Below are 55,020 nucleotides of genomic sequence, written 5' to 3'. Positions count from 1 at the left end.
ATGGCTGTCCTCGCCAAAGTGGCGCAGTTGCATGCCGGGCAGCGACTGCACGGCAACGCTTGGCTTGCTGCGGGCGTTGAGGACGCGCGGCAGGAAGTTTTCCATGTCCGGGCCGATCCAGTACAACAGGTCCGCATCGCCCACGCGCCGTACGTCGGAAGGGCGCAAGGCGTAGTGGTGCGGCGAGGCACCAGGCGGCAGCAGCACGTCAGGGCTGCCAACGCCGTCTTGCACCGCCGCGGCAATCTGCTGCAAGGGCTTGATGCTGGTCAGCACGCGGACGTCAGCCTGGGCAGAACAGGCGAAAAAAGCGACAAAAAGGACAAGGAAACGGGGCACGGTGAATACTCGACTTGTCAGAAACAGGTAACATAATAACGTCTCCATTCAGAACCGTCGCCGCTCATGTCCATCACGCCGCTGGCTCACCGTCCCCACGACCATTCCCATTGCGTGCACAGCGCCCTGGCCGAAGCCGATGCCATCTGCATCCGCCAAGGCCTGCGCCTGACTGCCTTGCGCCGCCGGGTGCTGGAGCTGGTCTGGCAGAGCCACAAGCCGCTGGGCGCCTACGACATCCTCGCAGTGCTCAGTGAGCAGGACGGCCGCCGCGCAGCGCCGCCAACCGTGTACCGGGCGCTGGATTTCCTCCTGGAAAACGGCCTGGTGCACCGCATCGCCTCGCTCAACGCGTTTATCGGCTGCAGCCATCCTGAGCACGCGCACCAGGGTCAGTTCTTGATCTGCCGCGCATGCCACGTGGCCATCGAGCTTGAGCAAGACAGCATCAGCGGCGCCATCGTCGCCAGCGCCAAGGCCGTCGGTTTCAGCGTCGAAACCCAGACCGTGGAAGTGGTGGGCCTGTGCGGCAACTGCCGAGGCGCGGCATGAGCGATGCACTGATCCGCCTCGAACAGGTCGGGGTCACGTTCGCAGGCGAAGCGGTTCTGGACAACATTGACCTGGCAGTGGCGCCTGGCCAGATCGTCACCCTGATCGGCCCCAATGGCGCCGGCAAGACCACCCTGGTGCGTGCCGTGCTGGGCCTGCTCAAGCCCCATCGGGGCAAGGTCTGGCGCAAGCCCAAGCTGCGCATCGGCTACATGCCGCAGAAGATCCAGGTCGACCCGACGCTGCCGCTGTCGGTACTGCGCTTCTTGCGCCTGGTGCCCGGTGTAGACCGCGCGGCAGCCGTTTCAGCGTTGCAGGAAGTGGGCGCCGAACAGGTCATCGACAACCCGATCCAGAACATCTCCGGTGGTGAGATGCAGCGTGTGCTGCTGGCCCGGGCGCTGCTGCGCGAGCCGCAACTGCTGGTGCTCGACGAGCCGGTGCAGGGCGTCGACGTGGTCGGCCAGACCGAGCTGTACAACCTGATCACCCGCCTGCGCGACCGCCACGGCTGCGGCGTGCTGATGGTCTCGCACGACCTGCACCTAGTGATGAGCACCACCGACCAGGTGGTCTGTCTGAACCGCCATGTGTGCTGCTCGGGCCATCCGGAGCAGGTCAGTGGCGACCCAGCCTTCGTCGAGCTGTTCGGCCAGAACGCACCTAGCCTGGCGATCTACCACCACCATCACGATCACAGCCACGACCTGCATGGCTCGGTGGTCGCCCCCGGCACCCATGTTCACGGAGAGCACTGCAAGCATGGCTGATTTTCTTCTCTACGCCCTGCTCGCGGGACTGTCCTTGGCTGTGGTGGCCGGCCCCCTGGGGTCTTTCGTGGTCTGGCGGCGGATGGCCTACTTCGGCGATACCCTGTCCCACGCCGCTTTACTCGGGGTAGCACTGGGTTTCGTGCTGGACGTGAGCCCAGCGTTGGCGGTGACGGTTGGCTGCCTGTTGCTGGCGATCCTGCTGGTGACCCTGCAACAACGTCAGCCGCTGGCCTCCGACACCTTGCTCGGCATCCTCGCACCCAGCACCTTGTCGCTGGGCCTGGTGGTGCTGAGCTTCATGCACGATGTGCGCATCGACCTGATGGCCTATCTGTTCGGCGACCTGCTGGCGATCAGCCCGACTGACCTGGGCTGGATCCTCGGCGGCAGTGCGCTGGTCCTGCTGCTGCTCGGTGCACTGTGGCGGCCACTGCTGGCGATCACCGTGCACGAAGAGCTGGCGATGGTCGAAGGCCTGCCGGTGGCGGCCCTGCGCATGGCGCTGATGCTGTTGATCGCGGTCGTGATTGCCGTGGCGATGAAGATCGTCGGCGTGTTGCTGATCACCTCGTTGCTGATCATTCCAGCGGCTGCGGCGCAGCGTCACGCCCGCTCGCCCGAGCAGATGGCGCTGGGCGCCAGCCTGCTGGGGATCACGGCGGTATGCGGCGGCCTGGCGATGTCCTGGTTCAAGGACACCCCGGCCGGCCCATCGATCGTGGTCTGCGCGGCGGTGCTATTCTTGCTGAGCCTGGCGGTGCCGAAGCGCTGAAAATCTGGGTGCGCGCAGGCGCATCCTGCAACCTTTTCGCGGGTAAAGGGTCTGTAAGACTTGTTTTCGAGCGTGCGCACCTGGGTGTAGACTTGCTCGCTTTTTGCGCAAATAGAGAGTCGCAGGAATGAAGCCGTTCGCCTCCCGTTATCTGCTTGTTGCCGTGTTTTCGTTGTTCCTGGCCGCGTGTTCCAGCGCCCCGGTCGAACAATCGACCGCGCCTGCCCAGCCTGATGCCTGGGGGCAACTGGAGCAGAGCATTGCCAGCAACGAGCTGGCCACAGCCGAAGATCAGTTGACCGCCTTGCAGGCGCAATCGCCTGACGATGCCCGTGTTGAACAGTATCAGCGGCAATTGGCCGAAGCCTATCTGCGCCGTAGCCAGATCGTGCTGCAAAAGGGCGATGTCAATGCTGCCGCCACTGCCCTGGCGCGTGCACGGGCACTGATGCCGCGTGCACCTGCCATCACCGGCGGTGATGCCGTGGCCCAGGCACGCAAGGCTGAGCTTGAGCGCGCGGAAGCTGCGCTCAAGGCGGCTGAGGCCAAGCCCAAGGCGCGAGTGATCGATCCGTCTGCGCCGAGCACTGTGGTGGCGCTGAAGACCACCGACAGCCGCGCCATGCGCCGCCAGCTCGATGACATTGCCGCGGATGTGGTGAATTATCAGTGCGACGTGGTCTTCCAGGTGCCGCGCACTGACGATGCGCCCTGGTTGAAAACCTTGCTGGAAAAGCGCGTGCGCAAGCTCGACAGTGGCTTTGAGCTGAAGCAGAAGCATGAAATTCAGCGCTCGCTGCCAGCGCAGGTGGTGCTGGTACCGCATCAGGGTTGAAAATTTTGGGGCTGCTGTGCAGCCCCAAAAATCTCACGCCGGAACAGATTCAGCGGCCGCCTCGCGCTCCCAGACTCGATGCCCTTCCACTGCCTTGACGAAGGCATCGACTGCTTTCTGATCATCTCCGACCAGCAACCCCTTGTCTTCCTTGAGCCCCAGCTTGTCCAGCAATGCCTTGGCGTCCTTAGCCACGCCTATCGCCTTGAGGTGCTTATAGGCCTCAAGCAAGTAATGCTTGGCCAGGCCACTTTCACCCAGCGCCTGCAGCGAAGCCTTGCCAGCCGGAACCAAAACCCCGTCGACCAGCACCGACGGCATTCCCTCCATCGACGCATCCACCGCCAGCGCCTGGCCATCGGCAGTCTTCACTGGCGCCGAACTCGGCCCCAACAGCAACGGCCGGGCACTTTGCGCTTCCAGCGCCTTGACCAACCTGTCGACATCCGCGCCATCGACCCCATCGGCCACCAGCAGGGCGATCTTGCGCCCCTTGATCCCCACACTGCCGGGGTGATTCATCTGGCTCAACGCCGGCGATTTGGCCAGTTTCGAACCCTTGACCTGCACCGTGCCCTTCTTCGGCACCGGCAAACCCAGGTTGGCCGCCACTGCCGCCGCCAACTTCAGATCGATGTTGGCGAGAATCTCGTTCACCTCGCGCGCTCGAATATGCTCGCGCTCAACTTTGCCCAACTCAAAGCTGTAGGCCTTGATGATGTGCTGTTGCTCATGCGCGCTCATGCTCTGGAAGAACAACCGCGCCTGCGAGAAGTGGTCGCTGAACGAGTCACTGCGTTGGCGGATCTTGTTGGCGTCGATACGCTCCTGATAGCTCTCGAATCCGCCATCTTGCGGGGCTGGTGGGGTTTCCTTAGGCCAGCCGCCGTCGATACTGTTGGGCTCGTAGGAGGCGCGCCCCTTGTCGATGGTCATGCGGTGCAAGGCATCGCGCTGACCGTTGTGATTGGGCGCAACCGGGCGGTTGATCGGGATTTCATGGAAGTTCGGCCCACCCAGGCGGCTGATCTGGGTATCGGTGTAGGAGAACAGCCGGCCCTGCAAGAGCGGGTCGTTGGTGAAGTCGATACCCGGCACGATGTGTCCGGGGCAGAAGGCGATCTGCTCGACCTCGGCAAAGAAGTTGTCCGGGTTGCGGTTGAGCACCATCTTGCCCAGCGGGGTCACCGGCACCAGCTCTTCGGGGATGATCTTGGTCGGGTCGAGCAGGTCGAAGTCGAACTTGTGCTCATCCGCCTCCGGCACGATCTGTACGCCCAGCTCCCACTCCGGATAGTCACCCGTTTCGATCGCTTCCCACAGGTCACGGCGATGGTAGTCGGTGTCTTTGCCTGCCAGTTTTTGCGCTTCGTCCCACAATACCGAGTGCACACCCTGACGGGGCTTCCAGTGGAATTTGACGAAGCTGGCCACACCCTCGGCGTTGATCAGGCGGAAGGTATGCACGCCAAAGCCTTCCATCATCCGCAGGCTGCGCGGAATGGCGCGGTCAGACATGGCCCAGATGACCATGTGCGCCGACTCCGGCACCAGCGAGACGAAGTCCCAGAAGGTGTCGTGGGCCGAGCCTCCAGTGGGGATCTCGTTGTGCGGTTCGGGCTTCACCGCATGGACAAAGTCGGGAAACTTGATCGCATCCTGGATAAAGAACACCGGCATGTTGTTGCCAACCAGGTCGAAATTGCCCTCATCGGTGTAGAACTTCACGGCAAAACCGCGCACGTCGCGCACCGTGTCGCCAGAGCCACGCGGCCCCTGCACTGTGGAAAAGCGCACGAACACCGGGGTGATTTTCTCTGGATCGCGCAGGAACCCAGCCTTGGTCAGCTCGGCATGGTCGCCATAGCTCTGAAAGTAACCATGCGCACCGGTGCCACGGGCGTGAACGATACGCTCGGGAATGCGCTCATGGTCGAAGTGGGTGATCTTCTCGCGCATGATGAAGTCTTCGAGCAGCGAAGGCCCGCGCGCGCCGGCTTTGAGAGAGTTCTGGTTGTCGGCTATCTTCACCCCCTGATTGGTGCGCAACGCTTCGCCGGTAGCATCGCCACGGAAGTTTTCCAGGCTCTGCAGCTTGGCATTGGTGTTGGCGCGGTCGGGGGTCTGGGTGCCGGCGAGCTGGCTTTCACGGGGGGCGTCGGGGTTCTTGCTGGGCATCTTCGGCTCTCCTCATCAGTCTTCAGGCTGCCCTAACGGGCTTGTTCTAGTAGTGACTGGAGGGTGGCGACAGGCGTTCAATCAGGTTTACCGGCTGTCGCGTTATATCCGCGCGATTGGTCGGTTACGAAATAAATGCTAAGAACAGCTATGGGAAAAGGCTAAAATGCGCGCCCGGCTTACCGCTGACCCAACTTCCATGCGCCCCACAAGGTTCGCTACGTGATCGAGTTTCAACATGTGCACAAGACCTACCGCGTCGCCGGTAGGGACATCCCCGCCCTCAATCCGACCAGCCTGACCATTGAAAATGGCCAAGTGTTCGGCCTGATCGGCCACTCCGGCGCCGGCAAGAGCACCTTGCTGCGCCTGATCAACCGCCTTGAAGCGCCAAGCGGCGGCAAGATCATCGTCGATGGCGAAGACGTCACCGCGTTCGACGCCAACCAGCTGCGCGGCTTCCGCCAGCAGGTCGGGATGATCTTCCAGCACTTCAACCTGCTGGCCTCCAAGACCGTTGCCGACAACGTCGCCTTGCCGCTGCTGCTCGCCGGCGAGCTGTCGCGTGCCGAGATCGACAAGCGCGTGACTGAATTGCTCGCCCGCGTTGGCCTGCAAGACCACGCCAAGAAGTACCCGGCCCAGTTGTCTGGCGGGCAGAAGCAGCGCGTCGGTATCGCCCGCGCCCTGTCGACCCGGCCGAAGATCCTGCTGTGCGACGAGGCCACCAGTGCCCTCGACCCGCAAACCACCGCCTCGGTGCTGCAGCTGCTGGCGGAGATCAACCGCGAACTGAAGCTGACCATCGTCCTGATCACCCATGAAATGGACGTGATCCGCCGGGTCTGCGACCGCGTGGCGGTGATGGACGCCGGCCAGATCGTCGAACAAGGGCCGGTGGCCGAGGTGTTCCTGCACCCACAGCACCCGACCACCAAGCGCTTCGTCCAGGAAGACGAGCAAGTCGATGAGGGCGAGCAACGCGACGACTTCGCCCACGTGCCAGGGCGCATCGTGCGCCTGACCTTCCAGGGTGAAGCCACCTACGCGCCGCTGCTGGGCACTGTGGCCCGCGAAACCGGTGTCGACTACAGCATCCTGGCCGGGCGTATCGACCGCATCAAGGATGTCCCCTATGGGCAGCTGACCCTGGCCGTGACTGGCGGCGACATGGAGGCGGCGTTCGACCGCTTCAAGGCAGCTGATGTACATATGGAGGTACTGCGTTGATGGACGCCCTGAATTTCTTTGCTAACGTCGACTGGGCCGAAATCTGGCTCGCCACCATCGACACCATGATCATGCTGTTCGGCTCGCTGTTCTTCACCGTGCTGCTGGGCCTGCCGCTGGGCGTGCTGCTGTTCCTGTGCGGACCGCGGCAGATGTTCGAGCAGAAGGGTGTGTACGCGCTGCTGTCGCTGGTGGTCAACATCCTGCGCTCGCTGCCGTTCATCATCCTGCTGATCGTGATGATCCCGATCACCGTGCTGATCACCGGCACCTCGCTGGGCGTCGCCGGGGCTATCCCGCCACTGGTGGTCGGGGCCACGCCGTTCTTCGCTCGTCTGGTGGAAACCGCCCTGCGTGAAGTGGACCGCGGCATCATCGAAGCGACCCAGTCGATGGGCGCCACTACCCGCCAGATCATCACCAACGCACTGCTGCCAGAGGCCCGTCCGGGTATCTTTGCCGCGATCACCGTGACGGCCATTACCCTGGTGTCGTACACCGCGATGGCCGGCGTGGTCGGTGCCGGCGGGCTGGGTGACCTGGCGATCCGCTTCGGCTACCAGCGGTTCCAGACTGACGTCATGATCGTGACCGTGGTGCTGCTGCTGATCCTGGTTCAAGTTCTGCAAAGCGTCGGCGACAAACTGGTCGTGCACTTTTCCCGTAAGTAACCCCAATGGGGTCGGCCCAGCCGACCCGTTCGGGGGCCGTCGCGGCCCTCACAAGGAGTGATTGATGAAAAAACTGCTTGCTGTCGTCGCCGCCGCTGCGGCCTTCTCGGCCAATGCCGACACCCTGACCGTTGCCGCCACCCCGGTGCCGCACGCCGAGATCCTCGAGTTCGTGAAGCCGCAATTGGCCAAAGAAGGTGTCGATCTTAAGGTCAAGGTGTTCACTGACTACATCCAGCCAAACGTGCAGGTCGCCGAGAAGCGCCTGGACGCCAACTTCTTCCAGCACCAGCCGTACCTGGATGAGTTCAACAAGGCCAAGGGCACCAACCTGGTCAGCGTGGCTGGCGTGCACCTGGAGCCGCTGGGCGCTTACTCGAGCAAGCTGAAGAAGCTCGACGAGCTGTCCTCCGGCGCTACCGTGGTCATCCCTAACGACGCCACCAACGGCGGCCGTGCCCTGTTGCTGCTGGACAAGGCAGGGGTGATCAGCCTCAAGGACAAGACCAATATCCTGTCCACCGTGAAAGACATCACCGGCAACAGCAAGAACCTGAAATTCCGTGAACTGGAAGCTGCGACCATCCCGCGTGTGCTGACCCAAGTCGACCTGGCGCTGATCAACACCAACTATGCGCTGGAAGCCAAGCTCAATCCTGAGAAGGATGCCCTGGTGATCGAAGGCAGCGACTCGCCTTACGTGAACATCCTGGTGGCGCGTCCAGATAACAAGGAATCAGACGACATGAAGAAGCTGGCCGCAGCCCTGCATTCGCCTGAGGTGAAAGCCTTCATTACCGAGAAGTACAAAGGTGCAGTGATTCCGGCGTTCTAAGCCGCCTGGAACGCTAATCGCGGGGCAAGCCCGCTCCCTCGCCAATGTCCTGCCTAGAGCAATGGCGTGGGAGCGGGCTTGCCCCGCGATGCTTTTAGGTCGATTCAGTCGCGCTTAACCAGCCCAGGCAACTGCGCCACCAGCTTCTGGTTATTGAACGGCGCCCGGATGAACCCGCGCTGACGCCCATCCGGCCCGACAATCGCCAGGTTGCCGCTATGATCCACGGTATACCCAGGCTTGCTGGTGTCGGCCGGGATGAACGGAATGCTCAAGGCATTGGCCAGTTTCTGGGTATCCTCGATCGACCCCGCCAAACCTACGAAATCCTTGTCGAAGTAGCCCAGGTACTGCTTGAGTTGATTGGCCGTATCGCGGTTTGGATCGACGCTGACCAACACCACCTGAAAACGCTCCAGCGCTTGCTTGGGCAGCTCGCTCTTGACCTGGCGCAGCTGGGCCAGGGTAGTTGGGCAGATGTCCGGGCAGTAGGTGTAGCCAAAGAACAGCAAAGACCACTTGCCCTTGAGCTCATCGAGCGCCACCGGCTGGCCGTTCTGATCATGCATGGTCACATCCGGCACAGTGCGGCTTTGCGGCAGCAGGATGATGCCGGCATCGATCAGTTCGGTGGGGTTGGCCTCGCCGCGACCATTGAGCACCTTGTTGACGGTCAGGCCGAGGATCAACGCGACCACGGCGACGAGGATGAAGACGGTTTTCTGGGTTCGGGTCATAGATTCAGCAACAAGTAGTGATCAACGAGCAGCGCGATGAACAAGGCAAACAGGTACCCGATAGAGTACTTGAAGGTCTTGATCGCCGCGTGCGGCCGGGTGCCACGGTACAACACCCAGGCCCACTGGACAAAGCGCAGGCCCAGCAGCAGCGCACAGCCCAGGTAGAGCGGCCCGCTCATGTGAATGGCGTAAGGCAGCAGACTGACCGCCAGCAGCACCCAGGTATACAGCAGGATATGTAGCTTGGTGTAACGCTCGCCGTGGGTCACCGGCAGCATGGGGATTTCGGCCTTGGCGTACTCCTCGCGGCGGTGAATAGCCAGGGCCCAGAAATGCGGAGGGGTCCAGGCGAAGATGATCAGTACCAGCAACAAGGGTTCAGCGCTGATATGCCCAGTCACCGCGACCCAGCCGAGTAACGGCGGGGCAGCTCCGGCCAACCCACCGATGACAATGTTCTGCGGCGTGGCGCGCTTGAGAAAGCCGGTGTAGATCACGGCGTAACCGAGCAGCGAGGCCAGCGTTAGCCAGGCAGTGAGGGGATTGGTAAAGGTCAGTAGCAGGGCCATGCCCAGCAGCGCCAAGACCAGGGCAAAGCTCAGCGCCAGCACCGGCGCGATTCGCCCCTCAGCCAACGGCCGCTTATGTGTACGCGCCATCAAGGCATCGATACGCCGGTCGACCACATGATTGACCACTGCCGCAGCGCCCGCGCACAAGCCAATTCCCAGGTTGCCGAACACCAGCACAGCCCACGGCACACCCGCGCGGGTGGCGAGGAACATCCCCGCCAGCGAGGTGATCAGCATCAGTACCACCACCTTGGGCTTGGTCAGCTCCAGGTAATCGCGCCAGCCGGCCTGCTGCCGGCGTTCACTCAGAACCGTCGCCACGTGTCATTCCTCATCGGTACATGCGCACCCGCCACGCGGGTAAAGCGCCAGCCATGGCCCAGGCGAACCTTGTCGACGACCCGAATGCGGTAGTTCACCAGCATCATCATCAACAGCAACGCGGCGCCGCCAGCGTTGTGCGCCACGGCCACCGCCAGCGGCAGGTGCAACAGCACATTGCTGATACCCAGGCCGATCTGCAGCGCCAAGGCCAGCAACACCAAGCGCGCCAGGCCGGCCAGGCCGTTGCGATAGAGCTTCCAGCTGAGCAGCAGCAACACCGCCGTGACCAGCAGGGCGCCCAACCGGTGGCTGATATGAATGGCCGTGCGGGCGTCACTGTCCAGCTGCCCACCAAGGTAGTTTGGGCCGACGTGCTGGGTCAGATGGAAGCCGTTGCTGAAGTCCGCCGGCGGCCACCATTGGCCATGGCAGGTCGGCAGATCGATACAAGCAACAGCGGCGTAGTTGGCGCTGACCCAGCCGCCCAAGGCGATCTGGCCGATCACCACCAACAGCGCCAACGCCGCTACCCGGCGCACGCTCAGCGGCAGTTTTGGCAGGGGCACAAAGGCCCGGGATAGACGCAGGGATAGCAGGAACAGCAGGCTCAAGGTGGTAAAGCCACCAAGCAAGTGCGCGGTGACCACCTGCGGCCAGAGTTTCAGGGTTACCGTCCACATTCCGAACGCCGCTTGCGCCAACACCACCCCTAGCAACAACACCGGCAAGCGATAGGGCTGACCGTCACGCGCATGGCGGCGCACGGCCTGGAAAGCGAGCAGGGCAATCACCAGTGCCAGGGCCCCGGCAAAGTAGCGGTGGACCATCTCCGCCCAGCCTTTGGCCGCTTCCACCGGGTGTTCCGGGAAGTGCAGCTCGGCGTGGGCCAGCTGCGCGTCGGACTTGGGCACGCTGATAAAACCGTAGCAGCCCGGCCAGTCCGGGCAGCCCAGGCCTGCATGGGTGAGGCGGGTATAGGCACCGAGCAGAACGACCACAAGTGCCAGCAGGGTGGCGAACACGGCGAGGCGGTATCCGGGTCTGGCCATGGTTTGGCTCCTATCCGATGTTGGACAGCTTGAGCAGGTGACGCAGATCGTCGAGCACGTGCTTGCCCTTGACCTTGGCGTCGTAGCGCAGCACCAGGTTGCCGTGCGGATCGACGATCCACAGCTGCGGGCCAGGCTCGCTGACCTTGTGGCCGTAGCGTTGCAGGTCGAGGGGATAACGCTGTAGTTGCGGGTACTCGCGGCCGAGCAACGCCTGGTAGTCAGCGGCCAATGGCTGGGCACTGGCCAACGCATGGCTGGCACGGCTGGCGTCGCGACCCAGGCCGACCTGGATCTGCCGGGCCAGGTACACCAGTTGCTGGCAATCCTCCGCGCAGGCCGCAGGTGCGCTGACCAACAGCTGCCAGCGCTCACCCTGCGCATCGATACCGATATCGGCCCGAGTCTGGCCGTTGCCGATCATTGCACCGTGATAGCTGCGCCCCTCAGGCACCCAGAACTTGAACTTGTACATGCTGGTGGCCAGGATCATCGGGCCGACCGCCACCAAAAGAATCAGCAGCAGCTGCAAACGCCCGCGGGCTCTAGGTTTGCCGCCTTCAGGCACGTCCAGTGGACTCGTGGCGGTGCTCATGGTCGTTCTCCTTTTTGTGGTGCCAGCCGAAGTACAGGTAGAGCAATACCAGCGCCGCCGACAGGGCGAACCACTGCACGGCATAGCCCAAGTGCTTTTCCGAACCCATGGCGACTACCGGCCAGTCCAGCCGATAGCTGGCAGGGCCAGGCTCCAGGCGCAGTTCATGGGCAAAGCCGTCGCGGCCTAGCTGCTGCCACAGCTGGCCGGCGTCGATGGCGGTCAACAGCTGCGGCCATTGCTCGCTGACTGGGTCGGCGTGTAATTGGAAGGCGCTGCCCGGCGTTACGTAGACCGAGGCGTGCAGGGTGAGCGCTTTTGCGGGGGTGTCGAAGGCCACTGGCACGCGCCGATCCGGCCACGGCAACCAGCCTCGATTGACCAGCAACCACAGGCCGCTGGCCTGATCGTGGAACGGTTGCAGCAACTCGACGCCAACGCGGCCATCACGCAGGCGGTTATCCAGCAGCAGGCTGTGCTCGCTGTCGAAACGGCCATGCAGCTGTACCCGGTAAAACGCCGGATCGGGCAATTGCTCGATTTGCGCCATGGCCAGCGGCGCCTCGACGCGGCGTTCGGCATAGGTATCGAGCAGCACGCGTTTTTCATCGGCCCGGCGCAATTGCCAGCAGCCGAGCGCGATCAAGCCCGGCAGCAGCGCTAGCACTACCAAGGTGGGTACCACGCCTGGGCGAAACGGCTTCACCGGGGCCTCGTCAGGTCGAGCGCTATACTCAAAGTCATCACTGCATCCCCCCGGAGTGCCGCCATGCTCAAGGCTGCGATTGTCCTGTTGCTGTTGGCCACCATCGCCAGCCTGTTCAGTGGCCTGGTATTTCTGGTCAAGGACGATGAGAACTCGACCCGCTTGCTCAAGGCGCTGACGGTGCGGGTCACCCTGGCGGCCCTGACGCTTGCGCTGGTCACCTGGGGCTTGATGAGCGGCCAGCTGGTGTCTCATGCGCCCTTTTAGATAGCGATTGCACAATCGTGGGAGCGGGCTTGCCCCGCGATGCCATGCTCAATTCACCTGCGCAATCGCGGGGCAAGCCCGCTCCCACGTCGCCGTCATCTGCTACAGGACGTACACGAAGATAAACAGCCCCACCCAAACCACATCGACGAAGTGCCAATACCAACTGGCCGCCTCAAAACCAAAATGCTTGTCGGCATTGAAATGCCCACGCAACACCCGACAGAACATCACGATCAAGATCAACGTACCCAAGGTCACATGCGCGCCGTGGAAACCGGTAAGCATGAAGAACGTCGCCCCGTAGATCCCCGACCCCAGGGTCAGGCCCAGATGGGTATAGGCCTCGTAATACTCATAGGCCTGCAACGCCAAAAACGACAGCCCCAAGACAATGGTCAGCCCCAGCCACAGTTTCAGCGGGCCACGGTGATCCTTGCGCAGCGCATGGTGGGCGATGGTGATGGTCACACTGGAGCTGACCAGCAAGATGGTGTTGATCAGCGGCAAGTGCCACGGGTCGATGATGTCCTTGGGCGGCGGGAATAGTTTCGGGTCCGGCGTGTGTAGCAGCGGCCAGGCAAACTCGAAGCTCGGCCAGAGCATGTGCGCCACGCCCTTGTCACCCTCGCCGCCCAGCCATGGCCCGGCCAGCACCCGCACGTAGAACAGCGCGCCAAAGAAGGCCAGGAAGAACATCACCTCGCTGAAGATGAACCAGCTCATGCCCCAACGGAACGAACGGTCCATCTGCGGGCTGTACAACCCCGCCTTGCTCTCCTTGATCACCGCGCCAAACCAACCGAACAGCATGTAAGCCAGGCACAAGGCACCAACGAAGAAGATCAGCGGCCCGAGGGAATCCGGGTGGCCAGCCTTCATATCATTGAACCAGGTACCCAGGCCGAACACGGTGATGAACATGCCGACCGTGGCGATGATCGGCCATTTGCTCTGCGCCGGGACGTAGTAGTGATCATGACTTGCCATTGCTGTTCTCCTTCCCTCAGCGGGCGCGCTGGACGTCCTCGGCGGCGACATGCGCAACCGGCGGGTGACGAGCGGTGATGTCGAACAAGGTGTAGGCCAGTGTCAGGTGCTTCACGTTGCCCGGCAGGTCGCGGTCAACAATGAAGCGCACCGGCATCTCGATGCGTTCACCGGGCTGCAGCACCTGCTGGGTAAAGCAGAAGCACTCGGTCTTGTGGAAATACGCTGCCGCCTCGGCCGGGGTGATGCTGGGGATGGCCTGGGCGCTCATGGGTTTGTCGGTCGGGTTGTGGGCAACGAAGACCATCTGGTTCACCGCCCCCGGGTTGACCTCGATCTGGTCCGCGGTGGAGTAGAAATCCCAGACCATGTCGCTGGCGTTGGTCGACATGAACTGCACGCGTACCGTGCGCGAGGGATCGCTGACCTGGCTGCCCGCGTACTGCCCGCCAGTCTTGCCATTGATGCCGAACGCCTTGCACATCACGTCATAGATCGGCACCAGGGCAAAGCCGAAGGCGAACATCACCACCGTCAGCAGCAGCAGGCGTCGCACCAGGCGTTTGAGCGGCAGGCTGGTCATCGAGGCGCTCCTACTTCACTTGCGGTGGGGTCTGGAAGGTGTGGTACGGCGCCGGCGAAGGCACCGACCACTCCAGCCCCTCGGCACCGTCCCAGGGCTTGGCCGGTGCCGGGGCGCCGCCACGAATGCACTTGATAACGATGAACAGGAAGAAGATCTGCGTGGCGCCAAACATGAATGCGCCAACCGACGAGACCATGTTGAAGTCGGCAAATTGCAGGTTGTAGTCGGGAATCCGCCGCGGCATGCCGGCCAGGCCAACGAAGTGCATGGGGAAGAAGGCCAGGTTCATACCGACGAACGACAGCCAGAAATGCAGCTTGCCGAGGGTTTCGTCGTACATGTGGCCGGTCCATTTCGGTAGCCAGTAGTAGGCCGAGGCGAAGATGCCAAAGATCGCCCCCGGCACCAGCACATAATGGAAATGCGCGACCACGAAGTAGGTGTCGTGGTACTGGAAGTCCGCCGGGGCAATCGCCAGCATCAGCCCGGAGAAGCCACCAATGGTGAACAGAATGACGAAGGCGATGGCAAACAGCATCGGCGTCTCGAAGGTCAGCGCGCCCTCCCACATGGTGCTGACCCAGTTGAACACCTTCACCCCGGTGGGCACTGCGATGAGCATGGTGGCGTACATGAAGAACAGCTCACCGACTACCGGGATGCCGACCACGAACATGTGGTGGGCCCAGACGATGAACGACAGGAAGGCGATCGCCCCAGTGGCATAGACCATCGAGGTGTAGCCGAACAGCGGCTTGCGCGAGAACGCCGGGATGATCGAGCTGACCGCGCCGAATGCCGGCAGGATCATGATGTACACCTCGGGATGGCCGAAGAACCAGAACACATGCTGGAACAACACCGGATCACCACCGCCGGCGGCGCTGAAGAAGCTGGTGCCGAAGTGGATGTCCATCAGCATCATGGTCACCACGCCCGCCAGCACCGGCATTACCGCGATCAGCAGGAACGCGGTGATCAGCCAGGTCCAGACGAACAGCGGCATTTTCATCAAGGTCATGCCGGGCGCGCGCAGGTTGAGGATGGTGGCGATCACGTTGATCGCGCCCATGATCGAACTGACCCCCATCAGGTGAATGGCGAAGATGAAGAAGGTCACACTGGCTGGCGCGTAAGTGGTGGACAACGGCGCGTAGAACGTCCAGCCGAAGTTCGGCCCACCGCCGGGGCTGAACAGGGTCGAGACCAGCAGCAGGAAGGCCGCTGGCAACAGCCAGAAGCTGAAGTTGTTCATCCGCGGCAGGGCCATGTCGGGCGCGCCGATCATCAGTGGGATCATCCAGTTGGCCAAACCGACGAAGGCCGGCATCACCGCACCGAACACCATGATCAGGCCATGCATGGTGGTCATCTGGTTGAAGAACGCCGGCTCCACGATCTGCAAGCCCGGCTGGAACAGCTCGGCGCGGATCACCATGGCGAACGAGCCGCCCAGCAGGAACATGATGAAGCTGAACCACAGGTACATCGTGCCGATGTCCTTGTGGTTGGTGGTCAGCACCCAGCGCATCAGGCCCTTGGCCGGACCGTGGGCGTGCTCATGGCCGTGGGCGTGGTCGTCGATCACTGCACTCATGTCCTGTCTCCTGCAATCCACTGGCTGCGGCGGGGATAGCGGTTCATTGGCCTTCTGCCTGCTTGAGCGCCAGTACATCCTTCGGCGTGACCATGTCGCCCTTGTTGTTGCCCCAGGCGTTGCGCTCGTAGGTCACCACGGCGGCGATATCGACCTCCGAAAGCTGCTTGCCGAAAGCCGCCATGGCGGTGCCCGGTTTGCCGTGGAAGACAATCCCCAGGTGCTCATCCTTCGGCCCGGTGGCGATCTTCGAGCCCTTGAGCGCCGGGAACATCGGCGGCAAGCCCTGGCCCTCGGCCTGGTGACAGGCCACGCAAGTGGTGTGGTAGACCTTGTCGCCACGCTCGACCAGCTCTTCAAGGGTCCATTCCTTGCTGGTCAGCTCCTTGAGCTTGGCCGCTTCTGCCTTGCGCTCGCCAAGCCAGGTGTCGTAGTCGGCCTTGGACTTGACCTCGACCACCACCGGCATGAACCCGTGGTCTTTGCCGCACAACTCGGTGCACTGGCCGCGGTAGATGCCGGGCTTCTCGATTCGGGTCCAGGCCTCGTTGACGAAACCAGGGATGGCGTCACGCTTGACCGCGAAAGCCGGCACCCACCAGGAGTGGATGACATCGGCGGCAGTGACCAGGAAGCGCACTTTGGCGCCCACCGGCAGTACCAGCGGCTGATCGACTTCGAGCAGGTAATGCTCGTCCTTGGGGGCCTTGTTCTGGATTTGCTCGGCGGGGGTGGCCAGGTTGCTGAAGAACTCGACGTCCTGGCCCAGGTACTTGTAGTGCCATTTCCACTGGTAGCCGGTGACCTGGATGTCGATGTCCGACTCGCTGGCGTCATAGATGTCGATCAGGGTCTTGGTGGCCGGGATGGCCATCACCACCAGAATCAGGAAGGGGACCACGGTCCAGAGAATTTCCACCCAGGTATGTTCGTGGAAATGCGCCGGCTGCTGGCCGGTGGAGCGGCGGTGGATGACCATCGACCAGAACATCGCGCCGAATACCACGATGCCGATGACCACGCAGATCCAGAAGATGGTCATGTGTAGGTCGAACACAGCGTGGGAGACTTCCGTAGCCCCCGGCGCCATGTTGACGGTCCATGCGCCGTGCGCCTGACCGAAAACCGACCACAACAGAAGGCCCATCCAGACATGTGGATGTCGCATCATTGCGGGTTCCCCTTATCGTTCTTGTAGTCCCGGAGGCGTAGACCTTGGGCAAGGGGGGGCGGCAGTCAAGACAGCCTACTTCGACGACCGAGCTCCTCTGCAAACTGCAGGCGGGCCTCATCAACGAATCACGTTCAACCCGAGTATAGACAGCGACCAATGGCGCGCAATGCAGCCTATGAAATGATCGTCACGAATCCACAAAAACACTTGAAAGCCGCATGAATGCTGGGCTCTGGCACAATAGTGGCACCGTGATATATCGCAGCGCGCACACGTTTGCCTGTTTTATAACAAATGCGTCTTAGGCATTCCGTATACCGAGCTAACTTAGAGTCTTCCGTAAAATATGTCTTCCGTTTGTCATCCCTTGTCCCTGGAGTTGTCATGAACATCGCTGCTGTACGCGAGCAGATCAAACAAGCCCATCAACATGAGAGCCTGACCGGCCAACTGAAACAACGACTCGAGGCGCAGCTGCCTCACCTGCATCCTTCGATCCAACTCCCCGAGCAGGATGCCCAGGGCACCATGGCGCGCTTCGTCGGCGCCTACATCGACGAGGTTCCGGAATTGCTGGAGGCTGCCCATGAGGTGGCGCGTGAGGCCGGAATCGAATCGCAGATCAAACCGGTGTTGAAGATCGCCGAGGCCTACTTCCTGCAGCCGCCGAGCGTGATGGCCGGGCATGTTGGCCTGGATTGCCTGCTGGATGAGGCGTACTTGGCTCATCGTTTGGTAGAGGAGGTCAATGACCTGTACATCCGCCACTTCCAGCAGCCGTTGATTCCGGTGGATACCACCGTGGCCAACCTGATTGCCCATCAACTGATCGGCGAGACGTTTGCCAATCAGCTGGATGAGGTGGTGCATCATTCGGTGGATGAGATGTTGAATGATGAGAGCTTTGCGCTGGAATCGGTGGAAGCCTATCGGGCCAAGCTGAGCAGCCCTGAGACGGGCGCTGCGTGGAAGCGTTGGCCGTGCCTGTCGCGCCAACTCGGAGTCGAGCTAGGCCAGCCGGCCTGAAGTGTTTTGATCTAACGCCATCGCGGGGCAAGCCCGCTCCCACGCCAGGCATTACGCAGGCTGCGTGGGAGCGGGCTTGCCCCGCGATGGCGTTTTCCGGGTTTTAAACCCCCACGCCAGCCGTAGTCCGAATCCTGCCCTCGATCCTGCGCTTCAACCGCCGCTGCTCGATCTTCAACCTCGACCCCTTGGCGGCATTACTGCGTCCCCAGTCCTCGAGCAATTCCAGGCACGAGTGGTCGATATAGCTGAGATTACCCAACGGCACATGCAAGGTCGTCCCGGCCGGTACCGCTTCGAGTACCTGGGTCAACGCCGGCACCTTGAGGAAAGTGGCCGCACCGCTCAAACGCAGCTCCATATGCCCAGGCTTGTCGAGCGTGACCAGATTGATCTTCAGCCGTGCAGCTTTGAACGCCAGCTTCAACAGGGTCAGGGCAAAGCCCAACAGCACCCCGGTCAGCAGGTCAGTGAAGATAATCGCCAGCGCGGTCGCCGCGTAGGTGAACATCGGCATCCGCCCATATCGACCAAGTCCGCGGAAGGCCTTGAAATCGACCAGTTTGACTCCGGTGTAAACCAACACACCGGCCAGGCTCGCCACCGGAATCTGTTGCAGCACGCTGCTCAGCACCACCACGAATGCCAGCAGCCAGAGGCCATGCAGGATCGCCGAGGCGCGGGTCTGTGCACCGGCCTGGACGTTGGCCGAGCTGCGCACGATCACCCCCGTCATCGGTAGTGCGCCAAGGATGCCGCAGAGCATGTTGCCGATACCCTGGGCCGACAGTTCCTTGTCGAAGTCCGAACGTTGGCCACTGTGCATGCGGTCTACCGCTGCCGCCGACAGCAGGGTTTCGGCACTGGCGATGAAGGCCAGGGCAAAAGCGGCTACCAGCAAGGTCGGATCGGCCAGTTTCAGCAAGTCATCAGGCCGTAGCCAGTCGATCGCCTCGGACAAATCCGCCGGCACCACCACGCGATTGACTGGCAGCGCCAACCACATGCTGATCATCGTCATCGTCGCCACGCCCAACAGCGCACCGGGAACAAAACGCAGACGCTGCGGACGCCAGCGCTCCCAGGCCCACATCATGGCGATGGTGCCCAGCCCTAATGCCCCCGCCTGCCAGCCACTGCCCGCGTTTTCCAGCGGCATCGCCGCCATTAACGTTGCTGGGAATTCCAGCAGGTTTTGCATCCCGGAAGGCTGCGGTGCGGTGTCGAACATCACATGCACCTGAGACAGCACGATCAGCACGCCAATACCGGCGAGCATGCCGTACACCACGGCAGGCGCGGTGACCCGGAACCAGCAACCTAGGCGAAAGCGTCCGGCCAGCAGTTGCAGCAGACCGGCCAACAGCAGGATCGGCCCGAGCATGGCCATGCCATGCTGGCGCACCAGCTCGAACACCAGTACCGCCAAGCCTGCGGCAGGGCCGCTGACTTGCAGCGGCGAGCCTGCGATAAAGCCCACGACGATGCCACCGATGATGCCGGTGATCAGGCCCTTGGCCGGCGGCATGCCCGAGGCAATCGCGATGCCCATGCACAAGGGCAGGGCCACCAGAAAGACCACTACCGACGCCAGCAACTCACGCGGCAGGGCCGCTTTGATCTGTGTCTTGTTCACCCTACTTCTCCTTTCTCTATCACACGGCCATTCCGCTGGCCGTGGGCACGTGGGACCCCTGACTCGCGCCCAGGCGCGGGCCGCCAGCAGCTATGCCGGCAAGGCAGTCAGGGAAATTCAAGGCAGCCGAAGGCCGTACCACACCCCTAGGGGTGTAGCCGGCTATCAAGGTCTTAAGGTGTCAGGGTCGCTTAGTAGCGGCCTCTCGGGGTGGCGCTGGGGATCGGCTCGCCTGCGGTCAACGGCAGGAAGCGGTCGCTGGCGGCATCATAGGCTTCAATCTTGCTGGTCTCGATGTCGTAGATCCAACCATGGATATACAGCTGGCCGGCAGCCAGGCGCGAGGCCACAGAGGGGTGAGTGCGCAAGTGATGCAGCTGGGCGATGACGTTTTCTTTGGTGACCACTTGCATGGTCTCGTGCTCACTGCCACACGAGCAGTTGTCCTCGACCACCGTGCGCGCGACCTCAGCATGGCGCAGCCAGGCTTTGACCGTTGGCATCTTCTCCAACGAATTGGGGTTGAGTACCGCACGCATGGCGCCGCAGTCAGAGTGGCCACATACGATGATGTGGTGCACGCCCAAGGCCAATACGGCGTATTCGATGGCGGTGGACACGCCGCCGTTCATCTGGCCGTACGGCGGCACAACGTTACCGACGTTACGAGTCACGAACAGATCGCCAGGCGAGCTCTGGGTGATCAGCTCAGGGACGATGCGCGAATCGGCGCAAGTGATGAACATGGCGCGCGGCTTCTGCGCGGTGGCGAGCTTCTTGAACAGCTCCTGCTGCTCCGGAAACACGTCATGGTGGAAGCGCAGGAAGCCGTCGACGATATGCTTGAGGGCGGCATCGGCGCTCTCGGCGGGAGCATCAGCCGGAGTGGCCTTGGATGGGTCCTTGATGGGCATGATTCATCCTCTTGACGGTGTGTAGGTAAGTTCCATTTTACCGGTTAAAGATTATGGCTATGCGTGGAATTAGATGACACGCAGGGGCCATTAATCACAGTCGGTGTGGACTGATTTCATACGCTACGGGAGAAAACTTAATTGAAACTGAATTTGAAGGCTCTAGAACGGGCGTTCCAGCTTCATGAGGCGGGACTTTGATAATAGCAAAAAAACATCAAACGCCAAGACCCATTAGTAAAAATAGTGTGAAGTATTAGTTGGACTAGTTCTATGTAAAAGGCGATATGGCCTCATCACGTGGGAGCGGGCTTGCCCCGCGAGAGGGTCGGCCACTGTGTGCATCGCGGGGCAAGCCCGCTCCCACGCGGCCCGTATCGACCTTAGAGCAGCCTGCTCACTGACTAGAACAACGCCATCTGCCCACCCGGTGGACAAAACGCCGAGCAGTCCAACACCTGCGCCTCTCGCCCCTCGAACTGCAACCTGCGCATCGCCCGGGCAAACCGCTGCGCCAGCAACTCGGCAAACACGCCTTCACCGCGCATCCGCGAACCAAAACGGCTGTCATACAACTCGCCGCCTCGGCTTTGGCGAATCAAGCTCAGCACATGCGCCGCCCGCTGTGGGTAGTGATCCTGTAGCCACTGCTCGAACAATGGCGCCACCTCCAACGGCAGACGCAGCATCATGTAGGCCGCGCTTTGCGCGCCAGCTTGCTTGGCAGCCTCCAGCAGATGCTCCAACTCGCTGTCATTGATCATCGGAATCATCGGCGAGCACAGTACGCCCACGGGCACACCTGCCTCGCTCAACACCTTAATTGCTCGCAAGCGCGCCTTTGGCGCAGCCGCCCGAGGCTCGAGTACACGCTTGAGCTCATCGTCCAGCGTGGTCAGGCTGATCATCACCCGCGCCAGGCGCTGTCTCGCCAGCTCAGCAAGCACGTCAAGATCGCGCAGGATCAACGAGCCCTTGGTGACGATGGTCACCGGATGGCGATAGCGCAACAGCACTTGCAGCAGGCGTCGGGTGAGCTGCTGTTCACGCTCGATGGGCTGGTAGGGATCGGTATTGGAGCCCAGATTGATCGGCGCGCAGATGTAGCCAGGTTTGCTCAGTTGTTGCTCGAGCACATCGGCAGCGTTGGTCTTGGCGATCAACTTGGTTTCAAAGTCCAGGCCTGGGGACAGATCCCAATAGGCGTGGCTGGGGCGGGCATAACAGTAGATGCAGCCATGCTCGCAGCCGCGATAGGGGTTGATCGAGCGATCAAAGGGCAGGTCGGGCGAGGTGTTGCGGGTGATGATGGTCTTGGCCGTCTCGATCCGCACCTCTGTGCCTTGGGTAGGCGGGACTTCCTGGTACCAGCCATCGTCCTCGGCCACCGAACGGTTAGCGGCAAAGCGGTTGTCGGGGTTGTGGGTCGTACCACGACCTCGAACCGGTGCTGGAGTGTGCATGGCTGTGCCCTGATACTGTTTTTATATACAGTATACGAGCACATGCATTTGCTCCAGCACCGTTGGGCATTATTCCGGCGCGGCCTCCAACCTATTCCAGCGCAAGTAGGCATCAAGGTTCAATGGGCGATCCAGGAAGTCTGCGACGCTATCAGCCAGGGTTCGCGATGCTCCATGCGCAATGAATTTCTCGCGCAAAGCATGCCCCGTTGCCCCGTCGCGCAAGCCCACTTGCTCGAAGCGGGTAAATAGATCGACGGCGTGGGCATCCGACCAAAGATAGGAAAAATAGCTCGCATCGTAGCCACCCACCAGATGCTCGAACGCCTGGGCTGGCCGCTCGAAATCAGCCAGTGGCCTGCCGAATACCTCGCGGTAGCTGTCCTCTACACGCACCTGTAGGGCTCGACCGTCCTTCACATTGCGATGCAGATCCAGGTCCAACAGGGAAAGCGCCAACCCCATGGCAACTTCACCTAAAGCATCCCGTTGCAAGCGCTTGAGCACAGGTTGCAGTGTCGAAACGGGCAGCCTGCCCCCAGTTCGGTAATCCGCTGAAATGCTGGCCAGAAACTCTGCCGACCAGACCCAACGCTCGAACAACTTGCTGCACACCTCATTACCAACCCTGCCCAACCGGCGGGTATCGGACAGCAAATGATTGTGGGTTCGCAGCAAAAGATGCTGCAGGGCATGGCCGAACTCATGGAACAGTTTGCGCAATGCCAAGTGGTCCAGCAGGGGCGGTGCGCCGTCGACGCCCTCGGGCACATCACTAAAGACCATTGCCACAGGCCCGTGATAGACACCCTCGGCATCGACCCGGCGATTGAAGGAATAGCTGGTGTAGACACTTCCAGGCTCCTTGCCCTCCCGGGCAACGCCATCCACGTAGAGGTGACCGATGATTGCGTGATGTTCAACCAGCTCGAAAGTCAGCACCTCAGGATGCCAAGCCTGCACCGAGGTCACCGGTACCAAGGCGATACCGAACAGCTCCCGAGTCAGCTCTACAAGCGCCGCGATAACCTTGTCGTAGGGGAAAAATGCGCGTACCTGTTCTTCATCAAGTGCCGTTAGCCGGCCTTGCAGCGAGTGCTGCAGGTAGGCGACATCCCAAGGTTTGAGCTGATCAAGGCCTTGCTCCTTGGCCTGTTCCAGCAATGTGCGCCAGCGCCCCAGCATCCCGGGGGTGACCCTTGCTTGCAGGTCCTGCAGAAAACCTTGGACTTCACTCCAGGACCCCAGGTTCTTCTCCTCCAGGCTGAGCGCCACGGCATCTGGAAAGCCAAGCAACTCCGCTCTTTCCTGCCTGACCTCGGCCAACGCCTGTAGCAACGGGCCGTTATCGAGCGTGGGATCATCGTGCGAGCCGCGGGTGTGAAAGGCCCGATACACTTGCTCGCGCAGCAAGCGATCCTGGGCGTACTTGAGTACCGCCTTGCAGGGCTGTTCTTCACAGGGCACCAACCAGCCTTGAAGGCCTGCGGCGTGGGCATGAGCGGCCAGCTCTGCAAGGTTGCGCGCAGGCAGGCCGCGCAGACGCTGCTGATCTTGGACATGTATTTTTCGATCGCTCACCGAGCGATCCAGATTGTCGCCAAATTCACGCTGTAGGCGGGCAATCGTCGTGTCTAGCTCACCCAATCGTTGCCGCGCCGACTCATCCAGCAGCACGCCCGCCAGACGAAATTCGCGCAAACGCTTCTGCATGGTCAGCTGCTTGTCCGCAGAGAGACCACGGCCAATTTCGCTCTCAGCCAAGCGCTGATACAGCCGGTACAAACGCAGGCTTCTGTCCTTTTGCTTGAACCAACTGTCCACTTTGCCCAATAGCTCTAGCACCAGGTCAGCCCAATCAGGGCCGCGGGTGTGCAGGGGCATAACGCTATAAACCGCGCCCTGCAGGCGCGCTTCCAATTGATCCACAGCCAGCACCAAGTCATCCCAGGTCGGCAGCTGTTGCTGGCGCTCGATGATCTGCTCAAGCACCGCTTCTTCGGTACTCGCCAGCGCATGCTCCACTGCTGACTTCAGGTGTTCCAGGGTGACCTGGTCGTAGGCGATCAACCGATCGCCACGCAGCAAGGGGTTTGGGTTAGGCATGGGGCATCCTCGGACCTTTGGAGAAAGGTCCGAATGTGGGCCACCCACCGGCAATACAGGTGCTAAATAGCTAACACCGCACCGCCCAGGCAGAGGCCTGAGCGGTGGGTGAATTTACTCCGCAGGCTTCTTCAGCTTCGGATTGGGGAAGAACTGCACAGTCTGCACCTTGACCGGCTCGGCTTTGACCGCCTGCTGATTGACCCGGGTGCCCAGTTCTTTGGGCACCGACAAACCCTGCTCATTGAGGGTGTCGGTAAAGCCACAGGCGACGCACTCGCGGTGCGGCACGCCATCCTCGTTCCACATCATCAACCGGTCTGGCTCGCTGCACGCCGGGCAGACCGCCCCGGCGATGAAGCGCTTCTTGGTCTTGATCACAGACACCTCACTCATGCCGCCGCGTCCTCGCTCAGGCCACAATGGCGCAGCAAGGCATCGATGGAAGGCTCACGGCCGCGGAAGTCGACGAACAGCACCATGGGCTCACGCGAACCGCCACGGGCCAGGATTGCCTCACGGAAGGCGCGGCCGGTCTCGGCGTTAAGCACGCCTTCTTCCTCGAAGCGCGAGAAGGCATCGGCCGACAGCACTTCGGCCCACTTGTAGCTGTAGTAGCCCGCCGCGTAACCACCGGCAAAGATGTGCGCGAAGCTGTTGGGGAAGCGGTTGTAAGCCGGCGGACGCATGACCGACACCTCGTCTCGCACGCCTTCGAGCACTTGCAGCACGCTGCGGCCATCGCCATGGCTGGCGTGCAGCTCGAAGTCGAACAGCGAGAACTCCAGCTGGCGCACCATCATCATGCCGGACTGGAAGTTCTTCGCCGCCAGCATTTTGTCCAACAGGTCCTGAGGCAGTGGCTCGCCGCTCTCGTAATGGCCGGAAATCAGCGCCAGGCCTTGCGGCTCCCAGCACCAGTTTTCCATGAACTGGCTCGGCAGCTCGACCGCGTCCCAGGCCACACCATTGATACCCGACACTCCCGCGTGCTCGATGCGGGTCAGCAGGTGGTGCAGGCCGTGGCCGAACTCGTGGAACAGGGTGGTGACTTCATCGTGGGTCAGCAGCGCAGGCTTGCCAGGGGCGGCCGGGGTGAAGTTGCACACCAGGTTGGCCACTGGGCTCTGCAGACTGCCCGCCTCGGTACGACGACGGTCGCGGGCGCCGTCCATCCAGGCGCCGCCACGCTTGTTGGCGCGGGCATACAGGTCGAAGAAGAAGCGTCCGACATGCTGGCCGTTTTCTTTGATCTCAAACAGGCGCACGTCCGGGTGCCAAGCATCGAAGCCCTTGAGTTCAGCGATTTCGATGCCGTACAGGCGCTGGACGATGGCGAACAGGCCAGACAGCACCTTGTCGATCGGGAAGTAGGCGCGCAGGGTTTCCTGCGAGACGCTGTAGCGCTGCTCACGCAGCTTCTCGCCGAAGTAGCCAGCATCCCAGCTGGCCAGCTCCGGGCAACCCTGCTCGGCAGCGTAGGCCTTGAGCTGGGCCAGGTCCTGGGCGGCAAATGGCTTGCTGCGCTTGGCCAGGTCACGCAGGAAACTCAGTACCTGGTCGCTGGATTCGGCCATCTTGGTCGCCAGGCTCAACTCGGCGTAATTGGCGTAACCCAGCAGTTGGGCCAGCTCTTGGCGCAGGTCGAGGATCTCGCCCATCACCGGGCCGTTGTCGAACTGGCCAGCGTTCGGGCCTTGATCCGAAGCGCGGGTGCAGTAGGCGGCGTACAGCTCTTCGCGCAGGGCGCGGTCGCTGGCGTAGGTCATTACCGCGTAGTAGCTGGGGAATTCGAGGGTAATCAGCCAGCCGTCGAGGCCCTTGGCCTGGGCAGCGGCGGCCATCTGTGCCTTGGCCGAATCCGTCAGGCCGGCCAGGGCGGTTTCATCGGTAACGTGCTTGGTCCAGGCCTGGGTGGCATCGAGCAATTGGTTGGAGAAACGGCTACCCAGTTCGCTGAGCTTGCTCTGCACTTGGGCATAGCGCTGCTGCTGGTCTGCCGGCAGGTCGATACCCGACAGGCGGAAGTCGCGCAGGGCGTGTTCGAGAATGGTTTTTTGCGCCACGTCGAAACCTGCCGCTTCCGCGCTGTTGGCCAACGCCTGGTAGGCTTCGAACAGCGCGCGGTTCTGGCCAAGTTCGGTGGAATAGGCGCTCAACGCTGGCAGGCACGACTCATAAGCCTCGCGCAGCTCTTGGCTGTTGCACACCGCATTGAGGTGGCTGACCGGGCTCCAGGCAGCGCCGAGGCGGTCGTTGAGTTCGTCCATCGCCAGCACCAGGCCCGCCCAGGTCGGGGCTTTGCCTTGCTCGGCGAGGATCTGGGCGATGGCTTTGCGGTTGTCGGCCAGGATCTGTTCGATCGCCGGCAGCACATGTTCGGCACGGATCGCCGAGAAGGGCGGCAGATCGTAGGACTGCAGAAGTGGGTTGTTCGCACTCACGGTTTAGATACCTTGGCAGGAGAAACACGGGACCATCTTAATTACAATCGACGCCGTCCGCAGCAGGCAGCCCGCCTATTGGCAATCAAGAGAGGCGCTATCATGGCCATTCGAAACTTCCAGCAACACACTCCGAAAGTTGGACCACGCGCTTTTGTCGACCGTTCGGCGGTGGTGCTGGGGGATGTGGAGATCGGTGAAGACAGCTCGGTCTGGCCACTGACGGTGATCCGCGGCGACATGCACCGCATCCGCATTGGCGCGCGCACCAGCGTGCAGGATGGCAGCGTGCTGCACATCACCCATGCCGGGCCGTTCAACCCCGATGGCTTTCCACTGATCATAGGTGACGAAGTGACCATCGGTCACAAGGTCATGCTGCATGGCTGTACCCTGGGTAGCCGGATTCTGGTTGGCATGGGCAGCACCATCATGGATGGCGCGGTGGTCGAGGATGAGGTGATCATCGGTGCCGGCAGCCTGGTGCCGCCCGGCAAGCGCCTGGAGAGTGGTTACTTGTACGTGGGTAGCCCGGTGAAGCAGGCGCGGGCGCTGACTGACAAAGAGCGGGCGTTTTTCCCGTACAGTGCCAGCAATTACGTCAAGCTCAAGGACCAGCATCTGGCCGAAGGCTACGACCAACCCGAATGACGCTATCGCGGGGCAAGCCCGCTCCCACGAGAGCTCCGCAGCCTTATGGGCTATCGTGGGAGCGGGCTTGCCCCGCGCTGAGGCCCTCAAGAACAACCCCAGTGGACCGCACCGCATGCACCAGCAGAACATCCTCTTCGACCTCGACGGCACCCTGACCGACCCACGCCTGGGCATCACCCGCTCGATCCAGTACGCGCTAGCCAAGCTGGGCATCGACGAACCCGACCTGACCCGCCTGGAACACTTCATCGGCCCGCCGCTGTTGCAGGCGTTCATGCAGTTCTATTGCTTCGATGAAGCCAAGGCCTGGGAGGCGGTGAATTTCTACCGGGAACGCTTCAAGGTCACCGGCCTGTACGAAAACCTGGTGTTCGACGGCGTGCCGGATTTGCTCCAAACGCTCAACGGCCAGGGCCGGACCTTGTATGTCGCGACCTCCAAGCCATGGGAATTTGCCCGCGAGATCGCCCGGCATTTCGACTTCGCCCATCACTTCAAGGTGATCTACGGCAGCGAGCTGGATGGCACCCGCACCAACAAGGTCGAATTGATTGGCCACCTGCTGGAGCAGGAAGGTCTGGACCCGGCGCAGACACTGATGATCGGCGATCGCAAGCACGACCTGATCGGCGCCCGCAGCAATGGCGTGCAGGCGGTGGCGGTAGGGTATGGGTTTGGTAGTCGCGAAGAGTTGGTGGCTGAGCAGCCGGCGTTCCACTTTGAGACGCTGGCTGAGTTGCATCAGGCCTTCATCAACGGCTGAACCGTCCGCCCTCATCGCGGGGCAAGCCCGCTCCCACGCAGGCCTTCGAACGCATCTATGGCATGGGAGCTATGGCGTGGGAGCGGGCTTGCCCCGCGATGAGCGCCGCCAGCGCTGCCTTGCGCTGATCCACCGGCATCCGCCCCAACTGCTCAACACGCTGATAAAACCGCGCCCAATCCCCACCCACCTCGGCAAACAACGCCGCAAACGCTGGCACCCACTGGTCATACAGCCCAAACGGCAGCAACTTGGCATTGTTCATCGGCGCATACATCCACGCGTCATAACGCCCATCCCCTGCCCAAGCGCCATCGCGCAACTGCCGATACTCGCGGCGCAGGCGCTCGAATTCAGCCTGCTTCGCCGCCCGTTTGCCTGCATCGTTCAACGGCCCGGCATAAATCTCCTGCAAGCGCTCACGGCTGGCGAGCACCAGCCCGATGAACTGCTCCCGCTGGCGCCCAGCGCCCTCTGCAACCGCTGGAAGCCCACGGCTGGCGCGCCATTGCCGCGTTCCCTGCTGCTCGACAAAGGTGGCGAATGACTCGTTGAATTCAGTGTCGTCCTGCACATAGAAGCGCTGGTGTGCCAGTTCATGGAAGATCAGCGAGGCCAGGCGCTCATCACCCCAGCCGACCATCGACGACAGCAACGGGTCGTCGAACCAGCCCAACGTCGAGTAGGCCTCCACCCCGCCCACGTAGACATCCATGCCTTGCTGGCGCATCAGCGCCGCCGCGCCGCGTGCGGCACCTTGGCGGTAGTAGCCGCGATAAGCCACGCAACCGGCGATGGGGAAGCAATGAGTGACCGGTTGCAGCGATAGCTCCGGCGCGGCGAACACGTTCCACACCACGTAGGGCCGACCCAGATCGGCGTAGACCCGGTAACTGCGGTTATCGGGCAGTTTCAACTGTTCACTGGCAAATACCCGCGCCTGCTCGGCGTGCAACAGGCGCTGGCGCAGCGTCGGCTCAGTCGCCGGATCCGCAAGCAAGCGCTCCACCGGTTGACGGGCGCGCAACAACTGCCATTGGCCCTCGGCCAGCTGGCTGTAATAGCTGACACTGCTGCAACCGCTGAGCAGAAGCGCGGCAAGTACGGGAACAAAAGCGGTTAAAACGCGGTCGAGTGCCCCAGGGCCTGAGCGCTGGAAAAGAAAAATTCGAAACATTGCAGCTGTCTATCTCGCTCAAGGCCGGTGCCAGTCAAAGATTATCTCGCCAAGGGGGAGTATCGCCATGCGTTCACAGTTAGCCATCGGCACATTGCTGCTGTTGTCAGGTTGCTCCACCCTGCCAGATCCCGACCCGAACCAGGCCTGGATCGACCTGGCCCCGCACGATGACACCTCATTGCACGCCGTGCAGGTGGATGAGCGCGACTGGGCCGATAACCGCTATTTCGAAGTCGCCCCCGGCAACCATGAGCTGACCGTGCGCTACCAGTTTCCTGTCGCCCCGAGCAATATCGGCCCCGTCGCCGAGCCGCTGTGGCGCGATTGCCAGCTCAATGTCAGCTTCAAGGAGTTCAACGCTGGCCAGCGCTATCGCCTGCAAGCGGGCAGCATTGGCTTCCGCCCGTGGATCAAGCTGTATGACCAGCAGCAAAAACTGGTGGGGCAGGGCGAACCGGCAGGCTGCCAACGCACCTGAACGTGCTGATTGGCGCTATGCTTGTGCCTTGTGAACGTGCAAGTGGGAGTTTCACCATGCGCCAGCCCATGATGCTGATCGCCCTCAGTGCACTGGGGGCTTGCGCCAGCCCCTTGCCCCCCGCCGACCCCAAGCAAGCTTGGATCGACCTGTACACCATCACGCCAGGTCGAGTGATCATGGCCGATCGCCTGGATGGCAAGCGACTCAACGATGGGCGCTACTTCCAGGTCACCCCTGGCAAACACGAGTTGGTCGTGCGCTTTGACTACGAAGTGACCAGCGGGCTGTTTACCACCGACCCCACCGAACGCACCTGCTACCTGACCGTGCGCTTCGATAATTTCGAGGCTGGCCAGCGTTATCGCCTGGAAGCCCGGGCGCCAGCGATGCAGCCGCAGGTGTACCTGTACGACAACAGCCGCAAGGTGTTGGTCGATGAGCCTAGCGACATCTTCTGCATTCCCTAGCGCTGTTCAGGCAGCCCGCTGGAGCGACAAGCCTACTCGCCAAGGGCCGCCAAGCGGCCCTTGGCTCAGACACTACTGATCATTCTTCTGGTAAATGATCTTCTTGGTTCCAGCATCACAGCTGCCAACGACCATGTTCTGATCCTTGACCTCGCTATTAGGGACGATCTCCAGCGTGTATGAGGCTACCCCTCGCGCTTGAATCTTCGCTTCGATCTCAGCCTTGAGTTCCTCACACGGCTTGACCGCCGCCAACGCGGACGTTGCGAGCAGGGAAGCCAGCACGGCGATTGCAACGCGGATCATGGAACGGCTCCTGAAAGGGCAGGCAAACTGCCAACGCCCTTTAGACTACAGCAAACGTCCGCCGTTGCGCCGCCTACGGCACCAAGGTGGCGTCCAGGCTGATCTGCGCGTTGAGTACCTTGGATACCGGGCAACCGGCCTTGGCCTTGTTGGCAATTTCCTGGAATTGCGCGTCGTTGGCGCCGGGCACCTTCGCCTTGAGAATCAGGTGCACCGCCGAGATGGCGAAGCCGTCGGGCTGCTTGTCCAAGGTCACCTCAGCGATGGTATCGATCCGCTCCGGGGTCAGCCCCGCCTCACCGAGCATCATCGACAGCGCCATCGAAAAGCAGCCGGCATGGGCCGCGCCAATCAGCTCTTCCGGATTAGTGCCTGGGGTCCCTTCGAAGCGGGTATTGAAGCCATACGGATTCTGCTTGAGGGCGCCGCTCTCGGTAGACAGCAGGCCCTTGCCATCCTTGAGACCACCTTGCCAAACCGCCGATGCTGTCTTTTTCATTGTTGCCTCCTGGGCATGGGTTCGTGTGCCTAAGGTTGAGAGGACTGTGCCTACGGCAAGTTCAGAACAATCGCAGGCCTTGGATTGAATCCGTCGAATCTGCCCATACAGAGTCTAAAAGGCCCTTGGCCAACCACTTCTGCGGAGGCTCCAATGACGCACCTGCGTGACCTGAAGATATCCACCCTCGACCTGGTACCGGTGCGCGCTGATGCCGGCCCCGCCCAGTCGCTGCGCAACTCGCTGGATCTGGCGCGCAACGTCGAGCGTTTCGGCTACAACCGCTTCTGGGTGGCCGAACACCACAACATGGACGGTATCGCCAGCTCTGCAACGTCGGTGCTGATCGGTTATTTGGCCGGCGGCACTTCGACCATTCGTCTGGGCGCAGGCGGGGTGATGCTGCCCAACCATGCGCCGCTGGTCATCGCTGAACAGTTCGGCACCCTGGCCAGCCTGTATCCGGGCCGCATCGATCTGGGCCTGGGCCGCGCCCCCGGTTCCGACCAGATGACAGCCCGCGCGCTGCGCCGTGAGCGCTCAGGCAGCGCTGATGACTTCCCGGATGATGTCGAGGAGCTGGTGCGCTATTTGGGTCCACGCACGCCGGACCAGCGTGTAATCGCCGTGCCAGGGCATGACACCGAAGTGCCGATCTGGCTTTTGGGCTCCAGCCTGTTCAGCGCACAATTGGCGGGGATGCGTGGTTTACCCTACGCGTTCGCCTCACATTTCGCGCCACGCCTGATGCACGAGGCGATTCGGATTTACCGCGATCACTTCAAGCCCTCGACGGTGCTCGACAAGCCCTACGTGATGCTCGGCGTGCCGATGGTGGTGGCCGAGACCGACGAACACGCTCAATACCTCGCCACCTCGGTGTATCAGCGCATTCTTGCCCTGATGCGGGGCCAGAGCCTGATGCAGCGGCCACCGGTCGAGAGCATGAATGGGTTGTGGCTGCCGCATGAGCGCGAGTCGGTCATGAGCTTCCTGGGGCTGGCGATGATTGGTAGCCCGCAGAAGGTGCGGGCCCAAGTCGAGGTGCTGCTGGAGCAGACCGGGGCGGATGAGCTGATCTTTACCTGTGATCTGTATGAACATGCCGACCGAGTCAGGTCTTATGAGCTGCTGGCTCAGGCCTTGAAGACTGAGTGAGACTCATCGCGGAGCAAGCCCGCTCCCACGCCAGTGATTTGAGCTGCGCCCCGGATGATGGATGGGTGTCCAACATTTGGGGCGCAGCTCAATTTGCCGTGGGAGCGGGCTTGCCCCGCGATGGCCTCAACCCCGGCGGTAGACAATTTCCTTGGTCCCACCTTCACAGCTCCCAACCACCTTGCCCGCCGGCTCACCCTTGTTGACGATCTCCAGCGTGTAGCCAGTAACCCCTTTGGCATCCAGCTTCGCCGCAATCTCAGCCTTGAGCTCCTCGCACGGCTTACCCGCCGCCATCGCGCCACCTGCCACCGCCAGCAAACCCATCGCTAATAGCAGTTTCTTCATCGATCGCTTTCCTTGTTCAGATCAAAGTCGAAAAGGGCGCCGGCTGGGCGCCCTGTATCTGTATTACCCCATCGCGCCGGGACACGCTAGCCCGGCACTATTTCAGCTATTGGCGATGCGGAAACCGACTTTCAGGGTCACCTGAAAATGCGCGGCCTTGCCATCGCGAATGTGCCCACGGGTATCCACTACCTCGAACCATTCCAGATGCTTGATGCTCTTGCCGGCTTCGGCAATGGCATTGTTGATCGCGTCTTCGATGCTGGTGGGCGACGACCCGACCAGTTCGATCTTCTTGTAGGTGTGGTGATCGGACATGAGCGCTCTCCTTGAGTGAAGTGTCGGATTGAGCCTAGCAGCGCAGGCCTGGTTTACCTGCGAGCCATCGCCACCGGTGAAAGTTCGATCGCACTTTCGCCACACCGCGCAGTCGCAACCCTAACAGCCAATCCACTGCGAAGGAGAGTCAACATGGCCCGCAACGCCCTGCGTAAAACCTCACTGGAAAACATGGAAGCCGAGATCGAGAGCCTGCTCAAGACCCTGGAGACCCTCAAGCACGACGCATCCGAGGAGTCGCACAAGACCATCAAGGCGATCCGTGGCAATGCGGAAAACGCGCTCAAGCACTCGCGCAGCGTGCTCAGCGATGCGTATGACGAGGTCAAGACCCGCACACGCCAGACCGGTATCGCCACCCGCGACTATGCCCAGGAACACCCTTGGACCGCCGCTGGCGTTGCCGTCGGCGCCCTGGGCCTGCTGGCCGCCTATCTGTTGACCAAGCGCAACTAAACCGCCTGCTGGTCCAACTCACGGCGCAGCCACAGCGCCAACTGCTCGGCGCGCCCATCTGCGGCGCGCCGCGGCACCCACAGCGCCAAGGCAGCCTGGGTGGGCGAGAAGCCCCACGGGGCGATCAAACGCCCGGCGCGCAGGTCGTCCGCCACCAGCGGTTGCGGCGCGATGGCCACGCCCAAGCCTGCAACTGCCGCCTCCAACAAGTAATACAAATGCTCGAAGGCCTGGCCGAAATGCAACGCGCCAGCGTCCAGACCGTGCTGCATCGCCCATGCCGGCCACGCCTGCGGACGCGAGGTGGTATGCAGCAAGGCCTCGCCGAGCAACGCCTGCGCGGGCGCATTACGTAAACGCTCGGAGCCTGCGAAGTGCGGGCTGAGCACCGGTCCAATACGCTCCTCGGCCAGTACATGCACCTGCATATCTGCCGGCCACGGCGGCTCGGCATACACCAGCAAGGCATCCAGCCCGGGACGGCGCGGGTCAAGGTCGCCTTCACCCGCCGACAAGTGCAAACGCAACTCCGGCAAATCTGCCTTGAGCCGCCCCAGGCGGGGGATGAACCAACGCGCCAGCAGGCTACCCGAGCAACCCAGGACGAACGGCGCCTCGCTGACATCCCGGCTCAATTCGGCGCAAACCCCACGCAGCCGGTCAAACGCATCAACGCTGGCATCGCGCAGGCGCACGCCGGCATCTGTGAGTTTGACGCCACGCCCGTCCTTGACGAAAAGCGCCACCCCTAGATGCTCCTCGAGCACCTTGATCTGCCGACTCACGGCCCCATGAGTCACGTGCAGCACGTCGGCGGCCTGACTGACGCTGTTGAGCCGGGCGGTTGCTTCAAAGGCCCGCAAGGCATTGAGAGGAGGCAGATCCTGGCGCATGGGACGTGTGAGATTTCCTGACATGTTGTAGCAATCTTATCGGTTTTCAGCCGAGCCTGTCGTGGTTAGAGTAAAGCCCATCACTCATTCATAACGCCCTGGAGCGCCCCATGACCCAGACCCAATTCCGCGCCGGCCCCGACGCCAACGGCCTGTTCGGCTCGTTCGGTGGCCGCTACGTGGCTGAAACCCTGATGCCGCTGGTGCTGGACCTGGCCCGCGAGTACGAAGCGGCCAAGGCCGACCCGAAATTTCTCGAAGAGCTGGCCTACTTCCAGCGCGACTACATCGGCCGCCCCAATCCCCTGTACTTCGCCGAGCGCCTGACCGAGCACTGCGGCGGCGCGAAGATCTTCTTCAAGCGTGAAGAGCTCAACCACACCGGCGCGCACAAGGTGAACAACTGCATCGGCCAAGTGCTGCTGGCCAAGCGCATGGGCAAGAAACGCCTGATCGCTGAAACCGGCGCTGGCATGCACGGCGTGGCCACCGCCACCGTCGCCGCACGCTTCGGCCTGCCTTGCGTGATCTACATGGGCGCCACCGACATCGAGCGCCAGCAAGCCAACGTGTTCCGCATGAAGCTGCTCGGCGCCGAAATCGTTCCGGTCACTGCCGGCACCGGCACCCTCAAGGACGCCATGAACGAAGCGCTACGCGACTGGGTGACCAACGTCGACGACACCTTCTACCTGATCGGCACCGTTGCCGGCCCGCACCCGTACCCAGCGATGGTCCGTGACTTCCAGTCGATCATCGGCAAGGAAACCCGCGCCCAGCTGCAAGAAAAAGAAGGTCGTCTGCCTGACAGCCTGGTTGCCTGCGTAGGCGGCGGCTCCAATGCCATGGGCCTGTTCCACGACTTCCTCGATGACGCCAGCGTACAGATCATCGGCGTTGAAGCCGGTGGCCACGGCGTCGACACCGACAAACACGCTGCCAGCCTCAACGGCGGCGTACCCGGCGTGCTGCACGGCAACCGCACCTACCTGCTGCAGGACGCCGATGGCCAGATCACCGACGCCCACTCGATCTCGGCGGGCCTGGACTACCCAGGCATCGGCCCGGAGCACGCCTACCTGCATGAAGTGAAGCGAGTCGAGTACGTCAGCATCACCGACGACGAAGCCCTCGACGCCTTCCACGCCACTTGCCGCCTGGAAGGCATCATCCCGGCCCTGGAGAGCTCCCACGCCCTGGCCGAAGCGATCAAGCGCGCGCCGACCCTGCCCAAGGACCACCTGATGGTCGTGTGCTTGTCCGGCCGTGGCGACAAAGACATGCAAACCGTGATGAACCACATGGCCGCCCAGGAGAAACAGGCATGAGCCGTCTTGAACAACGCTTCGCCGACCTGAAGGCCGAAGGCCGCTCGGCGCTGGTCACCTTCATCACCGCTGGCGACCCCGGCTACGACGCCTCGCTGGCGATCCTCAAGGGCCTGCCTGGCGCTGGCGCCGACGTGATCGAGCTGGGCATGCCGTTCACCGATCCCATGGCCGATGGCGTGGCCATCCAGCTCGCCACCCTGCGCGCCCTGGAAGCCGGTCAGACCCTGGCAAAAACCCTGCAGATGGTCCGTGAGTTCCGCGTCGGCAACCAGACCACGCCAATCGTGCTGATGGGCTACTACAACCCCATCCACCGTTTCGGCGTGGAGCAATTCGTCGCCCAAGCGAAAGAAGCCGGTGTCGATGGCCTGATCATCGTCGACCTGCCGCCAGAGCACGATGCCGAGCTGGCCACCCCGGCCCAGGCGGCGGGCATCGACTTCATCCGCCTGACCACGCCGACTACCGACGATGCGCGCCTGCCGCGCGTGCTGGAGCGTAGCTCCGGGTTCGTCTACTACGTCTCGGTAGCGGGTGTGACCGGCGCAGGTTCGGCGACTACCGAGCACGTCAGCGAGGCTATCGCGCGTCTGCGTCGGCATACCGATCTGCCGGTCAGCGTTGGTTTTGGTATCCGTACTCCAGAACAAGCGGCTGCGATCGCCCGCCTGGCGGAAGGGGTGGTGGTAGGGTCGGCGCTGGTCGACAAGATTGCCCAGGCCAAAGATGCCGATCAGGCCGTCAGCGATGTGTTGAGCCTGTGCTCGGCGCTGGCTGAAGGGGTGCGCTCGGCGCGTAACTGAGTCGCCTGTCTTGCGAGGGCTTCGCCCTCGTTCGCGGGCAAGCCCGCTCCCACAGGGAATGCGCAGCTGTGATAATTAGCGCTATCGCTGTGGCGGCGCGCTTGCCGGCGAAAGGCCACGATTAATCTTCGAAGATGGCCAGGTCCAGCGGCCTGATCGCTCCCATCCAGATCGCATGATCGCGATGATCGGCCAACTCATCCCCCGTCAGTGGATGCATAAACACCACCAGTCCCTTGCGATACAGCGCCAGCCACGGCAGCACCACCCCCACCAGTTCCGGCTCGAAGGCCAGCTGGCAGCTCCAGTCCGGATGCGGCCCGACCGGCTTCTGGTGCATACGCCCCATGCTCACCCCAAACAGCCGCGCAGCCTCCTCGCACAGCGCCCGGGCCTGCTCCATGGTCTGCGCATCGTAGTAAATATGGGCGTGATAGCCCTTGATCCTTTGCACGATAACTCCTGAATGCGGTCCAACGATCACCCCCACCGGCACAGGGAGCGATCAGGTGAAAAATGCCGAAACCCCAGTCTTCAAACTGGTCCTGTTCGGGATCCAGAGCAGCCTTGGCAGTGCACTGGCGGTCGAGTTGCTGTCGCGCCAGCACGAGGTTACCGCAGTGGTCGACGACCTCAACCGCCAGGCGCCGCGCCCGGGCCTGCACTTCAAGATAGGCGGGCTGGGCAGTGCTGACCAGGCGCAACAAAGCGTGGCTGGAGGGTCAGCGGTGATCGTCTTGCTCTCGGCGCTGGCACCCGGCGATTGGCCGGCGCAGCGGCAGATGAGCCAGGCACTGGTGGCTGGGCTTGAGCGCACGACTATACGCCGGCTGTTGCTGGTGGGCGATTTTGCTGTGCTGGATACGCCGGGGCAGCAGGTCGAGGAGGCCAATCAGATCGTCGATGTGCTGCAACGCAGTGGGCTGCATTGGACGTTGATCAACGCGCCGCAAGACGCGCCAGGGCTGGGTATCGAGCATTTTCGCAGTGCCGATGGAACGCTGGAGCCGGGGCTCGCTGGGCCTTTGCGGCGTTTGGCCGGGGTCGCGGCGGGGATGGTCGATTGCCTGGAGCTGGATCTGCATCGGGGCGAGCATGTGAACTTCGTGTCATAGCTTCTGGGGCTGCTGTGCAGCCCTTCATGGCGGTTCGGCGCCAAAAACCTGTGGGAGCGGGCTTGCCCGCGAAGGGCTGCGCAGCAGCCCCAAAACCTCACATGCGCCGCTCACGTTCCAACCAATCGACAAAACGCTCGATCAACGCCCCACGCCGCTTACGCGGTGGCAGCACCACGTAATAGCCACGCTCCGAGCGCAAACTGCCCAGCAATGGCCGACACAGCAAGCCCTGTTCCACCAGCCCATCGACCAGATGCGCCCAGCCAATCGCCACCCCCTGCCCAGCAATCGCCGCCTGGATCAGCAAGGTGTAATTGTCGAACCGCAGCTGCCCAGCCGGCGGCGGGCTGGACAAACCCAAGCCGCGAAATACCCCCGCCCAATCAAACCAGCGGCTGGCCTGCTCACCGCGCAAATGCAGCAATGGCAATCGTTGCAAAGCCACGGCTGACAAGGGTTTGCCATGAATCAGCCGTGGGCTGCAAACCGGAAAAACCTCTTCATTGAACAGCCAGCGACTCTCGCCCTGATGAAAGCGCCCATCTCCAAACAACACAGCCACATCGATATCCGGGCGCAACATGCCCTGGCTGCGTTCGCCGGTCACCAGGCTCACATCCACCTGTGGATAGGCCTCATGGAAACGTTGCAAACGTGGCATCAGCCAAAACGCGGCGAAGGCAAAGTCAGTCGCCACCTGCAGCACTTCACGCTGGCTGTGGCCGCTGGCCTGGGCCACACCTTCATCCATCGCCTGCAAACCTTGATGCACCTGCTCGAACAGAAGCTGCCCCGCTTCAGTCAGGGTAATGCCCCGGTAGATCCGGTCGAACAGCCGCGCGCCTAGCTGCGCCTCCAGGCGCTTGACCTGCTGGCTCACCGCCGGCTGGGTTGTACCCAACTCCAGCGCCGCCGCAGTGAAGCTGCGCAAACGGGCAGCGGCCTCGAACACCCGCAAGGTATCCAGCGACAACTCGGCAAGGTGCTCAAACATAAGCTCAGCTAATCCTAGTCATTGCCCGCCATGGGCTTTACCCATGTTATCCACAGTCGCATCCTCGATCGCAAGCCGCTCGCATAACTCTCGACGATGGAAGCCACCATGAAACGACCCAATATCCTGTTCATCATGGCCGACCAGATGGCCGCGCCCATGCTGCCGATCTACGCCCCTTCGCCGATCAAGATGCCGAACCTCAGCCGCCTGGCAGAGCAGGCGGTGGTGTTCGACGCCGCCTACTGCAACAGCCCACTGTGTGCGCCCTCGCGCTTCACCCTGGTCAGCGGCCAGCTGCCCAGCCGCATTGGCGCCTACGACAACGCGGCCGATTTCCCCGCCGACGTGCCTACCTACGCCCACTACCTGCGCCGCCTCGGCTACCGCACGGCGCTGTCAGGCAAGATGCACTTCTGTGGGCCGGACCAGTTGCATGGCTACGAAGAACGCCTGACCAGCGACATCTACCCGGCCGACTACGGCTGGGCAGTGAACTGGGACGCACCCGAGCAGCGCCTCAGCTGGTATCACAACATGTCCTCGGTGCTGCAAGCCGGGCCGTGCGTGCGCACCAACCAGTTGGATTTCGATGAAGAGGTGGTGTTCAAGGCCCGCCAATACCTCTATGACCATGTCCGTGCAGGCGACGACAAGCCGTTTTGCCTGACCGTGTCGATGACCCACCCGCACGATCCGTACACCATTCCCCAGCACTATTGGGATCTGTACCAGGCTGTGGATATCCCTATGCCGGGTGAGGTGCTGGCGCAGCACGAGCAAGACCCGCATTCGCAACGTCTGCTCAAGGTCTACGACCTGTGGGACAAACCGCTGCCTGTGGATAAGATCCGCGACGCCCGCCGTGCCTACTTCGGTGCTTGCAGCTACATCGACGACAACATCGGCAAGCTGCTGCAAACCCTGGAAGAATGCGGGCTGAGCGATGACACCCTGATCGTGTTCTCCGGCGATCATGGCGACATGCTTGGCGAGCGTGGCCTTTGGTACAAGATGCACTGGTTCGAGATGTCGGCGCGCGTCCCCCTGCTGGTACATGCACCCAAGCGGTTCGCTGCCGGGCGAGTCAGCGCGGCAGTGTCTACCTGTGACCTGTTGCCAACCCTGGTCGAACTGGCCGGTGGCCAGGTGCAGGCCGATCTGCACCTGGACGGCCGCTCGCTGCTGGGCCATCTGCAAGGGCAGGGCGGCCATGACGAAGTGATCGGCGAGTACATGGCCGAAGGCACGGTCGGTCCACTGATGATGATTCGCCGCGGCCAATACAAGTTCGTGTACAGCGAAGACGACCCCTGTTTACTCTATGACCTGAGCCGCGACCCGCACGAGCGGGAGAACCTCACCAGCAGCCCGGAACACCAGGCGCTGCTGCAGGCATTTGTCGATCAGGCCCGCCAACGCTGGGATATCCCCAGCCTGCGCCAGCAGGTGCTGGCCAGCCAGCGCCGCCGCCGCTTGGTGGCGCAAGCGTTGGCCATCGGCAAGCTGAACAGCTGGGACCATCAACCGATGGTCGACGCCAGCCAACAGTACATGCGCAATCACATCGATCTCGACGACCTCGAGCGCAAGGCACGTTATCCACAGCCCGCACCTATCGATTGAGTAAAGAGGCCGCCATGAACACATTCTCCACCGCCATGATCAGCCTGGCCCTGAGCCTGGGCGCGGTCACCGCCAACGCCGACAGCGACGCACAGTGCAGCACGGTCAAACTGGCCGACCCTGGCTGGAGCGATATCGCCTCGACCAACGCCGTCGCCCGCTTGCTCCTGGAAAGCCTGGGTTATCAGGTGAAGATCGACAGCCTGGCGGTGCCAATCATCTATGGCGGCCTCAAGGACGGCAAGGTCGATGCCTTCCTCGGCAACTGGATGCCCGCGCACCAAGGCTTTCATGACAAGTTCATCGCCAACGGCGATGTGCAGAAACTCAGCCGCAACCTGCAAGGCACCGAGTTCACCCTGGCGGTACCTGATTACGTGTGGGATGCCGGGGTCAAGGACTTCGCCGACCTGCAAAAACATGCCGCACAGTTCGACAACAAGGTGTATGGGATCGGCTCTGGGGCGCCGGCTAACCTATCGCTCAAAGAAATCATCGAAAAAAACCAGTTCGACCTGGGCAAATGGAAACTGGTCGAGTCCAGTGAACAGGCAATGCTCACCCAGGTTGAGCGGGCAGTGAAGAAGCACCAATTCATCACCTTCCTCGGCTGGACCCCGCATCCGATGAATGTGAAGTTGAAGATGCATTACCTCACCGGCGGCGAGCAGTGGTTTGGCAGTAAAGGCGAGGTGTACACCTTGGTGCGCAAGGGTTATCCACAAGCCTGCCCCAATGCAGCGAAGCTACTGGCGAACCTGAGCTTCGATCTGGACATGGAGAACAGCATCATGGCGCAGGTTGTGGATAACAAAGTGAGCTTCGATGTGGCGGCCAAGGACTGGCTGAAGGTGCATCCCGAGCGGCTGCAGGGGTGGTTGGCTGGAGTGACGGCGAAAGAGGGTGGTGATGCGCTGACGGCGGTCAAAGCCAAGCTATAGTGGCGCTTTCATCGCGGGGCAAGCCCGCTCCCACGCAACATCCCTTTACCTAGGGGTAATTCGTGGCAGCGGGCTTGCCCCGCGATAGCGCCCGCTCAAACACTGCAAACCTTGGATAGATCGCCATGCCCCGCCTGACCCACCTGCTGCCGTTCCTCGCCTGGCTCCCCCGGCAATCGCGCCGTAGCCTGCGCCAGGACCTGCTGGTCGGCCTCAGCGGTGCGATCCTGGCTCTGCCGCAATCGATCGCCTACGCCCTGATCGCCGGCCTGCCCGCTGAATACGGCTTGTACGCCGCCATCGTGCCGGTGCTGATCGCCTGCCTGTGGGGCTCATCCTGGCACCTGATCTGCGGCCCCACCGCGGCAATCTCGATCGTTCTCTACACCAGCATCAGCCCCCTGGCCGTCAGCGGCAGCGCCGACTACGTCACCCTGATCCTGCTGCTGACTTTCCTCGGCGGCGCCTTCCAACTATTACTCGGGCTGCTGCGCTTCGGTGCGCTGGTCAACTTCGTCTCGCATTCGGTGGTCCTCGGCTTCACCCTCGGCGCGGCTATCGTCATCGCCCTGGGCCAACTGCCAAACCTACTGGGCATGGACCTGCCCAGCCAGGCTACAGCGCTAAAAACCCTCCAGGATCTGCTTGCCCATGCCGGGGAGGTCGACCTGCCATCGCTAAGCCTGGGCCTGGCCACATTGTTGATAGGCATCGTAATCAAGCTGCTGCGCCCGCGCTGGCCCAGCCTGTTGATAAGTCTGATCGTGGTCAGCCTGGCTGCTTGGCTGATGCCGAGCATGTTCGGCCACGTGCCACGGGTGCCGGCGTTCATTGGCCAACTGCCGCCACTGAGCCCGCTGCCACTGCTGGACCTGGAACTGATCCTGCGCCTGCTCCCCAGCGCCGTGGCGATCGGCATGCTCGGCCTGGTGACCAGCCTGTCCATCGCCCGCTCGCTGTCGGCGCGCTCCGAACAACTGATCGACGCCAACCAAGAGATCCGCGCCCAAGGCCTGTCGAACATGGTCGGGGCGGTGTTCTCCGGCTACCTGTCGTCGGGGTCTTTCACCCGTTCCGGCCTGAGCTACGAGGCCGGCGCCCGCTCGCCCATGGCCGGGGTGTTCTCGGCACTGTGGGTGGCGCTGTTCGCGGTAACCGGCGCCGGGTTGATCGCGCATTTGCCGATTCCGGCCATGGCCGGGAGCATTTTGTTGATCTGCTGGGGCTTGGTGGATCATCGCGGCATTCGTGCGTTGTTCCGGGTCAGCCGTGCCGAGTTTCTGGTGATGGCGCTGACAGCTGCCGCCACGCTGCTCCTGGAATTGCAGACAGCGATCTATGCAGGGGTGCTGGCGTCGCTGTTCTTCTACCTCAAGCGCACCTCGCGGCCACGGGTGCAGCAGAGTCGAGAAGGGCAGGCGGATGTGCTGCGGGTGGGCGGGTCGATCTTCTTTGGCGCCGCGCATTACCTGCAGGTGCGCTTGCAGCGCTGCCAGGGGCCGCATGTGGTGATCGATGCGCGGCAGGTCAACTTCATCGATTACTCAGGGGTCGACATGCTGCACCGCGAGGCGCGGAGATTAGGCCGTAATGGCGGCAGCCTGACCCTGCAAAGGGCGCGGCCGCAGGTGGTTGAAGAGTTGCAGAAGCTGGAAGGGGCTGAGTTGTGTCCGATCCGCTTTGAAGAGTGAGACCCACATCGCGGGGCAAGCCCGCTCCCACAGGGACAACGTGAACTCACGTGGGAGCGGGCTTGCCCCGCGAAGGGCCGCAAAGCGGCCCCAACATCTCAAATTCAGCCGCGCGCCAACTGCCGACGCAGCTCATCCAACACCGGCCCGGTCTCGGGACGAACCCCGCGCCAGATGAAAAACGCCTCAGCCGCCTGCTCCGCCAGCATCCCCAACCCATCCAATACCTGCGCGGCGCCTAACCGGCTGGCCCATTGGCAAAACGGGGTTGGCTCCTTGCCATACATCATGTCGTAGCACACCGTGCGCCCCGCCTCGACCAAGCTCTCGGCAATCGCTGGCATCTCGCCCGCCAGGCTCGCGGAAGTTGCATTGATGATCAGGTCGACCGGCTCCTGCAACCAGGCAAAACCACTGGCGACCACAGGCCCAAGTTCATCGAACTCCTGCGCCAGCTGTTCAGCCTTTTCCACCGTGCGGTTTGCGATCACCACCGACTGCGGGTTATGCGCCAGAAGCGGCTCCAACACCCCACGCACGGCGCCGCCGGCACCGAGGATGAGGATGCGCTTGCCCGTCAGCTCGACCCCAGCATTCACTGTCAGGTCACGCACCAGGCCCGCACCGTCGGTGTTATCGCCCTGCAACGTGCCATCGGCCAGCTTGCTCAGCGTATTCACCGCGCCAGCGCGCTGGGCTCGTGGGGTCAGGCTGTCGCACAGGCGATAGGCCTCTTCCTTGAACGGCACCGTGACGTTGGCGCCGCTGCCCTGCTTGAAGAAGCCCCGGGCGCAGTCGCTGAAGTCATCCAGTGGCGCCAGCAGCGTGTTGTACTCGATGTCCTGGCCGGTCTGGTCGGCGAACAGGCGATGGATCAACGGCGACTTGCTGTGGCCGATCGGGTTGCCGAAAACGACGTACTGGTCCATGAGGGCTCCTCGGTTATCCACAGGGCTCACTGGCCGAGCCAGTCGCGATCCTGCAGGAAGTACTCGGTCAGGCGCGCTTCTTCGCTGCCCGGCGCGGCCTTCCAATCGTAGCCCCAACGCACTTGCGGCGGCAGCGACATGAGGATCGACTCGGTACGGCCACCCGACTGCAGGCCGAACAGGGTGCCGCGGTCATAGACCAGGTTGAACTCAACATAGCGCCCGCGGCGGTATTCCTGGAACTCGCGCTGCTCAGCGGTATAGGGCGTGTCCTTGCGGCGCTGGACGATTGGCAGGTAGGCCTGAACATAGGCATCGCCGATGGCGCGGATGAAGGCAAAGCAGGTGTCGAAGTCCCACTCGTTCAAGTCATCGAAGAACAACCCACCAATACCACGCGGCTCGCCGCGGTGCTTGAGGTGGAAGTAGCGGTCGCACCAGGCCTTGTAGCGCGGGTAGACATCAGCGCCAAACGGCGCGCAGGCCTGCTCGGCGACGCGGTGCCAATGCACGCAGTCTTCCTCGTTGCCATAGTAGGGCGTCAGGTCGAAGCCACCGCCGAACCACCAGACCGCTTCCTCGCCTTCTTTCTCGGCGATGAAAAAGCGCACATTGGCGTGCGAAGTAGGGACATGCGGGTTGTGCGGGTGGATCACCAGCGACACGCCCAGCGCCTCGAAGCCGCGTCCGGCCAGCTCCGGCCGGTGAGCGCTGGCCGAAGGCGGCAGGCCTGAACCGAATACGTGGGAGAAATTGACTCCCCCTTTTTCGATCACCTTGCCCTCACCGATCACCCGCGTGCGCCCGCCACCACCGGCTTCGCGCACCCAGGCGTCCTCGACGAAGCGGGCGCCGCCGTCTTCGGTTTCAAGGGCAGAGCAGATGCGGTCTTGCAGGTCGAGCAGATAGGCCTTCACGGCCTCGGTGCGGCTGGTCATCGGGTCACCTGGGAGGGGCAGGGGAAGAATTCGCCGCGTAGCATACCACCGGCAACTGGCCCGCCGCAGTTGACGGCGATCAAGCAAAGGCGTCCGATAGAAGGCCTGCTTCAATCCCGACAACAGGAGTGCGAGATGGCCCAGCGTATCCAGTTCAGCCAGCATGGCGGCCCAGAAGTCCTGCAACTGGTCGAGTTCGACCCGGCCCCACCCGGCCCACAGCAAGTGCGCGTACGTAACCAGGCAGTCGGCCTGAACTTCATCGACACCTATTTTCGCAGTGGCCTGTATGCACCACCCTCGCTGCCCTCGGGCCTGGGCACCGAAGGCGCCGGCGTGGTCGATGCCGTGGGCGAGGGCGTCACCCGCCTGAAGGTCGGCGACCGCGTGGCCTATGCCGGCGGCCCGCTGGGTGCCTACAGCGATGTGCACACCCTGCCAGCAGCGAATCTGGTCAAGCTGCCCGACAGCATCAGCTTCGAGCAGGCCGCTGCGGTGATGCTCAAGGGCCTGACCGTGCAGTACCTGCTCAAGCAGACCTACGCCGTGCAGCCGGGCGATGTGATTCTGTTCCACGCCGCTGCCGGTGGGGTCGGTTCGCTGGCTTGCCAGTGGGCGGCAGCTCTGGGAGCCAAGTTGATTGGCACCGTCAGCTCGGCCGAGAAGGCCGAACGGGCCAAGGCGCTGGGCGCCTGGGAGACGATCGACTACAGCCGCGAAGACGTCGCCAAGCGCGTGCTGGAGCTGACTGACGGCAAGAAAGTGCCAGTGGTGTACGACGGGGTTGGCGCCGATACCTGGCTGACCTCGCTGGATTGCCTGCAACCGCGCGGCCTGATGGTGAGCTTTGGTAATGCCTCGGGCGCGGTCAGCGGGGTGAACCTGGGAATCCTGTCGCAGAAGGGCTCGCTGTATGTGACCCGCCCGACGTTGGCTAGCTATGCCAACAATGCCGAGAACACCCAGGCCATGGCCGATGACCTGTTCGCGATGATTGCCAGTGGCAAGCTGACCGTGGATATCCAGCAGCGTTATCCGCTGAGTGAAGCGGCCAAGGCGCAGACTGAATTGTCGGCGCGGCGCACGGTGGGTTCGACGGTGCTTCTGCCCTGACGCCAGTGGGGCCGCTTAGCGGCCCAATCGCGGGGCAAGCCCGCTCCCACGTTATAAGTGTGACCCCGAAGATTTTCGCGGTACTTATGGCCCACGTGGGAGCGGGCTTGCCCCGCGATAGCGTCAACTCAGACCGCCAATCGCTTGCTCAATGTCCCGGACTCGAAGCTGTCGAGCAACGCTTCAACCACCCCCTCAGCCGCCTCGACCGCATGCAGGTTCGCCCAGAACATGCCGCGGCCTTCTTCGCGCAGATGATCAATGGCCTGCATGCCTGTTTCGTAGGCACAGCGCAGGTGCAGGGCTACGTGGACCAAGGCGTCTTCGATGGGGATGTTGGGGTTTACCGAATACAGCGGCGGGTGGCCGGCATCGCAGCGGCCGAAGGGGTGAGCGGTAGTTGTAGGAAGTGGCGGATCCGGTACGAGCTTTCTAGTCATGGCAACCTCAATAATTGAAGCTGGCACATCATCCGTTACCACACGAATGGGTGGCAGCTGCACGCGGGGTGGTAAACCGGAGAGGTACCAGACCCGGCAGGCTCGCAAGCCTCCCGCGCACAGCCGCCATAGACGACTCTGATACCTATTCCAGTGGGGTTACCACACCCCATCGCCGAGTTATTCAGCGACGAAATGAAGCCTAGAGGTACGAGTTCCCACTGAGAAGGTAACGGCGTTCGACAGCGTGCGTAGGATATTTCCCTGAATGCCGTTGGGACAGCCATATAAGACAAATTCAGAAAAATCTGGGGGCTGCGCTAGCACTGTTTCGTTGTTCACACAGACACTATCGCGGGGCAAGCCCGCTCCCACGTGATAGCTCCCACGTCATAGCCGCAACCCTCACGAATTCGCGCCATTGAGCATCCACGTGGGAGCGGGCTTGCCCCGCGATAAGGCTCCACGCAACGGCAATTCCTTACCTGACTGCATTGGCCCCAGAATGCCGATTTCAGCCCGCGCGAACCACTTCACCGGTGGCCAGATCACGAATCACACTCGGATTCTTCCGCCCCCCCAGCGCCCCGCCCAGCACCAGGTCCAGCTGGCCGCGGAAATACTGCTCGACGCGCAACCGGCTCTTGGCCGCTGGCCGCCCCCCCGGGTTGGCGGATGTCGAGATCAACGGCCCGACCAGCGCACACAACTCGCGCACCAGCGGATGATCGCTGACCCGCAACGCCACCGTATCGTGCTGCCCGGTCACCCACTCGGGCAACAAGCCTTGATGCGGCACCAGCCAGGTATTAGGCCCGGGCCAGGTGCTGCTCATGCGCTCGATCCAGTCTTCGGGGAAGTCTTCGAACAGGAAGTCGAACTGGTGAATGTTGTCGGCAACCAGAATCAGGCCTTTATCCACAGGCCGCGACTTGAGCGCCAGCAGGCGATACACCGCGTCTTCGTTCCACGGGTCGCAGCCCAGGCCCCAGACCGCTTCCGTCGGATAGGCAATCACCGCGCCCGCCCGAATCTCCCGTGCGGCTTGTTGCACACGCCAACTGCTCACCATTGCTGTCTCTCCGCATATAAAGCTGATCTGCAGTTTACTTAGCCGGACCGCGCAAACCAACGCCCAGCTTCATTGCTGACCCGCCCTTCAAGCTCAAGCTCGGTGAGGCTGGCCAACACCTGCGCCATGGGCTGGCCGCTGCTGCGCGCCAGGCTCTCGCTGGTCTGCGGCTGGGCATGCAACAAGGCGAGCAGGGGATGGGCAGGCTTATCCACAGGCGCAGGAGGCAGGTTCTGCCAACCGCGCAGACTGTCGAGGATCTGTTCCACGCTCTCTACCAACAAGGCGCCGTCGCGAATCAGTTGGTGACAGCCCTTGGCGCCAGGGTGGTGGATGGAGCCAGGCAGCGCGTACACCTCACGGCCTTGCTCAGCTGCCAGCCGCGCGCTGATCAACGAGCCACTGGCCAGGCTCGCCTCAACCACCAGCACGCCCAACGACAGGCCGCTGATGATCCGGTTGCGGCGAGGGAAGTTGGCAGGCAACGGGCCGGCGTCCAGTGGGAACTCGGAAACCACCGCACTACCGCGCTCGATCATCGCCTGGGCGAGCGACTGGTGGCGCTGTGGATAAAGTTTTTCCAAGCCCGTGCCCAGCACCCCAATCGTGCTCCCGCCTGCCTCCAATGCGGCCCGATGAGCGGCACCGTCGACGCCCACCGCCAAGCCGCTGGTGATGGTAAATCCGGCCTTGGCCAGGTAGCGCGAGAACATCGCCGCGTTATCCAGCGCAGGCGGTGTCGCCCTGCGACTGCCGACGATCGCCAGCTGCGGGCGCTCGAGCAGGGCTGGGTTACCGGCGACAAAAAGCAGCGGCGGGGCATCGTCGATTTCGCCCAGCAGCGGTGGATAACCCGGCTGGTCCCACATCAGTAAATGCTGGCCAGGCCGCTCTAGCCAGGCCATTGCGGCACTTGCACCATCGCGCACCTCAGGGCTGCGGCGCGCTTCGCAGGCGGCTGCGGGAATGCCCAACGTACGCCACGCGGTGGCCGGCGCACTGAGTGCCGAAGAGGCACTGCCGAAAGCTTCGATCAGCGTTTGAAAGCGCCGCAGACCCACCTCGGGCAGCCGATGCAGACGCAAGCGCGCCTCAAGCTCGGCAGGCGGACAAGCAGACGAATGGTGTTCCGGCATGGCAGATCATCCTTGATCGACAGAGGGTCATCCACCTGGCACAACCTGTGGATAACTGTGTTGATAATACTTTGACAACCTGTCAGTCGAATGGGCTATAAGGCGTCCTTTGAAACCCTAGACGAGCTTTGCCAGGTGCTGAATCCCCCGTTTCCCTTTATTATGTGTGCTCAGTTTTCAACCGACCGCACAGTGACTGCCTGACCCCTATGGCCATTTTGAACATTCTCGAATTCCCTGACCCGCGCCTGCGCACCATCGCCAAACCGGTGACGGAGTTCGACGACGCCCTGCGCCAGCTGATCGACGACATGTTTGAAACCATGTACGAAGCCCCTGGCATCGGCCTGGCCGCGACCCAGGTCAACGTACACCTGCGCCTGGTGGTGATGGACCTGAGCGAAGATCGCAGCGAGCCACGGGTGTTCATCAACCCCGAGGTCGAAGAGCTGACCCACGACATGGGCCAGTACCAGGAAGGCTGCCTGTCGGTGCCGGGCTTCTACGAGAACGTCGACCGCCCGTTGCGGGTCCGGGTCAAGGCTCAGGATCGCGATGGCAAACCGTACGAGCTGGAGGCCGAGGGCCTGCTTGCGGTGTGCATCCAGCACGAGCTGGATCACCTCAACGGCAAGCTGTTCGTCGACTACCTGTCGCAGCTCAAACGTGACCGGATCAAGAAGAAGCTGGAAAAGCAGCACCGCCAGCAAGCCTGATTCCCACCTTGCAGAAGGCTTGCTCCGGCAAGCCTTTTTCTTTTTTAAAGCGAGAACTCCATGCGCATCGTCTTCGCAGGCACCCCAGAGTTTGCCGCCGAACACCTCAAAGCCCTGCTCGACAGCCCCTACCAAGTGGTGGCGGTATACACCCAGCCGGATCGCCCGGCGGGCCGTGGGCAGAAGCTCATGCCGAGCCCGGTCAAGCAATTGGCTGTGGCCCATGACATCCCGGTGTTGCAGCCGCCAACCTTGCGCAATGCCGAGGCTCAGGCGGAGCTGGCCGCGCTCAAGCCCGACCTGATGGTGGTGGTTGCCTACGGCCTGATCCTGCCGCAGGCGGTGCTCGACATCCCGCGCCTGGGCTGCATCAACAGCCATGCCTCGCTGCTGCCACGCTGGCGCGGTGCGGCGCCGATCCAACGCGCCGTGGAAGCCGGCGATGCCCAGAGCGGCGTCACCGTGATGCGCATGGAAGCAGGGCTGGATACCGGGCCGATGCTGCTCAAGGTAGTCACCCCGATCAGCGCCGACGATACCGGCGGCAGCCTGCACGATCGCCTCGCCGAGATGGGCCCGCCAGCCGTGGTCCAGGCCATCGCCGGCCTGGCCGATGGCAGCCTGCAAGGTGAAGTGCAGGACGATGCCCTGGCCACCTATGCGCACAAGCTGAACAAAGACGAAGCACGCATCGACTGGAACCGCCCGGCGGTGGAGCTGGAGCGCCTGGTGCGCGCCTTCAACCCTTGGCCGGTGTGCCACAGCACCCTCGATGGCGAGAGCATCAAGGTACTGGCCGCCAACTTGTCCACAGGCAAGGGCGCACCGGGCGAGATCCTCAGCGCCAGCAAAGACGGCCTGGTGGTCGCCTGCGGTGACCAGGCACTGAGCCTGACCCGCCTGCAACTGCCAGGTGGCAAGGCGCTGAATTTCAGCGACCTGTTCAACAGCCGTCGCGAGAAATTCGCCAGCGGTAAGGTGCTTGGCCAATGAACCCACGTCTGGCCGCCGCCCGCGCCCTGGCCGCCGTGCTCAGCGGCAAGGCTTCGCTGAACAGCTCGCTGCCAGCTCAACTGGACAAGGTCGACGAGCGCGACCGTGGCCTGACCCAAGACTTGGCGTTCGGCACCGCCCGTTGGCAGCCACGCCTGGACCTGTTGGCCGAGAAGCTCTTGCAGAAGCCTTTCAAAGCCGCCGACTGCGATGTGCAGGCGTTGTTGCTGGTCGGCCTGTACCAGCTGTTCTACACGCGCATTCCGGCCCATGCCGCCATTGGCGAGACCGTGGGCTGCGCCGACAAGCTGAAAAAACCCTGGGCCAAGGCCCTGCTCAATGCCGTGCTGCGCCGCGCCCAGCGGGAAGGGGAAGAGATCCTCGCCGGTATGGAGCGCGATCCGGTGGTGCGCACTGCCCATCCGCGCTGGCTGCAGAAGTCGCTCAAGGCCTTCTGGCCAGAGCAGTGGGAAGCGATTTGCGCGGCCAACAACGCCCACCCGCCGATGATCCTGCGGGTAAATCGCCGCCATCACAGCCGCGATGCCTACCTGGCGTTGCTGGCTGAAGCGGGCATCACTGCCAGCGCTTGCCAATACAGCCGTGACGGCATCGTGCTCGAAGCCGCCTGCGACGTGCGCGGCCTGCCGGGCTTTGCCGACGGTTGGGTCAGCGTGCAGGACGAGGCCGCGCAACTGGCTGCCGACCTGCTCGATCTGGCGCCCGGCCAGCGCGTGCTCGACGCCTGCTGCGCGCCGGGCGGCAAGACCTGCCACCTGCTCGAAGCCGAACAGGGCCTGAGCGAAGTGGTCGCCATCGACCTGGAAGCCAAACGCCTGACCCGTGTGCGCGAGAACCTCGACCGTTTGCAGCTGGACGCCAAGCTGATCGCCTGTGACGCCCGCGAAACCGCCGCCTGGTGGGACGGCAAGCAGTTCCAGCGGATCCTGCTCGACGCCCCATGCTCGGCCACCGGCGTGATCCGCCGTCACCCCGACATCAAACTGACCCGCCAGGCCGACGACATCCCGGCCTTGGCCAGCCTGCAAGGCGAATTGCTCGATGCCCTGTGGCCGACCCTGGAAGTCGGCGGCATGCTGCTCTACGCCACCTGCTCGAGCCTGCCGACGGAAAACACCGAAGTGATCGATGCCTTCCTGGCCCGCACCCCTGGGGCTCGCGAGCTGGACCTGGCCACCACCGCCGGCCTGCGCCAGGCGCATGGTCGCCAGCTGTTGGCCCAGGAAGGCGGCCACGACGGCTTCTACTATGCCAAGCTGATCAAGATTGCCGCTTCGCGCGGATAAAAATAAAGGTTAGGAGTAGCGGATGAAGATCATCATCCTCGGCGCAGGCCAGGTAGGCGGCACGCTGGCGGAACACTTGGCCAGCGAAGCCAACGACATCACGGTGGTCGACACCGATGGCGAACGCCTGCGCGACCTCGGCGATCGCCTCGATATCCGCACCGTACAAGGCCGTGGCTCGTTGCCAACGGTCCTGCGCCAGGCCGGCGCCGATGACGCCGACATGTTGGTAGCGGTCACCAACAGCGACGAGACCAACATGGTCGCCTGCCAGGTCGCCTATTCGCTGTTCCATACCCCGACCAAGATCGCCCGGGTGCGTGAGTCGGCCTACCTCACCCGCGAAGAGCTGTTCCACAACGACCACATTCCGGTCGACGTGCTGATCAGCCCCGAGCAGGTGGTGACCAACTACATCAAGCGCCTGATCGAGCACCCCGGCGCGCTGCAGGTGATCGACTTCGCCGAAGGCAAGGCGCAGCTGGTAGCGGTCAAGGCCTACTATGGCGGCCCCCTGGTCGGCCAGCAGCTGCGCCAGATCCGCGCGCACATGCCCAACGTCGACACCCGGGTGGCGGCGATCTTCCGTCGCGACCGACCGATCAAGCCGCATGGCGATACCGTGATCGAAGCCGACGACGAAGTGTTCTTCATCGCCGCCAAGGCCCACATCCGAGCGGTGATGGGCGAGCTGCGGCGCATCGACGAAACCAACAAGCGTGTGGTCATCGCCGGTGGCGGGCAGATCGGCGAACGTCTGGCCGAGGCCATCGAGAGCCGCTATCAGGTCAAGATCATCGAGATGAGCCCGGCGCGTTGCCGCTATCTGTCCGACACCCTGGAAAGCACTGTGGTGTTGCAGGGCAGCGCTTCGGACAAGGACCTGATGCTCGAAGAGAACATCGCAGACGCCGATATCTTCCTGGCCCTGACCAACGACGACGAGGCCAACATCATGTCCTCGCTGCTGGCCAAGCGCCTGGGCGCGAGCAAGGTCATGACACTTATCAACAACCCGGCCTATGTCGACCTGGTCCAGGGCGGCGATATCGATATCGCCATCAGCCCGCAGCTGGCGACCATCGGCACCTTGCTGGCGCACGTGCGCCGCGGCGATATCGTCAGCGTGCACTCGCTGCGTCGGGGCGCGGCGGAAGCCATCGAAGCGGTGGCGCACGGCGATTCGAAGTCGAGCAAGGTGATTGGCAAGGCCATCGAAGACATCGCCCTGCCGCCCGGCACCACCATCGGCGCGATCATTCGCGACGAGCAAGTGCTGATTGCCCACGACGACACGGTGATCGAGGCCGGCGACCATGTGATTCTGTTCGTTGTGGATAAAAAGCATATCCGTGACGTGGAGAAGCTGTTCCACGTGGGCTTGAGCTTCTTCTAAGGAGAAACGGCATGCGCGAATCGCTGGAAAAAATGCTCGCCAAGGGTGTGGATAACGCGCTGTTGCGCTTTGGTCTGGGCAAGGCTTGGCTGGATGAGGGCAACGGCGCTGAGGCGGCGGTGCACCTGGCGCGGTGTGTCGAGCAGGATCCGAAGTATTCGGCGGCTTGGAAGCTTTTAGGTAAGGCGTATCAGCTGGACGGCAACCTGGAGGCGGCGCGCAAGTCCTGGGAGGAGGGCATTGCCGCCGCGCAGGCGCATGGCGACAAGCAGGCCGAAAAAGAGATGACGGTGTTTCTCAAAAAGCTGGATAAAGCTGCCAGACCTTAATGCGTTTTGCCTGAGCCACCGCAATCGCGGGGCAAGCCCGCTCCCACGTAGTCCGAGCCGAGCCCAAAATGTGGGCCTTGCAGAGACCTCGTGGGAGCGGGCTTGCCCCGCGATTGCGATGGCTCAGGCAGTCACTCTCTTAACTGACTAGCATTCGATGTCAGTACCAGCGCGCCTCGCCCGCCGGGCGCTTCTTGAAGCGTTTCATGCTCCACATGTACTGGCTCGGATACTCACGCACATAACGCTCGACCACCTTGCTCATGGCCGCCGCCGATACGGTCACATCGTCGCTGTACATCTCTTGCGGCGCCGCTTCCAGAATCACCCGGAACCCCGAGCCATCCGGCAGCCGCAGGGCATGCAGGAACACCCCCACCGCCTTGCCACCGGCGAGCATGTTCGGCACGAACTTGCTGGTCAGCGCCTGCGTACCCAGGAACGGTACGAACACCCCCGCCGACTCAGCCGGCTCCGGGTCAGCGGGGATCCCCACCTGGCCACCACGACGCACTTCCTTGATCACGCTAAGGATGCCTTCCTTGGTCGACGGCGCCACGCGGTTACCCATCTGCACGCGCTGTTCGCGCAGCAAGTCATCCACCGCCTTGAGCTTGGGCGGGCGGTAGAAAATGATCGGTTTGCACTGGCTGCAATAGAAGTGGTTCAACACCTCCCAGTTGCCCAGGTGGCTGGTGATACCGACCACGCCCTTGCCCGAGGCCAGGGCCTGCTCCAGCACTTCCAGGCCGTGCACTTCCTTGACCAGCTCGAGCGAGCGCTGTGGTGGCCAGATCCAGGCGCAGGCGCTTTCGACGAACGATTTGCCAATGTCACGCAGGGCGCGGCCCACCAGTTGCTCGCGCTCGGCAGGATCCATTTGCGGGAAGCACTTGGCCAGGTTGATCCGCACCACGTTGCGCGAACCGTTAGGAATCTTCCACATGAGCCAGCCGATACCCGCGCCAACTCGCTGCACTGCCCCCCAGGGCAGTTTGGCGAACAGTCGCAGCACCCCGACCATCAGGGCGCCTTTGAATTTTTCCACAGCCCTATTCCTTATTTCTGCAAGGCGCGCATTGTAACCCCTCAGCGCAGCAACGCGGCGTAGCGATCGCAGTCGGTGGTGTGATCCATGACCATGCCGGTGGCTTGCATGAAGGCGTAGCAGATGGTCGGGCCGACGAACGTGAAGCCGGCTTTTTGCAGCGCCTTGCTCATCGCCTTGGCTTCGTCGGTGACTGCCGGGACGTCGCTGCGGCCCTTGAAGTGGTTGATCTTCGGCTCGCCGCCCACGAACGACCAGAGCCACTGCGCGGGGTTATCCACAGCCAGCCAGGCCTTGGCATTGCGCCTTGCGGCGTTGAGTTTGAGGCGGTTGCGGATGATCCCGGCATCGAGCATCAGCTCCTCGATGCGCTCATCGCCCATTTGCGCCAGCTGCACCGGGTCAAAGCCATACATCACCTGGCGATAGCGCTCGCGTTTGCGCAGCACGGTGATCCATGACAGCCCCGCCTGGAACCCTTCGAGCAAAAGCATCTCGAACAGCAACGCCGGGTCGCGCTGTGGCGTTCCCCATTCCTGGTCGTGATAGGCCTGGTACAACGGATCGTCGGTACACCAAAAGCAGCGTGGCATAAGGCTCCAATGAGTAGAGGGCGAGGCGAATCAGGTTATACTCCCGCTCTTTACATCCGCATCCCCAGATACAGGTGAATTTCGTGAGCCAGCCTACGCCAGCCGTGCGTACCTTCCAAGACCTCATCCTCGCCCTGCAGCAATACTGGGCGGAGCAAGGTTGTGTGGTACTTCAGCCCTACGATATGGAAGTAGGCGCCGGCACTTTCCACACCGCTACTTTCCTGCGCGCCGTCGGCCCAGAGACCTGGAACGCCGCCTACGTGCAGCCTAGCCGTCGTCCAGCCGACGGACGGTATGGCGAGAACCCTAACCGCCTGCAGCACTACTACCAGTTCCAGGTGGTCCTCAAGCCCAACCCGGCCAACTTCCAGGAGCTGTACCTCGGCTCGCTGAAAGCGATCGGCCTGGACCCGCTGGTCCACGACATTCGCTTCGTCGAAGACAACTGGGAATCGCCAACCCTCGGTGCCTGGGGTCTGGGCTGGGAAATCTGGCTCAACGGCATGGAAGTGACGCAGTTCACCTACTTCCAGCAAGTCGGTGGCATCGAGTGCTACCCGGTCACCGGTGAAATCACCTATGGCC

At 62.5% G+C, this 55,020-nt stretch carries 60 protein-coding genes (2 of these 60 cut by a window edge); 28 read left to right on the top strand and 32 right to left on the bottom strand.

All coding sequences use genetic code 11. The features are described from left to right. Positions 1-387, bottom strand: the beginning of a protein-coding gene (locus tag HU737_RS23190; protein ID WP_186553197.1) for a zinc ABC transporter substrate-binding protein. The gene continues 579 nt to the left of window position 1, outside the view; 387 of the gene's 966 nt are visible here — the first part of the coding sequence; its start codon is at positions 385-387; its stop codon lies off the left edge, out of view. Positions 388-405: 18 nt separating this feature from the next. On the opposite strand from HU737_RS23190, the gene zur reads away from it, so the two are divergent. The 4 genes from zur (at position 406) to HU737_RS23170 (ending at position 3,271) form a co-directional block, all read left to right on the top strand. Then, a complete protein-coding gene (gene zur / locus HU737_RS23185) occupies positions 406-891 on the top strand; it encodes a zinc uptake transcriptional repressor Zur (RefSeq protein WP_186553196.1) in 486 nt (161 codons plus the stop codon). Then, complete coding sequence (gene znuC, locus HU737_RS23180) at positions 888-1,661, top strand: zinc ABC transporter ATP-binding protein ZnuC (RefSeq protein WP_186553195.1); 774 nt, start codon at positions 888-890, stop codon at positions 1,659-1,661. The genes zur and znuC overlap by 4 nt, the downstream gene beginning before the upstream one ends. Continuing rightward, entirely contained in the window at positions 1,654-2,436 is a 783-nt protein-coding gene (znuB, locus tag HU737_RS23175; protein ID WP_186553194.1) for a zinc ABC transporter permease subunit ZnuB, read from the top strand. Before znuC ends, znuB begins: the two co-directional genes overlap by 8 nt. A 127-nt stretch (positions 2,437-2,563) precedes the next feature. Beyond that, a complete protein-coding gene (locus HU737_RS23170) occupies positions 2,564-3,271 on the top strand; it encodes a PA5502 family lipoprotein (RefSeq protein WP_186553193.1) in 708 nt (235 codons plus the stop codon). A 33-nt stretch (positions 3,272-3,304) separates the two neighbouring features. Here HU737_RS23170 and katE read toward each other — a convergent pair whose 3' ends face one another. Continuing rightward, positions 3,305-5,449, bottom strand: coding sequence for a catalase HPII (gene katE / locus HU737_RS23165; protein ID WP_186553192.1), 2,145 nt, complete (start codon positions 5,447-5,449; stop codon positions 3,305-3,307). 222 nt (positions 5,450-5,671) lie between these two features. On the opposite strand from katE, the gene HU737_RS23160 reads away from it, so the two are divergent. The 3 genes from HU737_RS23160 to HU737_RS23150 all read left to right on the top strand — a co-directional run bounded on the left by HU737_RS23160 (position 5,672) and on the right by HU737_RS23150 (position 8,185). Further along, complete coding sequence (locus HU737_RS23160) at positions 5,672-6,679, top strand: methionine ABC transporter ATP-binding protein (RefSeq protein ID WP_186553191.1); 1,008 nt, start codon at positions 5,672-5,674, stop codon at positions 6,677-6,679. Next, complete coding sequence (locus HU737_RS23155) at positions 6,679-7,350, top strand: methionine ABC transporter permease (RefSeq protein WP_186553190.1); 672 nt, start codon at positions 6,679-6,681, stop codon at positions 7,348-7,350. The genes HU737_RS23160 and HU737_RS23155 overlap by 1 nt, the downstream gene beginning before the upstream one ends. Positions 7,351-7,414: 64 nt before the next feature. After that, positions 7,415-8,185 (top strand): MetQ/NlpA family ABC transporter substrate-binding protein, encoded by a 771-nt coding sequence (locus HU737_RS23150; RefSeq protein ID WP_186553189.1) that lies wholly within the window; start codon positions 7,415-7,417, stop codon positions 8,183-8,185. A 104-nt stretch (positions 8,186-8,289) separates the two neighbouring features. On the opposite strand, the gene HU737_RS23145 is transcribed toward HU737_RS23150, so the two are convergent. Genes HU737_RS23145 through HU737_RS23125 form a run of 5 tightly spaced genes read right to left on the bottom strand, consistent with a single transcriptional unit; the run spans position 8,290 to position 12,171 of the window. Continuing rightward, the gene (locus HU737_RS23145) at positions 8,290-8,922 is read right to left on the bottom strand and encodes an SCO family protein (RefSeq protein WP_186553188.1); all 633 of its coding nucleotides are present in this window, start codon (positions 8,920-8,922) and stop codon (positions 8,290-8,292) included. Then, complete coding sequence (gene cyoE / locus HU737_RS23140) at positions 8,919-9,818, bottom strand: heme o synthase (RefSeq protein ID WP_186553187.1); 900 nt, start codon at positions 9,816-9,818, stop codon at positions 8,919-8,921. Before cyoE ends, HU737_RS23145 begins: the two co-directional genes overlap by 4 nt. Beyond that, on the bottom strand, positions 9,803-10,870 hold the full coding sequence (locus HU737_RS23135) for a COX15/CtaA family protein (protein ID WP_186553186.1): 1,068 nt from the start codon (positions 10,868-10,870) through the stop codon (positions 9,803-9,805). The genes cyoE and HU737_RS23135 overlap by 16 nt, the downstream gene beginning before the upstream one ends. 10 nt (positions 10,871-10,880) lie before the next feature. Further along, positions 10,881-11,465: a PA_0111/PP_0108 family redox-active disulfide protein gene (locus tag HU737_RS23130; protein WP_186553185.1), complete on the bottom strand. Its 585-nt coding sequence runs from the start codon at positions 11,463-11,465 to the stop codon at positions 10,881-10,883. Continuing rightward, positions 11,431-12,171 carry an SURF1 family protein gene (locus tag HU737_RS23125; RefSeq protein ID WP_186553184.1) on the bottom strand — a complete coding sequence of 247 codons (741 nt, stop codon included), beginning with the start codon at positions 12,169-12,171 and terminating at the stop codon, positions 11,431-11,433. Before HU737_RS23125 ends, HU737_RS23130 begins: the two co-directional genes overlap by 35 nt. 63 nt (positions 12,172-12,234) lie before the next feature. Here HU737_RS23125 and HU737_RS23120 point away from each other — a divergent pair, with 63 nt between their 5' ends. Further along, on the top strand, positions 12,235-12,438 hold the full coding sequence (locus HU737_RS23120) for a twin transmembrane helix small protein (protein ID WP_186553183.1): 204 nt from the start codon (positions 12,235-12,237) through the stop codon (positions 12,436-12,438). Between the two features lie 102 nt (positions 12,439-12,540). On the opposite strand, the gene HU737_RS23115 is transcribed toward HU737_RS23120, so the two are convergent. Genes HU737_RS23115 through coxB form a run of 4 tightly spaced genes read right to left on the bottom strand, consistent with a single transcriptional unit; the run spans position 12,541 to position 16,782 of the window. Continuing rightward, positions 12,541-13,428, bottom strand: a complete 888-nt coding sequence (locus HU737_RS23115; protein WP_186553182.1) for a cytochrome c oxidase subunit 3 — start codon at positions 13,426-13,428, stop codon at positions 12,541-12,543. 16 nt (positions 13,429-13,444) lie between these two features. Further along, on the bottom strand, positions 13,445-14,011 hold the full coding sequence (locus HU737_RS23110; RefSeq protein ID WP_186553181.1) for a cytochrome c oxidase assembly protein: 567 nt from the start codon (positions 14,009-14,011) through the stop codon (positions 13,445-13,447). Positions 14,012-14,021: 10 nt separating this feature from the next. Then, on the bottom strand, positions 14,022-15,611 hold the full coding sequence (ctaD, locus tag HU737_RS23105; RefSeq protein ID WP_186553180.1) for a cytochrome c oxidase subunit I: 1,590 nt from the start codon (positions 15,609-15,611) through the stop codon (positions 14,022-14,024). Between the two features lie 43 nt (positions 15,612-15,654). Continuing rightward, entirely contained in the window at positions 15,655-16,782 is a 1,128-nt protein-coding gene (gene coxB, locus HU737_RS23100; RefSeq protein WP_186553179.1) for a cytochrome c oxidase subunit II, read from the bottom strand. A gap of 387 nt (positions 16,783-17,169) precedes the next feature. On the opposite strand from coxB, the gene HU737_RS23095 reads away from it, so the two are divergent. After that, positions 17,170-17,811: a hypothetical protein gene (locus HU737_RS23095; protein ID WP_186553178.1), complete on the top strand. Its 642-nt coding sequence runs from the start codon at positions 17,170-17,172 to the stop codon at positions 17,809-17,811. Positions 17,812-17,914: 103 nt separating this feature from the next. Here HU737_RS23095 and HU737_RS23090 read toward each other — a convergent pair whose 3' ends face one another. The 6 genes from HU737_RS23090 to prlC all read right to left on the bottom strand — a co-directional run bounded on the left by HU737_RS23090 (position 17,915) and on the right by prlC (position 26,374). Next, positions 17,915-19,447: a SulP family inorganic anion transporter gene (locus tag HU737_RS23090; RefSeq protein WP_186553177.1), complete on the bottom strand. Its 1,533-nt coding sequence runs from the start codon at positions 19,445-19,447 to the stop codon at positions 17,915-17,917. 191 nt (positions 19,448-19,638) lie between these two features. After that, entirely contained in the window at positions 19,639-20,361 is a 723-nt protein-coding gene (locus HU737_RS23085; protein ID WP_186553176.1) for a carbonic anhydrase, read from the bottom strand. Between the two features lie 404 nt (positions 20,362-20,765). Beyond that, the gene (locus tag HU737_RS23080; protein WP_186553175.1) at positions 20,766-21,824 is read right to left on the bottom strand and encodes a PA0069 family radical SAM protein; all 1,059 of its coding nucleotides are present in this window, start codon (positions 21,822-21,824) and stop codon (positions 20,766-20,768) included. 69 nt (positions 21,825-21,893) lie between these two features. Next, positions 21,894-23,930 (bottom strand): M3 family metallopeptidase, encoded by a 2,037-nt coding sequence (locus HU737_RS23075; protein WP_186553174.1) that lies wholly within the window; start codon positions 23,928-23,930, stop codon positions 21,894-21,896. A 114-nt stretch (positions 23,931-24,044) separates the two neighbouring features. Then, positions 24,045-24,326 carry a YheV family putative zinc ribbon protein gene (locus HU737_RS23070; RefSeq protein WP_189661663.1) on the bottom strand — a complete coding sequence of 94 codons (282 nt, stop codon included), beginning with the start codon at positions 24,324-24,326 and terminating at the stop codon, positions 24,045-24,047. Further along, complete coding sequence (gene prlC, locus HU737_RS23065; protein ID WP_186553173.1) at positions 24,323-26,374, bottom strand: oligopeptidase A; 2,052 nt, start codon at positions 26,372-26,374, stop codon at positions 24,323-24,325. The genes HU737_RS23070 and prlC overlap by 4 nt, the downstream gene beginning before the upstream one ends. A 102-nt stretch (positions 26,375-26,476) precedes the next feature. On the opposite strand from prlC, the gene HU737_RS23060 reads away from it, so the two are divergent. Both HU737_RS23060 and HU737_RS23055 read left to right on the top strand, forming a co-directional pair. Continuing rightward, on the top strand, positions 26,477-27,025 hold the full coding sequence (locus HU737_RS23060; RefSeq protein ID WP_186553172.1) for a gamma carbonic anhydrase family protein: 549 nt from the start codon (positions 26,477-26,479) through the stop codon (positions 27,023-27,025). A gap of 115 nt (positions 27,026-27,140) precedes the next feature. Next, a complete protein-coding gene (locus tag HU737_RS23055) occupies positions 27,141-27,791 on the top strand; it encodes an HAD family hydrolase (RefSeq protein WP_186553241.1) in 651 nt (216 codons plus the stop codon). Between the two features lie 55 nt (positions 27,792-27,846). Here HU737_RS23055 and HU737_RS23050 read toward each other — a convergent pair whose 3' ends face one another. Further along, on the bottom strand, positions 27,847-28,968 hold the full coding sequence (locus HU737_RS23050) for an aminopeptidase (protein ID WP_186553171.1): 1,122 nt from the start codon (positions 28,966-28,968) through the stop codon (positions 27,847-27,849). A gap of 67 nt (positions 28,969-29,035) precedes the next feature. Between HU737_RS23050 and HU737_RS23045 the strand changes: the two genes are divergently transcribed. Beyond that, positions 29,036-29,449, top strand: coding sequence for a PA0061/PA0062 family lipoprotein (locus tag HU737_RS23045; RefSeq protein WP_186553170.1), 414 nt, complete (start codon positions 29,036-29,038; stop codon positions 29,447-29,449). A 56-nt stretch (positions 29,450-29,505) separates the two neighbouring features. After that, positions 29,506-29,919, top strand: coding sequence for a PA0061/PA0062 family lipoprotein (locus HU737_RS23040; RefSeq protein ID WP_186553169.1), 414 nt, complete (start codon positions 29,506-29,508; stop codon positions 29,917-29,919). Positions 29,920-29,991: 72 nt separating this feature from the next. Here the strand turns inward: HU737_RS23040 and HU737_RS23035 are convergent, their stop codons facing one another. Together HU737_RS23035 and HU737_RS23030 are read right to left on the bottom strand one after the other, a co-directional pair. Next, positions 29,992-30,225 carry a DUF1161 domain-containing protein gene (locus tag HU737_RS23035; protein ID WP_186553168.1) on the bottom strand — a complete coding sequence of 78 codons (234 nt, stop codon included), beginning with the start codon at positions 30,223-30,225 and terminating at the stop codon, positions 29,992-29,994. 73 nt (positions 30,226-30,298) lie between these two features. Beyond that, the gene (locus HU737_RS23030) at positions 30,299-30,724 is read right to left on the bottom strand and encodes an OsmC family protein (protein WP_186553167.1); all 426 of its coding nucleotides are present in this window, start codon (positions 30,722-30,724) and stop codon (positions 30,299-30,301) included. Positions 30,725-30,877: 153 nt separating this feature from the next. On the opposite strand from HU737_RS23030, the gene HU737_RS23025 reads away from it, so the two are divergent. Next, positions 30,878-31,882, top strand: coding sequence for an LLM class flavin-dependent oxidoreductase (locus HU737_RS23025; RefSeq protein WP_186553166.1), 1,005 nt, complete (start codon positions 30,878-30,880; stop codon positions 31,880-31,882). 126 nt (positions 31,883-32,008) lie between these two features. Here HU737_RS23025 and HU737_RS23020 read toward each other — a convergent pair whose 3' ends face one another. Beyond that, positions 32,009-32,230 carry a DUF1161 domain-containing protein gene (locus HU737_RS23020; protein WP_186553165.1) on the bottom strand — a complete coding sequence of 74 codons (222 nt, stop codon included), beginning with the start codon at positions 32,228-32,230 and terminating at the stop codon, positions 32,009-32,011. Positions 32,231-32,332: 102 nt separating this feature from the next. Further along, the gene (locus HU737_RS23015) at positions 32,333-32,548 is read right to left on the bottom strand and encodes a dodecin (RefSeq protein WP_186553164.1); all 216 of its coding nucleotides are present in this window, start codon (positions 32,546-32,548) and stop codon (positions 32,333-32,335) included. Positions 32,549-32,701: 153 nt separating this feature from the next. On the opposite strand from HU737_RS23015, the gene HU737_RS23010 reads away from it, so the two are divergent. Further along, the gene (locus HU737_RS23010) at positions 32,702-33,025 is read left to right on the top strand and encodes an ElaB/YgaM/YqjD family protein (RefSeq protein WP_186553163.1); all 324 of its coding nucleotides are present in this window, start codon (positions 32,702-32,704) and stop codon (positions 33,023-33,025) included. Here HU737_RS23010 and HU737_RS23005 read toward each other — a convergent pair. Further along, positions 33,022-33,918, bottom strand: coding sequence for a LysR family transcriptional regulator (locus HU737_RS23005; protein ID WP_186553162.1), 897 nt, complete (start codon positions 33,916-33,918; stop codon positions 33,022-33,024). The genes HU737_RS23010 and HU737_RS23005 overlap by 4 nt on opposite strands. Before the next feature lie 110 nt (positions 33,919-34,028). Here HU737_RS23005 and trpB point away from each other — a divergent pair, with 110 nt between their 5' ends. After that, positions 34,029-35,246 (top strand): tryptophan synthase subunit beta, encoded by a 1,218-nt coding sequence (gene trpB, locus HU737_RS23000; protein WP_186553161.1) that lies wholly within the window; start codon positions 34,029-34,031, stop codon positions 35,244-35,246. After that, positions 35,243-36,052, top strand: coding sequence for a tryptophan synthase subunit alpha (gene trpA, locus HU737_RS22995; protein WP_186553160.1), 810 nt, complete (start codon positions 35,243-35,245; stop codon positions 36,050-36,052). Before trpB ends, trpA begins: the two co-directional genes overlap by 4 nt. A gap of 121 nt (positions 36,053-36,173) precedes the next feature. Here trpA and HU737_RS22990 read toward each other — a convergent pair whose 3' ends face one another. Further along, a complete protein-coding gene (locus HU737_RS22990) occupies positions 36,174-36,506 on the bottom strand; it encodes a DOPA 4,5-dioxygenase family protein (RefSeq protein WP_186553159.1) in 333 nt (110 codons plus the stop codon). A 55-nt stretch (positions 36,507-36,561) separates the two neighbouring features. On the opposite strand from HU737_RS22990, the gene HU737_RS22985 reads away from it, so the two are divergent. Then, a complete protein-coding gene (locus tag HU737_RS22985; protein WP_186553158.1) occupies positions 36,562-37,167 on the top strand; it encodes an NAD(P)-dependent oxidoreductase in 606 nt (201 codons plus the stop codon). Between the two features lie 97 nt (positions 37,168-37,264). Here the strand turns inward: HU737_RS22985 and HU737_RS22980 are convergent, their stop codons facing one another. Beyond that, positions 37,265-38,164: a choline sulfate utilization transcriptional regulator gene (locus HU737_RS22980; RefSeq protein ID WP_186553157.1), complete on the bottom strand. Its 900-nt coding sequence runs from the start codon at positions 38,162-38,164 to the stop codon at positions 37,265-37,267. Between the two features lie 108 nt (positions 38,165-38,272). Here HU737_RS22980 and betC point away from each other — a divergent pair, with 108 nt between their 5' ends. From betC to HU737_RS22965, 3 genes are all read left to right on the top strand, one after another. Further along, entirely contained in the window at positions 38,273-39,790 is a 1,518-nt protein-coding gene (gene betC, locus HU737_RS22975) for a choline-sulfatase (RefSeq protein ID WP_186553156.1), read from the top strand. Positions 39,791-39,804: 14 nt separating this feature from the next. Continuing rightward, complete coding sequence (choX, locus tag HU737_RS22970; RefSeq protein WP_186553155.1) at positions 39,805-40,731, top strand: choline ABC transporter substrate-binding protein; 927 nt, start codon at positions 39,805-39,807, stop codon at positions 40,729-40,731. 125 nt (positions 40,732-40,856) lie between these two features. Beyond that, positions 40,857-42,422 (top strand): SulP family inorganic anion transporter, encoded by a 1,566-nt coding sequence (locus HU737_RS22965; RefSeq protein ID WP_186553154.1) that lies wholly within the window; start codon positions 40,857-40,859, stop codon positions 42,420-42,422. Positions 42,423-42,526: 104 nt separating this feature from the next. Here the strand turns inward: HU737_RS22965 and aroE are convergent, their stop codons facing one another. Both aroE and hemF read right to left on the bottom strand, forming a co-directional pair. Next, complete coding sequence (gene aroE / locus HU737_RS22960; protein ID WP_186553153.1) at positions 42,527-43,351, bottom strand: shikimate dehydrogenase; 825 nt, start codon at positions 43,349-43,351, stop codon at positions 42,527-42,529. Positions 43,352-43,377: 26 nt separating this feature from the next. Beyond that, positions 43,378-44,289, bottom strand: a complete 912-nt coding sequence (hemF, locus tag HU737_RS22955) for an oxygen-dependent coproporphyrinogen oxidase (RefSeq protein WP_186553152.1) — start codon at positions 44,287-44,289, stop codon at positions 43,378-43,380. A 135-nt stretch (positions 44,290-44,424) separates the two neighbouring features. Here hemF and HU737_RS22950 point away from each other — a divergent pair, with 135 nt between their 5' ends. Next, complete coding sequence (locus tag HU737_RS22950; RefSeq protein ID WP_186553151.1) at positions 44,425-45,402, top strand: NADPH:quinone reductase; 978 nt, start codon at positions 44,425-44,427, stop codon at positions 45,400-45,402. Positions 45,403-45,530: 128 nt separating this feature from the next. Here the strand turns inward: HU737_RS22950 and HU737_RS22945 are convergent, their stop codons facing one another. The 3 genes from HU737_RS22945 to dprA form a co-directional block, all read right to left on the bottom strand. Beyond that, on the bottom strand, positions 45,531-45,842 hold the full coding sequence (locus HU737_RS22945) for a DUF3077 domain-containing protein (RefSeq protein WP_186553150.1): 312 nt from the start codon (positions 45,840-45,842) through the stop codon (positions 45,531-45,533). 514 nt (positions 45,843-46,356) lie between these two features. Beyond that, a complete protein-coding gene (tsaC, locus tag HU737_RS22940; protein WP_186553149.1) occupies positions 46,357-46,914 on the bottom strand; it encodes an L-threonylcarbamoyladenylate synthase type 1 TsaC in 558 nt (185 codons plus the stop codon). Between the two features lie 38 nt (positions 46,915-46,952). Continuing rightward, the gene (gene dprA / locus HU737_RS22935; protein WP_186553148.1) at positions 46,953-48,050 is read right to left on the bottom strand and encodes a DNA-processing protein DprA; all 1,098 of its coding nucleotides are present in this window, start codon (positions 48,048-48,050) and stop codon (positions 46,953-46,955) included. Positions 48,051-48,259: 209 nt separating this feature from the next. On the opposite strand from dprA, the gene def reads away from it, so the two are divergent. The 5 genes from def to HU737_RS22910 are packed head-to-tail and all read left to right on the top strand — an operon-like array spanning position 48,260 to position 52,791. Then, positions 48,260-48,766, top strand: coding sequence for a peptide deformylase (gene def, locus HU737_RS22930; protein WP_186553147.1), 507 nt, complete (start codon positions 48,260-48,262; stop codon positions 48,764-48,766). 60 nt (positions 48,767-48,826) lie between these two features. Next, entirely contained in the window at positions 48,827-49,759 is a 933-nt protein-coding gene (fmt, locus tag HU737_RS22925; RefSeq protein WP_186553146.1) for a methionyl-tRNA formyltransferase, read from the top strand. Beyond that, positions 49,756-51,066 carry a 16S rRNA (cytosine(967)-C(5))-methyltransferase RsmB gene (gene rsmB, locus HU737_RS22920; RefSeq protein ID WP_186553145.1) on the top strand — a complete coding sequence of 437 codons (1,311 nt, stop codon included), beginning with the start codon at positions 49,756-49,758 and terminating at the stop codon, positions 51,064-51,066. The genes fmt and rsmB overlap by 4 nt, the downstream gene beginning before the upstream one ends. Positions 51,067-51,088: 22 nt before the next feature. After that, positions 51,089-52,462, top strand: coding sequence for a Trk system potassium transporter TrkA (trkA, locus tag HU737_RS22915; RefSeq protein ID WP_186553144.1), 1,374 nt, complete (start codon positions 51,089-51,091; stop codon positions 52,460-52,462). An 11-nt stretch (positions 52,463-52,473) separates the two neighbouring features. Beyond that, a complete protein-coding gene (locus tag HU737_RS22910; protein ID WP_186553143.1) occupies positions 52,474-52,791 on the top strand; it encodes a tetratricopeptide repeat protein in 318 nt (105 codons plus the stop codon). A gap of 160 nt (positions 52,792-52,951) precedes the next feature. Here the strand turns inward: HU737_RS22910 and HU737_RS22905 are convergent, their stop codons facing one another. Next, on the bottom strand, positions 52,952-53,839 hold the full coding sequence (locus HU737_RS22905) for a lysophospholipid acyltransferase (protein WP_186553142.1): 888 nt from the start codon (positions 53,837-53,839) through the stop codon (positions 52,952-52,954). A 41-nt stretch (positions 53,840-53,880) separates the two neighbouring features. After that, positions 53,881-54,432: a DNA-3-methyladenine glycosylase I gene (locus tag HU737_RS22900; protein ID WP_186553141.1), complete on the bottom strand. Its 552-nt coding sequence runs from the start codon at positions 54,430-54,432 to the stop codon at positions 53,881-53,883. Between the two features lie 83 nt (positions 54,433-54,515). On the opposite strand from HU737_RS22900, the gene glyQ reads away from it, so the two are divergent. Next, positions 54,516-55,020 carry the 5' portion of a glycine--tRNA ligase subunit alpha gene (gene glyQ / locus HU737_RS22895; protein WP_186553140.1) on the top strand. Its footprint extends 443 nt past the window's final position, so only the first 505 of its 948 coding nucleotides appear in the window; its start codon is at positions 54,516-54,518; the stop codon falls past the right edge of the window.

The organism is Pseudomonas urmiensis (assembly GCF_014268815.2).
GTDB classification, from domain to species: Bacteria; Pseudomonadota; Gammaproteobacteria; order Pseudomonadales; family Pseudomonadaceae; genus Aquipseudomonas; species Aquipseudomonas urmiensis.
Note: the sequence above shows the minus strand (reverse complement) of the source record. Positions and strands in the feature narration are given on the sequence as shown.

Bases quoted from the DNA above. Each gene is read 5' to 3' on its own strand.
- zur (WP_186553196.1), top strand. From the start codon at position 406: ATGTCCATCACGCCGCTGGCTCACCGTCCCCACGACCATTCCCATTGC.
- znuC (WP_186553195.1), top strand. From the start codon at position 888: ATGAGCGATGCACTGATCCGCCTCGAACAGGTCGGGGTCACGTTCGCA.
- znuB (WP_186553194.1), top strand. From the start codon at position 1,654: ATGGCTGATTTTCTTCTCTACGCCCTGCTCGCGGGACTGTCCTTGGCT.
- HU737_RS23170 (WP_186553193.1), top strand. From the start codon at position 2,564: ATGAAGCCGTTCGCCTCCCGTTATCTGCTTGTTGCCGTGTTTTCGTTG.
- katE (WP_186553192.1), bottom strand. From the start codon at position 5,449: ATGCCCAGCAAGAACCCCGACGCCCCCCGTGAAAGCCAGCTCGCCGGC.
- HU737_RS23155 (WP_186553190.1), top strand. From the start codon at position 6,679: ATGGACGCCCTGAATTTCTTTGCTAACGTCGACTGGGCCGAAATCTGG.
- HU737_RS23150 (WP_186553189.1), top strand. From the start codon at position 7,415: ATGAAAAAACTGCTTGCTGTCGTCGCCGCCGCTGCGGCCTTCTCGGCC.
- HU737_RS23145 (WP_186553188.1), bottom strand. From the start codon at position 8,922: ATGACCCGAACCCAGAAAACCGTCTTCATCCTCGTCGCCGTGGTCGCG.
- HU737_RS23135 (WP_186553186.1), bottom strand. From the start codon at position 10,870: ATGGCCAGACCCGGATACCGCCTCGCCGTGTTCGCCACCCTGCTGGCA.
- HU737_RS23130 (WP_186553185.1), bottom strand. From the start codon at position 11,465: ATGAGCACCGCCACGAGTCCACTGGACGTGCCTGAAGGCGGCAAACCT.
- HU737_RS23120 (WP_186553183.1), top strand. From the start codon at position 12,235: ATGCTCAAGGCTGCGATTGTCCTGTTGCTGTTGGCCACCATCGCCAGC.
- HU737_RS23115 (WP_186553182.1), bottom strand. From the start codon at position 13,428: ATGGCAAGTCATGATCACTACTACGTCCCGGCGCAGAGCAAATGGCCG.
- HU737_RS23110 (WP_186553181.1), bottom strand. From the start codon at position 14,011: ATGACCAGCCTGCCGCTCAAACGCCTGGTGCGACGCCTGCTGCTGCTG.
- ctaD (WP_186553180.1), bottom strand. From the start codon at position 15,611: ATGAGTGCAGTGATCGACGACCACGCCCACGGCCATGAGCACGCCCAC.
- coxB (WP_186553179.1), bottom strand. From the start codon at position 16,782: ATGATGCGACATCCACATGTCTGGATGGGCCTTCTGTTGTGGTCGGTT.
- HU737_RS23095 (WP_186553178.1), top strand. From the start codon at position 17,170: ATGAACATCGCTGCTGTACGCGAGCAGATCAAACAAGCCCATCAACAT.
- HU737_RS23085 (WP_186553176.1), bottom strand. From the start codon at position 20,361: ATGCCCATCAAGGACCCATCCAAGGCCACTCCGGCTGATGCTCCCGCC.
- HU737_RS23080 (WP_186553175.1), bottom strand. From the start codon at position 21,824: ATGCACACTCCAGCACCGGTTCGAGGTCGTGGTACGACCCACAACCCC.
- HU737_RS23075 (WP_186553174.1), bottom strand. From the start codon at position 23,930: ATGCCTAACCCAAACCCCTTGCTGCGTGGCGATCGGTTGATCGCCTAC.
- HU737_RS23070 (WP_189661663.1), bottom strand. From the start codon at position 24,326: ATGAGTGAGGTGTCTGTGATCAAGACCAAGAAGCGCTTCATCGCCGGG.
- HU737_RS23060 (WP_186553172.1), top strand. From the start codon at position 26,477: ATGGCCATTCGAAACTTCCAGCAACACACTCCGAAAGTTGGACCACGC.
- HU737_RS23055 (WP_186553241.1), top strand. From the start codon at position 27,141: ATGCACCAGCAGAACATCCTCTTCGACCTCGACGGCACCCTGACCGAC.
- HU737_RS23050 (WP_186553171.1), bottom strand. From the start codon at position 28,968: ATGTTTCGAATTTTTCTTTTCCAGCGCTCAGGCCCTGGGGCACTCGAC.
- HU737_RS23045 (WP_186553170.1), top strand. From the start codon at position 29,036: ATGCGTTCACAGTTAGCCATCGGCACATTGCTGCTGTTGTCAGGTTGC.
- HU737_RS23040 (WP_186553169.1), top strand. From the start codon at position 29,506: ATGCGCCAGCCCATGATGCTGATCGCCCTCAGTGCACTGGGGGCTTGC.
- HU737_RS23035 (WP_186553168.1), bottom strand. From the start codon at position 30,225: ATGATCCGCGTTGCAATCGCCGTGCTGGCTTCCCTGCTCGCAACGTCC.
- HU737_RS23030 (WP_186553167.1), bottom strand. From the start codon at position 30,724: ATGAAAAAGACAGCATCGGCGGTTTGGCAAGGTGGTCTCAAGGATGGC.
- HU737_RS23025 (WP_186553166.1), top strand. From the start codon at position 30,878: ATGACGCACCTGCGTGACCTGAAGATATCCACCCTCGACCTGGTACCG.
- HU737_RS23020 (WP_186553165.1), bottom strand. From the start codon at position 32,230: ATGAAGAAACTGCTATTAGCGATGGGTTTGCTGGCGGTGGCAGGTGGC.
- HU737_RS23015 (WP_186553164.1), bottom strand. From the start codon at position 32,548: ATGTCCGATCACCACACCTACAAGAAGATCGAACTGGTCGGGTCGTCG.
- HU737_RS23010 (WP_186553163.1), top strand. From the start codon at position 32,702: ATGGCCCGCAACGCCCTGCGTAAAACCTCACTGGAAAACATGGAAGCC.
- HU737_RS23005 (WP_186553162.1), bottom strand. From the start codon at position 33,918: ATGCGCCAGGATCTGCCTCCTCTCAATGCCTTGCGGGCCTTTGAAGCA.
- trpB (WP_186553161.1), top strand. From the start codon at position 34,029: ATGACCCAGACCCAATTCCGCGCCGGCCCCGACGCCAACGGCCTGTTC.
- trpA (WP_186553160.1), top strand. From the start codon at position 35,243: ATGAGCCGTCTTGAACAACGCTTCGCCGACCTGAAGGCCGAAGGCCGC.
- HU737_RS22980 (WP_186553157.1), bottom strand. From the start codon at position 38,164: ATGTTTGAGCACCTTGCCGAGTTGTCGCTGGATACCTTGCGGGTGTTC.
- betC (WP_186553156.1), top strand. From the start codon at position 38,273: ATGAAACGACCCAATATCCTGTTCATCATGGCCGACCAGATGGCCGCG.
- choX (WP_186553155.1), top strand. From the start codon at position 39,805: ATGAACACATTCTCCACCGCCATGATCAGCCTGGCCCTGAGCCTGGGC.
- HU737_RS22965 (WP_186553154.1), top strand. From the start codon at position 40,857: ATGCCCCGCCTGACCCACCTGCTGCCGTTCCTCGCCTGGCTCCCCCGG.
- aroE (WP_186553153.1), bottom strand. From the start codon at position 43,351: ATGGACCAGTACGTCGTTTTCGGCAACCCGATCGGCCACAGCAAGTCG.
- hemF (WP_186553152.1), bottom strand. From the start codon at position 44,289: ATGACCAGCCGCACCGAGGCCGTGAAGGCCTATCTGCTCGACCTGCAA.
- HU737_RS22950 (WP_186553151.1), top strand. From the start codon at position 44,425: ATGGCCCAGCGTATCCAGTTCAGCCAGCATGGCGGCCCAGAAGTCCTG.
- HU737_RS22945 (WP_186553150.1), bottom strand. From the start codon at position 45,842: ATGACTAGAAAGCTCGTACCGGATCCGCCACTTCCTACAACTACCGCT.
- tsaC (WP_186553149.1), bottom strand. From the start codon at position 46,914: ATGGTGAGCAGTTGGCGTGTGCAACAAGCCGCACGGGAGATTCGGGCG.
- dprA (WP_186553148.1), bottom strand. From the start codon at position 48,050: ATGCCGGAACACCATTCGTCTGCTTGTCCGCCTGCCGAGCTTGAGGCG.
- def (WP_186553147.1), top strand. From the start codon at position 48,260: ATGGCCATTTTGAACATTCTCGAATTCCCTGACCCGCGCCTGCGCACC.
- fmt (WP_186553146.1), top strand. From the start codon at position 48,827: ATGCGCATCGTCTTCGCAGGCACCCCAGAGTTTGCCGCCGAACACCTC.
- rsmB (WP_186553145.1), top strand. From the start codon at position 49,756: ATGAACCCACGTCTGGCCGCCGCCCGCGCCCTGGCCGCCGTGCTCAGC.
- trkA (WP_186553144.1), top strand. From the start codon at position 51,089: ATGAAGATCATCATCCTCGGCGCAGGCCAGGTAGGCGGCACGCTGGCG.
- HU737_RS22910 (WP_186553143.1), top strand. From the start codon at position 52,474: ATGCGCGAATCGCTGGAAAAAATGCTCGCCAAGGGTGTGGATAACGCG.
- HU737_RS22900 (WP_186553141.1), bottom strand. From the start codon at position 54,432: ATGCCACGCTGCTTTTGGTGTACCGACGATCCGTTGTACCAGGCCTAT.